The 57,671-nt window shown below is 64.2% G+C and carries 40 protein-coding genes and 1 pseudogene (1 of these 41 running past the window's edge); 5 read left to right on the top strand and 36 right to left on the bottom strand.

Translation table 11 applies throughout. The features are described 5' to 3' along the window. The 3 genes in view from BFAL_RS09820 to BFAL_RS09810 are tightly spaced (each overlapping or abutting the next) and all read right to left on the bottom strand, a layout consistent with a single transcriptional unit that may run on beyond the window. A protein-coding gene (locus BFAL_RS09820) for an ABC transporter permease subunit (RefSeq protein WP_082440521.1) crosses the window boundary here: on the bottom strand, positions 1-632 show its 5' portion. It extends 238 nt beyond the left edge of the window; the window shows 632 of its 870 coding nt (coding positions 1-632); it begins with the start codon at positions 630-632; its stop codon lies off the left edge, out of view. After that, a complete protein-coding gene (locus tag BFAL_RS09815) occupies positions 629-1,456 on the bottom strand; it encodes an ABC transporter permease subunit (protein ID WP_055428192.1) in 828 nt (275 codons plus the stop codon). Before BFAL_RS09815 ends, BFAL_RS09820 begins: the two co-directional genes overlap by 4 nt. Next, a complete protein-coding gene (locus BFAL_RS09810; protein ID WP_201780454.1) occupies positions 1,453-2,631 on the bottom strand; it encodes an ABC transporter ATP-binding protein in 1,179 nt (392 codons plus the stop codon). The genes BFAL_RS09815 and BFAL_RS09810 overlap by 4 nt, the downstream gene beginning before the upstream one ends. A 1,226-nt stretch (positions 2,632-3,857) precedes the next feature. On the opposite strand from BFAL_RS09810, the gene BFAL_RS11935 reads away from it, so the two are divergent. Then, complete coding sequence (locus BFAL_RS11935) at positions 3,858-4,211, top strand: 6,7-dimethyl-8-ribityllumazine synthase (protein ID WP_082440520.1); 354 nt, start codon at positions 3,858-3,860, stop codon at positions 4,209-4,211. Positions 4,212-4,457: 246 nt separating this feature from the next. Continuing rightward, positions 4,458-6,137 (top strand): energy-dependent translational throttle protein EttA, encoded by a 1,680-nt coding sequence (gene ettA, locus BFAL_RS09795; protein ID WP_055428190.1) that lies wholly within the window; start codon positions 4,458-4,460, stop codon positions 6,135-6,137. Between the two features lie 203 nt (positions 6,138-6,340). Here the strand turns inward: ettA and BFAL_RS09790 are convergent, their stop codons facing one another. Next, positions 6,341-7,015, bottom strand: coding sequence for a hypothetical protein (locus tag BFAL_RS09790; RefSeq protein ID WP_152973637.1), 675 nt, complete (start codon positions 7,013-7,015; stop codon positions 6,341-6,343). Positions 7,016-7,376: 361 nt separating this feature from the next. Between BFAL_RS09790 and BFAL_RS09785 the strand changes: the two genes are divergently transcribed. Next, positions 7,377-8,282 carry an acyl-CoA thioesterase gene (locus tag BFAL_RS09785; RefSeq protein WP_055428188.1) on the top strand — a complete coding sequence of 302 codons (906 nt, stop codon included), beginning with the start codon at positions 7,377-7,379 and terminating at the stop codon, positions 8,280-8,282. 208 nt (positions 8,283-8,490) lie between these two features. Here BFAL_RS09785 and BFAL_RS09780 read toward each other — a convergent pair. From BFAL_RS09780 to BFAL_RS09695, 16 genes and pseudogenes are all read right to left on the bottom strand, one after another. Further along, positions 8,491-8,703: pseudogene (locus BFAL_RS09780) on the bottom strand (galactokinase); the annotation flags it as partial. 171 nt (positions 8,704-8,874) lie between these two features. Further along, the gene (locus BFAL_RS09775) at positions 8,875-10,785 is read right to left on the bottom strand and encodes a glycoside hydrolase family 32 protein (protein WP_055428186.1); all 1,911 of its coding nucleotides are present in this window, start codon (positions 10,783-10,785) and stop codon (positions 8,875-8,877) included. Positions 10,786-10,884: 99 nt separating this feature from the next. Beyond that, positions 10,885-11,976 (bottom strand): LacI family DNA-binding transcriptional regulator, encoded by a 1,092-nt coding sequence (locus tag BFAL_RS09770; protein WP_055428185.1) that lies wholly within the window; start codon positions 11,974-11,976, stop codon positions 10,885-10,887. A gap of 27 nt (positions 11,977-12,003) precedes the next feature. Next, positions 12,004-12,681, bottom strand: a complete 678-nt coding sequence (locus BFAL_RS09765) for a YesL family protein (RefSeq protein ID WP_055428184.1) — start codon at positions 12,679-12,681, stop codon at positions 12,004-12,006. A gap of 61 nt (positions 12,682-12,742) precedes the next feature. Beyond that, on the bottom strand, positions 12,743-13,678 hold the full coding sequence (locus tag BFAL_RS09760) for a carbohydrate ABC transporter permease (protein WP_012578328.1): 936 nt from the start codon (positions 13,676-13,678) through the stop codon (positions 12,743-12,745). A gap of 12 nt (positions 13,679-13,690) precedes the next feature. Beyond that, a complete protein-coding gene (locus tag BFAL_RS09755; protein ID WP_012578329.1) occupies positions 13,691-14,662 on the bottom strand; it encodes an ABC transporter permease in 972 nt (323 codons plus the stop codon). A gap of 106 nt (positions 14,663-14,768) precedes the next feature. Further along, a complete protein-coding gene (locus BFAL_RS09750) occupies positions 14,769-16,376 on the bottom strand; it encodes a type 2 periplasmic-binding domain-containing protein (RefSeq protein ID WP_055428183.1) in 1,608 nt (535 codons plus the stop codon). Positions 16,377-16,995: 619 nt separating this feature from the next. Further along, positions 16,996-18,246 (bottom strand): galactokinase, encoded by a 1,251-nt coding sequence (galK, locus tag BFAL_RS09740; RefSeq protein WP_055428181.1) that lies wholly within the window; start codon positions 18,244-18,246, stop codon positions 16,996-16,998. A 49-nt stretch (positions 18,247-18,295) separates the two neighbouring features. Then, entirely contained in the window at positions 18,296-19,546 is a 1,251-nt protein-coding gene (gene galT, locus BFAL_RS09735; protein WP_055428180.1) for a galactose-1-phosphate uridylyltransferase, read from the bottom strand. A gap of 2 nt (positions 19,547-19,548) precedes the next feature. After that, positions 19,549-20,358 (bottom strand): DeoR/GlpR family DNA-binding transcription regulator, encoded by an 810-nt coding sequence (locus tag BFAL_RS09730; protein WP_055428179.1) that lies wholly within the window; start codon positions 20,356-20,358, stop codon positions 19,549-19,551. Positions 20,359-20,625: 267 nt separating this feature from the next. Then, positions 20,626-21,777: a quinone-dependent dihydroorotate dehydrogenase gene (locus BFAL_RS09725; protein ID WP_055428178.1), complete on the bottom strand. Its 1,152-nt coding sequence runs from the start codon at positions 21,775-21,777 to the stop codon at positions 20,626-20,628. A 99-nt stretch (positions 21,778-21,876) separates the two neighbouring features. Continuing rightward, entirely contained in the window at positions 21,877-22,959 is a 1,083-nt protein-coding gene (locus tag BFAL_RS09720) for an NADH:flavin oxidoreductase/NADH oxidase (RefSeq protein WP_055428201.1), read from the bottom strand. 510 nt (positions 22,960-23,469) lie between these two features. After that, positions 23,470-25,719 carry a transglycosylase domain-containing protein gene (locus BFAL_RS09715; RefSeq protein WP_174514775.1) on the bottom strand — a complete coding sequence of 750 codons (2,250 nt, stop codon included), beginning with the start codon at positions 25,717-25,719 and terminating at the stop codon, positions 23,470-23,472. A 121-nt stretch (positions 25,720-25,840) separates the two neighbouring features. Continuing rightward, positions 25,841-26,536: a Crp/Fnr family transcriptional regulator gene (locus tag BFAL_RS09710; protein ID WP_055428200.1), complete on the bottom strand. Its 696-nt coding sequence runs from the start codon at positions 26,534-26,536 to the stop codon at positions 25,841-25,843. Between the two features lie 233 nt (positions 26,537-26,769). Continuing rightward, positions 26,770-28,224 carry a lipoate--protein ligase family protein gene (locus BFAL_RS09705; protein ID WP_169787201.1) on the bottom strand — a complete coding sequence of 485 codons (1,455 nt, stop codon included), beginning with the start codon at positions 28,222-28,224 and terminating at the stop codon, positions 26,770-26,772. Positions 28,225-29,163: 939 nt separating this feature from the next. Beyond that, positions 29,164-30,210, bottom strand: coding sequence for a 3-isopropylmalate dehydrogenase (locus BFAL_RS09695; protein ID WP_055428175.1), 1,047 nt, complete (start codon positions 30,208-30,210; stop codon positions 29,164-29,166). A gap of 241 nt (positions 30,211-30,451) precedes the next feature. Here BFAL_RS09695 and BFAL_RS11280 point away from each other — a divergent pair, with 241 nt between their 5' ends. After that, positions 30,452-31,777: a hypothetical protein gene (locus tag BFAL_RS11280; protein WP_160319058.1), complete on the top strand. Its 1,326-nt coding sequence runs from the start codon at positions 30,452-30,454 to the stop codon at positions 31,775-31,777. Between the two features lie 771 nt (positions 31,778-32,548). Here the strand turns inward: BFAL_RS11280 and BFAL_RS09680 are convergent. The 16 genes from BFAL_RS09680 to BFAL_RS09605 form a co-directional block, all read right to left on the bottom strand. Further along, the gene (locus BFAL_RS09680; RefSeq protein WP_152973636.1) at positions 32,549-33,205 is read right to left on the bottom strand and encodes a hypothetical protein; all 657 of its coding nucleotides are present in this window, start codon (positions 33,203-33,205) and stop codon (positions 32,549-32,551) included. 16 nt (positions 33,206-33,221) lie between these two features. Beyond that, a complete protein-coding gene (locus tag BFAL_RS09675; protein ID WP_055428171.1) occupies positions 33,222-37,367 on the bottom strand; it encodes a DNA-directed RNA polymerase subunit beta' in 4,146 nt (1,381 codons plus the stop codon). A 45-nt stretch (positions 37,368-37,412) separates the two neighbouring features. Further along, the gene (rpoB, locus tag BFAL_RS09670; RefSeq protein WP_055428170.1) at positions 37,413-40,976 is read right to left on the bottom strand and encodes a DNA-directed RNA polymerase subunit beta; all 3,564 of its coding nucleotides are present in this window, start codon (positions 40,974-40,976) and stop codon (positions 37,413-37,415) included. A 230-nt stretch (positions 40,977-41,206) separates the two neighbouring features. Next, the gene (locus tag BFAL_RS09665) at positions 41,207-41,869 is read right to left on the bottom strand and encodes a hypothetical protein (protein WP_082440516.1); all 663 of its coding nucleotides are present in this window, start codon (positions 41,867-41,869) and stop codon (positions 41,207-41,209) included. Between the two features lie 122 nt (positions 41,870-41,991). Further along, positions 41,992-42,915, bottom strand: a complete 924-nt coding sequence (locus tag BFAL_RS09660) for an iron-sulfur binding domain-containing protein (RefSeq protein ID WP_055428197.1) — start codon at positions 42,913-42,915, stop codon at positions 41,992-41,994. A gap of 14 nt (positions 42,916-42,929) precedes the next feature. After that, positions 42,930-43,529 (bottom strand): tRNA (cytidine(34)-2'-O)-methyltransferase, encoded by a 600-nt coding sequence (locus tag BFAL_RS09655; protein ID WP_152973638.1) that lies wholly within the window; start codon positions 43,527-43,529, stop codon positions 42,930-42,932. Positions 43,530-43,879: 350 nt separating this feature from the next. Then, a complete protein-coding gene (locus BFAL_RS09650) occupies positions 43,880-45,244 on the bottom strand; it encodes a PFL family protein (RefSeq protein ID WP_055428169.1) in 1,365 nt (454 codons plus the stop codon). A gap of 40 nt (positions 45,245-45,284) precedes the next feature. After that, positions 45,285-45,557: an ACT domain-containing protein gene (locus BFAL_RS09645; RefSeq protein ID WP_055428168.1), complete on the bottom strand. Its 273-nt coding sequence runs from the start codon at positions 45,555-45,557 to the stop codon at positions 45,285-45,287. A 171-nt stretch (positions 45,558-45,728) separates the two neighbouring features. Beyond that, positions 45,729-47,219 carry an MFS transporter gene (locus BFAL_RS09640; RefSeq protein ID WP_306345432.1) on the bottom strand — a complete coding sequence of 497 codons (1,491 nt, stop codon included), beginning with the start codon at positions 47,217-47,219 and terminating at the stop codon, positions 45,729-45,731. 398 nt (positions 47,220-47,617) lie between these two features. Beyond that, positions 47,618-48,187, bottom strand: coding sequence for a DUF3180 domain-containing protein (locus BFAL_RS09635; RefSeq protein ID WP_055428167.1), 570 nt, complete (start codon positions 48,185-48,187; stop codon positions 47,618-47,620). A 49-nt stretch (positions 48,188-48,236) separates the two neighbouring features. Next, positions 48,237-49,757 carry a 2-amino-4-hydroxy-6-hydroxymethyldihydropteridine diphosphokinase gene (gene folK, locus BFAL_RS09630; RefSeq protein ID WP_055428166.1) on the bottom strand — a complete coding sequence of 507 codons (1,521 nt, stop codon included), beginning with the start codon at positions 49,755-49,757 and terminating at the stop codon, positions 48,237-48,239. 40 nt (positions 49,758-49,797) lie between these two features. Continuing rightward, positions 49,798-50,724, bottom strand: a complete 927-nt coding sequence (gene folP / locus BFAL_RS09625) for a dihydropteroate synthase (protein ID WP_055428165.1) — start codon at positions 50,722-50,724, stop codon at positions 49,798-49,800. Positions 50,725-50,822: 98 nt separating this feature from the next. Next, positions 50,823-51,548, bottom strand: a complete 726-nt coding sequence (gene folE / locus BFAL_RS09620) for a GTP cyclohydrolase I FolE (RefSeq protein WP_269082773.1) — start codon at positions 51,546-51,548, stop codon at positions 50,823-50,825. Between the two features lie 3 nt (positions 51,549-51,551). Continuing rightward, positions 51,552-53,648, bottom strand: coding sequence for an ATP-dependent zinc metalloprotease FtsH (ftsH, locus tag BFAL_RS09615; protein ID WP_055428164.1), 2,097 nt, complete (start codon positions 53,646-53,648; stop codon positions 51,552-51,554). Then, the gene (gene hpt / locus BFAL_RS09610; RefSeq protein WP_152973635.1) at positions 53,645-54,208 is read right to left on the bottom strand and encodes a hypoxanthine phosphoribosyltransferase; all 564 of its coding nucleotides are present in this window, start codon (positions 54,206-54,208) and stop codon (positions 53,645-53,647) included. The genes ftsH and hpt overlap by 4 nt, the downstream gene beginning before the upstream one ends. Before the next feature lie 55 nt (positions 54,209-54,263). Next, entirely contained in the window at positions 54,264-55,706 is a 1,443-nt protein-coding gene (locus BFAL_RS09605; RefSeq protein ID WP_055428162.1) for a D-alanyl-D-alanine carboxypeptidase/D-alanyl-D-alanine-endopeptidase, read from the bottom strand. Between the two features lie 1,253 nt (positions 55,707-56,959). Between BFAL_RS09605 and BFAL_RS11135 the strand changes: the two genes are divergently transcribed. Then, positions 56,960-57,427 (top strand): hypothetical protein, encoded by a 468-nt coding sequence (locus BFAL_RS11135; protein ID WP_160319057.1) that lies wholly within the window; start codon positions 56,960-56,962, stop codon positions 57,425-57,427. Positions 57,428-57,671: the final 244 nt, after the last annotated feature.

Genomic DNA, 57,671 nt, shown 5'->3' with positions numbered 1-57,671 from the left:
GCGGCGCCGCGCTCAGCCAGCCGGCACACCGCGGACGCGCACGCGCCAACGGCCCCGAACACCAGCATCATGGCGAACAGCCAGACGGAGAACCGCCAGATCACCGTCGCTGCTGCCGTTCGATTGAGCCCACGCACATCACCCAGCAGACGCAGGCACAGCAGCGACGAGACGAGATTGACCGCGACGAACGCGACAGCGTCGACCAACGCGGCGGCGAGTTTCGCATCCAGGATCGTCATGCGGGAAACGGGACGCACGAACAGGAATTCATAGGTGCCGTCCGTCATCTCTCGCGACACCGCGTTGCGGGCGAGCGCGACCGCATAGACGGCCGCCATGATGCCCACGTAGAACTCAAGCACCGCGTAGTATCCGGCGAACGTGGACATGTCGAGGTCGGCTATGCCCATGACGGCGAGCGCGACCTTCGGAAACGCGTCGGTGAGCTTGCGCACGGCGTCGGCGTCGCCGCCGGCGATGCCCTCGAACTTCATCACGCCGGCGATGTTGAACAGGACGATCACGACGCTCCAGATCAGCCAGGCCTTCGCGTCGGCATGCAGTTCGCGCGCGATCATGGCGAGCACGGCCTTCATCGCGATTCCATGATCTTTTCGTTCCACCATCATTCGGCCCTCACCTCGCCGCGCACATACACGGCCGCCCCTGCCGCCAAACAGACCAAGGCCACCGCAGCGGCCAGCATCAGATAGCCCGCTTCGTAGCGGCCATAATCCAGCGCCTCGGAGACGTTGAACCAGGTGAACGGCGAGACGATGCGGTATTTGCTCTCGCCGGTCATCTCGGGCAGGGAGACGAGCATGAAGCCGAAGATGCCGAACGTGGTCGCGATGCCGGACACGCTGCGGATGCGCCGCAACAGTACGGCGGCGAGCGCGCCGAAGGCGAGGAACAGCACACCAACGCCGAACAGCGATGATGCAGCGAGGAGCAACCGGGGCAGGGCGATCGCGGTGGCGGTGGGATCGTCACGGAACCGGGTGTAGACCGCCGCCGCCGTGGCGAGGAACGCCAATCCGGCCACGGCAACCATCGTGAGTCCCGCCGCGAGTTTTGCCGCATAGACCGCGCCGCGCGGCATCGGCATGACGAACAGGAAGTCGGTGGCCTTCGCGCGCTTCTCGCGGCCGAGCACCGCGAGACCCCACGCGCAGGCCATGATCGCCATGGTCAGCATGAGGTACAGCGAGCTGAACCGGTAGAACCCGCCGAAGGAGAACACGTCGTCGTTGACGCCGAACAGCGCGGCGAACTGCGGCGGGAAGCCGTCGATCACCTGCTCGACACTCGACTTGGAGTCCCGGTAGATCGGGTATGCGCCGGCCAGCAGCAGGATGGCCACGGCGAGGAGCGTGGCCGTGCCGATGAGGAACGAGCGCAACTGGGCCTTCAGTTCGAAGGCGTAGACGTGCAGGATAGCGTGCGCGTTCATCGGGTCGGCTCCGGTTGACTCAATTCGCCCGGTTCGCCCGCCACCGCGCCCACGGCTCCCGCTCCGGCACCGTCGTCCTTGTCGCCGGACCGGTAGTAGTGCATGAACACTTCCTCCAGCGTCGGTTCCGCGATCTCCACGTCCGCGAGCGTCATGCCGGCGAGCGCCGCGATGAGCTCGTTGCAGTCACCCTCGTAGAGGAAGGATGCCACGGCGGAGGCGGCATCCGTTCCGGCACCGGCCCCAGCCTCCGCATCCAGCGTCAACGACCGAATGCCGGGCACGGACGCGAGCGCGCGTTTCGCTTCCGCGACCGCATCATGGGCATCATCGCGTGCGTGCTCGCGATACCCGGTGCCAACAGTCCTGGATCCCGATGCGGTCACCCCGTTGCCTGTCACGCCGCCGATACCAAGCGTCACGCGCTTGACCGCGGACCGTCGCATTTCCGCCACGCTGCGCACCGCGACGATCCGCCCTTCGCGGATGATCGCGACGCGGTCGCAGATGCGCTGCACTTCGGAGAGGATGTGCGAGGAGAACAGCACCGTGGCGCCGCGCGCGTGCTCCTCTCGGATCAGGTCGAAGAACACGCGCTGCACGAGCGGGTCGAGTCCGCTGGTCGGTTCGTCGAGGATGATGAGGCGGGGCCGGTGCATGAGTCCCTGCACGATGCCGACCTTCTTGCGGTTGCCGAGCGACATGTCCTCGACCTTCTGGTCGAGGTTCAGGTCGAGCCGCTCGGACAGCTCACGGATGCGCACCGAGCAGTCCACGTGGTAGAAGCCCGCCGCGTATTGCAACAGGTCACGTGCGCGCATGCCGTCGTAGTAGAACACTTCGCTGGGCAGGTAGCCCACTTGTTCGAGGATGCGTGTGCGGTCCTTCTCGCAGTCGAGGCCGAGTATGGACGCCTCTCCACCTGTCTTGCGGATCAATCCCAGGAGTGTCCTGATCGTGGTCGATTTGCCGGCACCGTTCGGTCCGATGAAACCGAAGATCTCGCCCTGCCGCACGGTGAGGTTCACATCCTCGATGCCCCGCGCCTTGCCGTATCGTTTGGTCAGATGGCGCGTGAGAATCGCGGGGACGCCATCGACCTCCACACCCTTGCCACCCTTGCCATCTTTGTCGATGCCGCCGGAACCCCCATCGTGATTGCGTACACCAGCCACTTCGTCTCTCCATTCCCCCATCCGACACAGGACGGATGCGTCGTGTCGCATGCCGTCATGCTCACCCATACCTCACCGCATGCCGATGGTCTGTGCAGCTGCCATTCATGATAGGTTCGCACCCTTCCGCCTGTCATATTGTTCTAACGGAATCCATACGTATCTGCAGGCTTCCACATCATGCACGCGATGCCGCGGGTCACCGCCGCGCTGCTGTACCAAGGACCATGGGGAGTGGGATCTCGGCAAACACAATCGTCTGCACGCCTTGGGATATGTGGGATATGAGTCGTTCGTGGTTACGCGGAAGATCCCGGCCGTGAAGGCACGCCTTCAGGAGCTCCTCTCCATGGTGCCGAAGGCACTCATGAAGCGTCGAATGGGGGGCTTCGCGAATGATTTGCGGCGCGTTCGGGTTCTTAGCCACGGGTTCCACGGGTTCCTAGCCCACGGGCTCCTAACCCCAGTCACCTAGACACAGTCACTTCCCACAGTCCCCACAGTCAACTAACCCACCTCGTGGTACAACTCGAAGCGCCTGCATGCCTCACTGGGATACAGGACACCACAGGGACGTGGAGAGCGAGCATTATCGACAGCAGACGGCACAAGCCGTCTCACAGTAAAGACGGAACAACAATCAGGGCACTTCATAGCCCACCCAAAGCCGCCCAAAAAGCCTTCCGTAGGGTGTTTTGAGCTTCCGTTGGAAACTTGTAGCCGTTCCAGAGTCGCCGGCGCATCGAGAATCCGCACCATTCCGCCTTTCTTCCATCGGCCATATGCGGACTTCGCCGATCAGGTTTCCAACGGAAGTCAAAAACACCCAACTGAAGCCGGATATTCCACTATTCGCGAGGCTCGTGTTCCGGGTACGTGATTCAGCAGCGATTCAGCAGACACTGATTCAGCAGCACCCTGTTCGCAAGCACCCCGTTCACCCTGTTCACCGCCCAATACTCCCCAAAAGGACTGGTATCAACGACTGGCACCAACAGACTGGCACACAGACTGGTACCGACAGACCGGCACCAACAGACCGGCACAACGACTCGGCGGCGGCACCCACGCCGACGCCATTATGGACAGGATCGTGCACAACGCCACTTGGATAGAAACCGGCGAATGGAACATGCGCGAACACGCCGCCCGGCAAGCAACCCCACCCATCACCACGACCGGACGGCGCCGCCTGCACCGCCGGCACCCAACCACCACACACAGCGGTGCCATCCCGCAATAACTCCCGCAATAACCGGTGCTCAAACCTCCAAATAATCAAGCGGCCGCATGTCGCGGATGATGGCGGCCCGGCCGAGAGCGCCCGGCATCCACATCGGACTCTCCGGCAGTTCGCAGGAGAGTTCCCCACATCTGCAGACGTTGTCCAGCTAATCACGGCGATCGCGCAGGTGTCGCTGAACTCCGACGTGCCGGTGCTTTTCGGCGTGATCACCACCGAGAACATCGAACAGGCCATCGAACGCGCCGGCACCAAGGCCTGCAACAAGGGCTTCGACTGCGCGCTCGGCGCCATCGAGATGGTCAACGTGCTGCGCGCCATCAGCGTCGGGGAGTGACCGGTCGCATAACCGGTTCGGCTGGCAGCATGCATCCGCATCCAACCCGCTGCCAGCCGCAACATTCCAGCCCTTCCGTTACCATGGTGGGCGGTGGTTTGGCATGAAATCGGCCGCTATGCGGACACATCGCCGCGTCGGCCGGCCGGCGGCACGGCGGCAACATGACCGGCGGGGCGCGGCGGCGACCATGCACGAACCTACGGAACGGCGGAAATCCCAACCTTTGGTAAGGAGACACTGCAAGTGGCAGAATTCGTATTCCAGATGATCAAGGCGCGCAAGGCGTTCGGCGACCGCGTGATCCTCGACGACGTGACGCTGAGCTTCCTGCCCGGCGCGAAGATCGGCGTGGTGGGCCCGAACGGCATGGGCAAGTCCACGCTGCTCAAGATCATGGCCAGCCTCGAGACCGTCTCCAACGGCGAGGCCACCCTCACCCCGGGCTTCACGGTCGGCATCCTGCAGCAGGAGCCGCCGCTGGACGACACCAAGACCGTGGGCGAGAACATCAAGATGGCGTTCGGACCGATCGCTGAGAAGGTCGCCCGTTTCAACCAGATCGGCGAGGAGATGGCCAACCCGGACGCCGACTTCGACGCGCTGATGGAGGAGATGGGCAAGCTCCAGACCGAGATCGACGCCGCCAACGGCTGGGATCTCGACTCGCAGCTCGAGCAGGCCATGGACGCCCTGCAATGCCCGGACCCGGACACCCCGGTCAACGTGTGCTCCGGTGGCGAGCGCCGCCGCGTGGCCCTGTGCAAGCTGCTGCTCGAAGCCCCGGACCTGCTGCTGCTCGACGAGCCCACGAACCACCTCGACGCCGAGTCGATCCTGTGGCTGGAGCAGTTCCTGCACCAGTACAAGGGCGCCGTCATCGCCGTCACCCACGACCGCTACTTCATGGACAACGTGGCCGAGTGGATCTGCGAGGTCGACCGCGGCCACCTGTACCCGTACAAGGGCAACTACACGACGTACCTGGAGACCAAGGCGAAGCGTATGGAGATCCAGGGCGCGAAGGACGCGAAGCTCGCCAAGCGCCTCAAGGACGAGCTGGAGTGGGTGCGCTCCTCGCCGAAGGCCCGTCAGGCCAAGAACAAGGCCCGTCTGGAGCGCTACGACCAGATGGAGAACGAGGCGCGCAACAACAAGAAGCTCGACTTCTCCGAGATCCAGATTCCGGCCGGCCCGCGTCTGGGTTCTATGGTGCTCGAGGCGAACCATCTGCACAAGGCGTTCGGCGACCGCGTGCTCATCGACGACCTGTCCTTCACGCTGCCGCGCAACGGCATCGTCGGCGTGATCGGCCCGAACGGCGTCGGCAAGTCCACGCTGTTCAAGACGATCGTGGGCCTGGAGCCGCTGACCAGCGGCGAGCTGAAGATCGGCGACACCGTCAAGATCAGCTACGTCGACCAGAACCGTGAGGGCCTCGACCCGAACAAGAACCTGTGGGAGGCGGTCTCCGGCGGCCTCGACTTCATCGACGTCGCGGGCACCGAGGTGCCGACGCGCGCCTACGTGGCGAGCTTCGGCTTCAAGGGTTCCGACCAGCAGAAGCTCACCGGCGTGCTCTCCGGCGGCGAGCGCAACCGTCTGAACCTCGCGCTGACGCTCAAGCAGGGCGGCAACCTGCTGCTGCTCGACGAGCCCACGAACGATCTGGACGTCGAGACGCTCGAATCGCTTGAAAACGCGCTGCTCGGCTTCCCGGGCTGCGCCGTTGTTATCTCCCACGACCGCTGGTTCCTCGACCGCGTCGCCACGCACATCCTCTCGTGGGAGGGTGACGACGAGAACCCGGCGAAGTGGTACTGGTTCGAGGGCAACTTCCAAGCGTATCAGGAGAACCGCGTCGCCCGTCTCGGCGAGGACGCGGCCCGCCCGCACCGTCTGCACCGCAAGCTGACCCGCGCCTGACGCGCCCCTCCTCTCCCCATGGCGCGCCCCTGACGCGCCCCTCCCCCATGGTGCGGTAACACAATTCCTCCATAACCCCGGAATTCCGCGGTTATCGGCCACCGCACCATGGGGGATTTACCGCACCATGGGAAACGATGCGGCTCACGTGTTCGTTTCGGTATGAACAACCATGGGTCGTCCATACCGAAACGTCGGACACGCTAGAACGGGTTCGACAGACACGCTTCCAATGCTGCGGCCTTGTCCGCGTCGTAGTCCGGCGAAGATTCGTTGGAGATACCGTCCATCCATTTGGCGTACTGTGCGCTGTCGGACACCATCGTCTTGTAGTCTGCGACGCTGAAGTCGTCGGGGACGACGTTCCTGTGTCGCAGGCATGTGGCCACCGCCTCGTCGCGGTTCTTGTTCTCCGGATTGTCGCGCGTGGCGACATAGAGATTGACGATGTTCCACGGACTGTTCCACGAGCCGTCGCAGGATGACGTGATTTCACGTTCTCCGTCATCGCCTATCGAAGGCGGTGCGGTCCATGACGCGCTGCCGTCCACGTTGATGGTGACGTCCATCAATCCTTTCTCGACATAGCATTGACGCCTGCGGTCCGCGTACTCCAACGCCTCGCTTTCGGTGATGCGCCCATCCTCGAGCACTCCTTTGGTGAAATCGTCGGGCGCGCCTTCGTAGGCTTGTCGGAATTCCTTCGCATACGGATTGTCGTCGGAAATCGCCTCCGTGCCGCCGCCGCGCCCCTCGCCGACCGTGCATCCACCCAATGCGACCACGCACGTGATGACGACGGCCAGTACCCTCGATCTTCGGGAACCCGCACGGGCGATGCCAACTCCTTCATCTCCTCTGGAAAATCGGCCAATCATAATGAACCACGCTGTCCTTTCATATCGCGACGACCACATCGTCGCCTCCTCATCACGATACCCCCCCTCACGGCAAATCCGCCCCCGCCGGGCGCGCCCCTCCCCCATGGTGCGGTAACACAATTCCTCCATAACCCCGGAATTCCGCGGTTATCGGCCACCGCACCATGGGGGATTTACCGCACCATGGGAAACGATGCGGCTCACGTGTTCGTTACAATCGCTTTGGACTGTGGTAACGGTCGTTCGTTAGAGTCAGGAGCATCGCGTCGCGATTGCCGTTCGCGCCACCGCTGCAAGGTGGCGCGAACGGGCGATTGCGACGATAACCGAGATAAGCGAGATAACCGGGGGGAACACCATGACCGACGTCGACGATACGGCACCATTGCAGCATCTGGTGAAGGTGCTGAAGCTGGGAAGGCCCTCCGATTACCGCAACCACACGTACGTGAACGGCGAGAGCCTCTACTTCCCCACCGGCCGCGTGTACGGCGGGCAGGTCATCGCCCAGTCGCTGATGGCCGCGGCGAAGACCGTCGCGGCGAACCGTCTGCCCCATTCGATCCACGGCTATTTCATCGCTCCTGGCGACATCCGCCAGGATCTGCTGTTCGACGTGGAGAAGCTGCGTGACGGGCGTTCGTTCTCGTCCCGGCGCGTCAACGTGACGCAGGCCGAAGGCCCGATCCTCACCGCGATCGCCTCGTTCCAAGTGGAAGGGCAGGAAGGCGTCGATTTCTCCGATCCGATGCCGGGCGACCTGCCGGCGCCGGAAACGTTGAAGAGCGCGAAGGAGCTCATGGCGCCGTTCGCGGACAAGTCCCCGTTCGCGAACTACTACGCGGAGCAGTCGCCGTTCGACATCCGCCACATCACGCCGACGATCATGCTCGGCCCGGACAAGGAGTCCGCGGCGCACGACAGCGGCAAGCAGATGGTGTGGATGCGCGCCGACGGCGACATCGACGCGCCGCAGCTCATGCACCGTGCGATGCTCGCGCTCGGCTGCGATCAGGTGATGATGGAACCGGTGCTACGCCGCGCGGGACTGTCGATCTCCACGCCCGGCATCTCGTACGCGTCCATCGACCATTCGATGTGGTGGTACCGTGACGTGGACGTGTGCCAATGGCACTTGTACGTGCAGGACACGCCCACCGCGGGGCATGGCCGCGGGCTGGGCGTCGCGAAGGTGTATTCGCAGAGCGGAGAGCTGGTCGCCGCGATCGCGCAGGAGGCCATGATCCGCGTACCCAAGGACTGAATCGAAAGACTGAAACGCAAGCGGGCAGGCAGCAACGGTTGAGGGGGTGGTCGCCCGGATAGAAATATCCGGGCGACCACCCCCTCAACCGTGAAAGCGGAATCGTCCTACGGCCGATATGGCACCGTAGTCAGCCTCGCGGCTGTGTCTCTCACTCAGCCGGCTCCGCCGACAGCTCCCTCATCAGAGGGAGCCGGGGAAGGACGTCTCACGCCTCGCGGGACGCCGACGCTGCGGCGTACGCGGCGAGCGCGCGCGGTGCATGGAAGCCGCGGGTCTCGAACTCGTCGGCGATCTTCTGGGCGACTTCCTCGGAGCGACCCTTGTCGACGAGCGCGATGATGGAGCCGCCGAAGCCGCCGCCGGTCATGCGGGCACCGTAGGCGCCGTTGTGGCGGGCCACGTCCACGGCCACGTCGAGCTATGGAACTCCCTAAACGTGAGGTGCGAATATCCAGTTACCGTCTCGGCAAAATGCCGGACGTGTGCTCAAGTATAGGAAAGGCACGTGCCAAAACACGTGCCTTTCGTCTATTTGCCTTACATACTGAGATGACTGTCGGACATCACCTGCCTCTGCAGCAGCTGTATGTCACCGCCAGATGCCGTCAAGCACACGCACATCCACGCAATCGACCTTGCCGTCAGCAACAAAACGGAACTCGCCATCGCCGTCCGCACCTTGGAACAGCATGCTGCCGGCCGCTTCGCCGTTGTTAAGGAAGACTTCCACCACATTACGGTCGAAGAAGATTTCGACGCGACGCACATCGGCGATGCCGCTATCGAAATCGATGTCGTCCACGATTGTTCCCTTCGTAACCAGTCGGGTCACGCCGTCGCGACGCTGCAGCTGCAATTCAGTCGAATCACCATTGGCGGGATTGGTACCGGTCGCGATGAGCATTGTGAAATCGTCATCGTCAGCCAGATGCATGTCCATGTAATACGCGTTGTTCGGCACAATAAAGAAGGTCCCGTTTTCGTCTGCACGCGCTTCCAAACGATCGCCTAGCAGCTGCTCGTACGCTTCTTTGACAGGACGGCTGGTCAAGCGGCCGTCACGCACGTGCAGTTCACGTGGCAGCGACATCATGCCGTTGGCAATGCACGGCTTTTCCACACGCATCGCGGGAAAGTCGGTATACCAGCCGAATACGATACGGCGGCCGTCGTCGGCAGCAAAGCTTTGTGTCGCGTAGTAGCCGGTACCGAAATCGCACCAATCGCTGTTCCCTACCTGCAAACGTGGACCTTCGGCGGTGTCCTTGAGATCACCAACATACCAACGCACCTGCTGGAAACGACCTTGCTTGTCACGGTAGTGCATCAACGCGCCGATGGCGACCGTCTTGCCGTCGAGCTGGAACAGGTCAGGACATTCGTAGGTACGCGATAGCTGGTGGCCGAAATCGGCGAGCACCGGTCCTTCATACTGCCACGTCACGTTGCGCTTGAGCGGTTTCTTCGCGGAGAAGAGCGCCATGGCAGGCACCGTATCCATATTGGGCTTGTCGGCGCCGGGCCTGCCTTGCGGACCGAACGTAAACCAGCCGTCTGTACCCTGTACGCTGATGCCAGGCGCCGCGGAGGACACAGCATCAGTATCGAATTCGGAGACCGGCAGATTCGTGGCGGTCACCATGTAAGCGCGTTCCGGATTGATCGCCTCGCCGGACATGCCGGTTTCCACCTTCGGATCACGGAAATCGAAGCCAAAACCATCGTTAACGCGCAACGCGACCGGAGATTCGACACTCACATGCACGCCATCCTCACACAAGCAGGTGGTCTGGTATTCAGTAACAGACGATTCGTCTCCGCGAGTCTCCAGGTGCCGGGTCAGGTACAGGCGAATAGCGGCCGCATCATCACCCTTGCAAGGATTGTCACACGCATCCACCGTCACCGCGGATCCGGAGAACGCGCCACCAACGATGCGTTCGTCGATATGCAGCTCCGGCTGCGGTTCGAGGAAGATTGGCAGATGCGTCCAATGCACCAGATCGCGGCTCACCGCATGGCCCCAGTGCATATTGTCCCAGCCAAAACCATACGGATTGAATTGGTAGAACAGATGGTAGCGTCCTTGGAAACGACACAGGCCGTTAGGATCATTCATCCAGCGAGCGAATGGCTCGAAATGCGCCGCAGGACGAGCGAAACGATCATAGATCTGCTCCAGCGTCGGCTGCGTATCCCATTCATTGTCGTACGGATTCATGCTGATGAAACGCACGCCTTCATCAAGGAGATTCTCACACTCGGACAAGTAGGCGAACCGTACGGTCAGTCGGAGCGCACTCACCGTAATACGCACGTTCGTCGGCACCGGAATCAAGAAATGGTGGCGACGCTCGGCCACCGGCATGGCATGGCTGGCGATTTGATGGCCGTCCCCGTATGTAATGGTGACGGCGGCGTCATCGCCGCATCTTTCGGCGAACAATTCCAGCAAACGGTAGCCGCCGGTTTCGATGGCAACGGAATAGTTGTCAGGCATAATAATCTCCTCCACAACGCCACATGATCGGATATCACGTGGCTACGCATTGAAAAACAGATAATCGGAAAACTAAATATGAAAAAAAGGGAACGTCCGTCACGACACGATGGAATCGCGTTCGATGATGCGGCAGCGCAATGCTGTTTTGCTGCCATCACGTTGCCTCTGCACCGCCATGCCACGATCGGACTCAAGATCAGCTACGGCCTTGTCGCCGTCAAGTATGGCGACAAGTTGCCGAACCGCTTCAAAACCCATCTCATAATGGGGCAGTTCCAGCGTAGTCAGTGATGGTTTAATCACATTAGTGATGAACGGCTGGTTATCGATGCTAATCACCGACACGTCAGCGCCGATGCGCACTCCGCGTTCGCGTGCGGCTTCGTAGATGAAAGTGGCGCGCACATCGTTGAAACAAAAGATGCCGTCCGGCTTGATTTCGTCGAACACCCGCGCCGCCTCAGCAGCAGCGTTGGTCGTCTCCAATACATTGACGACCAAAGCGTCATCGAATGGAATGCCCGCTTCCGCAAGCGCACGTCGGTAACCAGTCAGACGTTGACCTTGCGCGACGATGGGGGTTGCGGAACCGTAGTAGACAATGCGTCTGCATCCAGCTTTGATCAGACGGTCGGTGGCATCATACCCCGCCAGTTCATCATCGGGGTAGACCGAGGGAACTCGCCCCGCTGCATCCTCACTGTCCACCACCACGGTCGGGCTGCCTTCCAAGACTTCGGGAATGTCCACTTTGCGGTGGAACATCATGGCGCATAGGAAGCCATCCACGTTGTATCGGAGCAGGGCGGATATTTCTTGGTTCTCGAGTTCAGCGTCATTATTGGTGTTCGTGGTAAGCAGTATGTATCCGAGCTTGCTCGCAGCATCCTGCGCACCTTCGAGTACCTTGCTCGCGTACGGGGTCGTGGCGATCTCATCGGTCACAAATCCCAAGGCGTTGGATTTGTTGGTACGTAGGGTACGCGCCACGGAATTGGGATTGTACCCCATGTTCTCGGCAGTCGCACGGATTTTCTGCGCAACCGCCTTGCTGACGCGATCGTGATCCTTGTTGTTCATAACCAAAGACACAGTGCATACGGAAACACCCGCTTCCTTAGCTATGTCTTTGATGGATACCAATCGTTTGGACCTGTTCACTCGTTGCCTTACTGACGACTGCATCATTTTATCACCCCCTTTTTTGCGAACATGTCACGATGTCTGGTTTCGGGCGTGGCCCGCGCTCTGTTCCATGCGGTCATGAATGTCCATTCCAGGCAGACGGCCGAATGAATAAATAATCCAGGCTGTGCAGAACATCGGCAGCGACAAGCCGAACACCATGAGAATTCCAGGCCATTGCACCCATACAAGCACGGTAAGAATCAGCAGTCCAACCTGCAGAAGGCTGCACAACGGGCGTGCCACAATCATCGCCAGTGTTGTACGAACAATCCAGACGGAATTCTCTTCATAGTTCGCGCGCACCACCCAAACCAAGGACGAGAACACTGCCAAAACTACGATGATGAGCAGCAGCACGCCGGAAACCATGATGTCGAAATCGCCGCGAGCATGCCAGTTCATTACGCAGTAGTCGACGATGACCACGGCCCAGAGAATAATCAAAGGCCAACCGAAAAGATTCGCGCGCTTGACTTCGCTTTTCCAGAAGCCGTGAAACGTCTTCCAAACTTCCTTGGCCCGCATTGAACGGTCCTCAGAAAGCACCCACGCACGGAACGTAGCCTGCGCAGCCGCGAACGAGGGGAGAAATCCCAGCACGACGGCTCCCATCAGAGTGTGCGCGAGTATGGCCACGTTGACCACGAAAATCGCGACTAGCAGACGGCAGAACCGCTCGTAGGCCACAGAGAAGCGGGCAAGCATAGCGAATCCTTTCTATCGGCTGGCTTTTAGATTGGTTGTCTCTTGTCGGATTGCGTTTGACTCAACCCTTGACCGCGCCGAGCATCACACCCTTGTTGAAGTACTTCTGCAAGAACGGATAGAGCACAAGCAGAGGCAGAGTAGAGACGATGATGATGCCGAACTTGATCTGATCGGCGGCCTGCTGCTGCGCAGCCGCGTTGACATTGGTTCCAGTACCCTGCGCCACCAGTAGCAACTGCTGCAACACCACCTGCAATGGCTGCTTCTTGTCGTCGGTGATGTAGATAAGGCCCGTCATGAAGTCGTTCCAGTGGCCGACAAAGTAGTACAGACCAATTACAGCCAGAATCGCGGAGCTTAACGGCAGCACAATCTTGAAGAAGTAGCCAAAGTAGCTCAGCCCGTCGATCTGGGCCGCGTCGAAGAGCTCTTCGGGGATAGAGGTTTCGAAGAAGGAGCGGGCCACGATCACGTTGTACACGGAAACCGCGCCAGGCAGGATGAACACCCACATGCTGTTGTTGATGCCGAGGCTCTTGTACAGCAGGTAGTTCGGAATCAGGCCGCCGGCGATGAACATGGTCACGGTGAACAGGAACATGATCACGCGTCGCGGCTTGAACTCGCGACGAGATAGCGCGAAGGCGCAGGGAATGGTCACTGCCATGTTGACCGCGGTGCCGACCACCGAATAGATGATGGTGTTGAGATAGCCCTGCCAGATGCGCTGGTTGGCGAACACCTTAGCATAGCCAACGAAGGTCACACCCTTGGGTAGCAGCAGCACTTCACCGCCGGCCACGGCGTTCGGATTTGAAAATGATGCGATGACCACGAACCACAGCGGGTAGAGCACCGCCACAATGGTCAGGAGCAGCAGCACATTGATGATGCCCGACACCGCCAGGTCACCCGGCTTCTGCTTCTGGCGCACGTGCTTGTTCCAGGGAATGTCGTTCTTGTTCTGGGTAACAGCCTCAATTGTTGCAGACATGATAAAACCCTTCTAGAAAATGCTCGTATCGGAAACGCGCTTGGCGATTGCATTCGCGGTGATCAGGAAGATGAAGTTGACCAAGGTGTTGAACAGGCCGATTGCCGTCGAATACGAGTATTGGCCATTGATAATACCGATTTTGTAGGTGTATGTGGCGATGACTTCGGTGGCCGGCATGTTCAGCGAGTTCTGCATCAGATAGATCTTGTCGAAGCCCACGTTGAGCACGGAGCCCATGTTCATGATGAGCAGGATCGCACATGTCGGCATGATCGCAGGAATATCGACGTAGCGAATCAACTGCAGACGGCCTGCACCGTCGATCTTCGCCGCCTCGTACAGCGATGTGTTCACACCGGCGAGCGCAGCCAGGTAGATGATGGAGTTCCAACCAACATGCTGCCAGACTTCGGAGATCCAATAGACCGCGGTGATGGCGCTGGTGGAGCCCATCAGTGATTCATCACCGAAGAAGCGACCGAGAATGCCGGTACCAGGAGTCAGGAAGATGTTGAGCATGGAGACGATGACCACCACGGAGATGAAGTGGGGCATGTAGGTGATCGTTTGTACGAAACCCTTGATTTTCTTAGAACCGATCTGATTGATCAGCAGGGCCAGAATAATCGGAAAGATGAAGCCCATGACCAGTGTCCAAAGGGAAATGCGGATGGTGTTGGTCATGATCTCGCCAAACAGCGGGTTGTGGAAGAATTCCAGGAAGTATTTGAAACCGACGAATTTGCCGCCGGTCAGGCCTTTGGTCGGATCGAACTCGCGGAAGGCGAGCTGGATGCCCCACATCGGCACGTAGGAGAACAGTCCCACGAAGAACAATGCCGGAGCGGAAAGAATCCACAACTGCCAGTAGCGACGTAAATGGTCGGCGATGCGATCGAGCAGACCTGGTTTCTTGCGGTCGGGAGCCGCTTCCATCGCCACGGTCCGTGCAGCAACGCCTTGCGATGTTTGTGCACTCATGTTGGTCTCCAATTTAGGATGATTGCTAGGGAACAAAAATGCGGGGTCCGGCGGCAGTCACGGGAGAGAAACGAACCCGTGCGATGGACCCCGCGGTATTACTTGGCTACTTGGTGTACTTGTCGTACCACTTCTGCCAAATCTTGATGTTGGCGTCGAGGCCGAGGGTCGGTTCGGACACCTTTTTCACGTAGGCATCCCATTCCTTGTCGATGCCGCCCTTCTGGACCCACTTCGCGATCTGGTTGTTCGCGTAGTTGGAGATGGCGGTGTTGTTGTTTTGCAGGGTGTTGGAGTCCTCGGTATCCGGGCGCACGTAAATCGGTACGACATCCTTGACGCCGTCGACGCGGTTGCGCGCCTCACGAATGGCCAAATCGGACGCAGTGACCTGGTCGGCGTTGGTGTCGTTGACCATCTTCACGTCGTCGCGAATCCAGCCACCGAAGCGGTCCTGCAGGGCGACGGCGCGGGTATCAGGATATTCGGCGTAGGCTTTAGCCTTGTCGATGGTGTACTGGTGGTCGCCGTCATCGGAGACGATATCCGGAATAGAGCCGAAGAATCCAGCCACGGAAAGCTTCTCGCCATACATGGCGTCGATCACCTTGTAGATGGCGTCCTGGTTGGCTGCGTTCGGGTTGACGGTCAGGCCGGAACCGGAGTAGGCCCAGCGGCAGGCGTCCTGGGAATAATCCCACTTGACCTGGAAGTCGGGCGTGGAGGCGTCCTTCTTCAGCGGCGGCAGGGTGACGTACTGGTCGCCAAGCGCGTTGCCGTATTCGGCGTAGTTGGACCAACCGAAGGAGACGCCGGTCAGCGCGGTCTTGCCGTCACTGACGGTCTGCGAAGTGTATTGCGAGGCGTCGCGGGTGAGCACATCCTTCGGGATAAGGCCCTTGGCCATGAGTCCGTGCAGGTAGGAGACGACGTCCTTGAGCGCGTCGGAGGTGTAATAGCTCTTAACCTTGCCGTTGTCCACATAATAGCCCTGTTCGGAAGCGCCGCCGCCCATGAAGGAGGTGACCACGCCTTCGGAGTTCATCAGCGCCAGAGGGCTCCACAGGCCGAAGCCGAGGCTGCGGATATTCATCGGCACCTCATCAGCCTTGCCGTTGCCGTTCGGATCCTGGGTCTTGAATGCATCGAGCACGTTCTCGAGCTCGTCCCAAGTGGTCGGCATCTGGAGTCCCAGCTTGTCCAGCCAGGTCTTGTTGATGAACATGTGAGTGCCGGAAACCTCGTAACCCTTGCCGCGGTCGGAGGGCAGCATGGCGATCTTGGTGCCATCGGTAACGTACTTCGCGGCGCCCGGCTGGGCCTTGAGGAACTTCTTGACGTTCGGCATCTTGTCCAGATGCGGCTTGAGATCCTCGAAATAGGTGCTGTACTTGGCCGCATCCACCATGCTGAACAAGCTCAAGCCAATGTCCGGGAATTCACCGGCGGCCATCTTGGCGCTCTTCTGCTGGCCCCAAGCGTTGTCGGAGACTTCCTGCCACTTGATGGTGCAATCGCAGGCGGCTTCCAGATCCTTGGTGTACTGGGTGTCCTGCATCGGATGGTCGGTCACGTTGCGACGAACCAGAATGTTGACGATTGGCTTGCCGTTCTCGTCTGTGGTGGCCTGCTTGTTGCCGCAGGCGGCAAACGTCGTGACCATAGTCGCGACTGCAGCTATTGATGCCAACAGGCGAACACTTCTTCGTGCCATGATTAGGCTCCTTCTTCCTTGATGTTTCCTCCCCGTACCGATGTAAGACGCACCGGTACGACCCCGCCAGCCACTTGCTTTGTGGTTGTTTCTTTGCGGTGGTTAACACTATAAACCGTTAATCGTTTAATGTCAAACGTTAATCGTTTATCTCAATAGTTAACACTCTCATCGACCAGCCCCCCCCCAGCGTCGCAAACGTAAACTTCGGCTCTATACTGCCGTTCTTGCAGAACACCGGAATCACCCACATCGCGACACGCCGTTAATCGTATAACGTATCGTTTTTCATCAAATACACGTACCGCCCATCCACTGCACGCACAAAACGTAGCCGAACAGGACGGCCACCAAGTCGACACGTCGCTACTTACGAAAGATGCTCCCCTCCTTCAGGAAGAAGGAGGGGAGCACGAATACGATCACAGACAGCACCAGGCCAAACACGTAGCCGCACCGGGAGCCGGGATGAAGCATTCGGCATCGTACCTGCTGGTCATCGCCGTGGGATACGCTGTGCACCATCTGGTCCACAAGTAGATCGTGCAAAAACGCGCGTTGGCGCACGTCCTTTTTCATGGGCGTGCGCCAACGCGCGTTTTTGCATCGGCTTCTGCGATCAGGCCTCGCGGCTCGCGGAAGCCGCAGCGAACGCCGGCAAGGCTCGAGGTGCGTTGAAACCTTCCTTTTCGAAGCGGTCAGCAATCTTCTGTGCGATCTCGTGCCCCTGGCCCTTATCCACCAGCGCGATGATGGAGCCGCCGAAGCCGCCGCCGGTCATGCGGGCACCGTAGGCGCCGTTGTGGCGGGCCACGTCCACGGCCACGTCGAGCTCCGGCACGGTGACCTCATAATCCGCGGCAAGCGAATCATGGGAGGCGTTGAACAGGCGGCCGGCGGACTCGATGTCGCCCTTGGCGAAGGCGCGCACGAAGGAGCGCACGCGTTCGATTTCGGTGACGACGTGGCGCACGCGCTTCTTCATCGTCTCGTCGGGCAGCGCGTCGAGCGTCTCCTTGAGGGCCTGGAACTGGTCGTCGGCCTTGGCGATGCCGTCCGCGGCGACACGCAGGTTGGCGACGCCGAGGATCTTCGCGGCCTCCTCGCAAGTGGCGCGGCGCTGGGCGTACTGGCCGTCGTTAAGCTGGTGCGGCGCCTGGGTGTCGACGACGAGCAGTTCGAGACCGTACTTGTCGAGGTCGAACTCCTGCTGGGAGACGTTCTCGAGCGGGGTGAGCTCGGGGCGGCAGTCAAGCAGGAGCGCGTGGCCGGGCGTGCAGCGCATCGAGGCGTTCTGGTCGAGGCCGCCGGTGGAGGCGCCGGCCATCTCGTTCTCGGACTTGATGGCGGCGTTGATGAGGGTCACGCGGCCGGCGTCGGAGTCGCCGTAGCCGAGACCGTACACGTCGTCCAGCGCGAGCGCGGTGGAGCAGGTCATGGCGGCGGAGGAGCTCAGGCCGGAGCCCAGCGGCACACAGGAGACGAACGCGGCGTCGAAGCCCTTGACCTTGGAGAATCCGGCCTCGCGCAGCGCCCACGCCACGCCCACCGGGTAGGCGGCCCAACCGTCCACGCCGCGGGCCTTGAGCCCGTCGAGATCCGCTTCGGCTACCTTGTCCGGCGAGATGGAGGAGACGACGCGCACCTTGGTGTCGTCGCGCGGCGAAAGCGCGATGAACGTGCGCTGCGGCAGCGCGATCGGCAGGCACAGGCCGGCGTTGTAGTCGGTGTGCTCGCCGATGAGGTTGACGCGGCCCGGCGCGGCCCACACGCCTTCCGGAGCGGCGCCGTAGGTGTCGACGAACAGCTTCGTCGCCTCGGAGACGCCCTCCTCGTGGGAGATCGGCGCGATGAATTCAACAGCAGCCATTGATGTTGTCCTTCTTTCTTGGGTGATGTTGGGTTTTACGTAAATGCGGTCAGTCGGCGATGTCGACGTCGCCGAGCTCGTGGAAGCGCTTGGCGATGATCTCCGGCGTGGTGTCGGAGATCCATGCGGCCATGCCGGATTCGGAGCCGGCGAGGTACTTGATCTTGTTCGCGGCGCGGCGGAACGAGAAGAACTGCAGGTTGAGGCGGTAGTTCTCGCGGCGCGGGTCGTGGATCGGGGCCTGATGCCAGGCGGCGATGTACGGCAGGTCCATGCCCTTGCCGTCGCCCTTGTCGAAGAACGCGTTGCCGCGCTTCAACAGGTGCGAGTACATGGAGGCGAGGTCCCAGCGCTCCTGGTCGTCGAGCTCGTCGAGGGTGAGCACGTCGCGCACCGGCGCCACATGCACCTCGAGGGGCCAGCGGGCGGCGGCGGGCACGTAGGCGACCCAGCTGTGGTTGCGCATGATGACGCGTTCCTTGGCCTCGAGCTCGGCGTTCATCAGATCCTTGAGCAGGTTGCCGCCGGTCTTCTCGTGGTAGGCCTCGGTGTGCTGGAGCTCCTTCTCCATCTTCGGGGCGATGAACGGGTAGCAGTAGACCTGGCCGTGCGGGTGGGCGAGGGAGACGCCGATCTCCTGGCCGTGGTTCTCGAACGGGAAGATCTGCTCGATGCCGTCCATCTTGGAGATTTCGGCGGTGCGGAACGCCCACGCCTCGACAACGGTGCGCAGACGGCTCACCGGCAGGTCGGCGGGCAGGCCATGCTCGTTCGGGTCGAAGCAGATGACCTCGCAGCGGCCGGCGGCCATCTTCTTCTCCCACAGCGGGTTGCCGTCGACGAAGGTGACGTCCTCGCTGCGGCCGGGCACGCGCACCATCGACGGGAAGCGGTTCTCGAACACGACGACGTTGTAGTCGGTGTCCGGCACCTCGCCGTCCTGGTACGGGTCGCCGGGCTTGCGGGCGGCCAGCGGGTTGCCCTTGGCGGTGGCGCCGGGGCCGGCGGTGATTGGGCGGTTCATGCGCGCGGTCGCCATCGGGATCCAGTCGCCGGTCAGCGGGTCGCGGCGCATTTCAGGGGCGGCGTACGGCACTTCCTCGCCGGCGGCGTTCAGCTGGTTGCTGAAGCGGTACGGCAGGTCGCGCGGATCCTTGAGCTCGCGCGTCTTGGCGCCGGAGACGTACTCCGGATCGTCGTCGAGGTAGAAGAAGTCACGTCCGTCGGCGAGCGTCGTCGGTGTGATGCGGATGTGCTCCTTGGCGTACGCGCCCGGTTCGTAGGCTGCGAATTCGGTCATGGTTATTCCTGCTCACTTTCCTGTGTGGGCTCGGTCTGTTCGGCCAGCACGAGCTCTTTGACCAGTTCCTTCGTCTTGGCGGCGGTATCGGGGTCGAGACCGTCGTCGGTGATGACCGTGTCCACCTGGTCGAACCGCGCGAACAGCGACAGCGATGTGCAGCTCCACTTGGTGTGGTCGGTCAAGATGATGGTGCGGTCGGCGATGTCCATCATCGCCATATCGGTGGCGGCCTCCAGCGAGTTGGGCATGAGGAAGCCGCGGGGAATCGACACGGAGTGCGTGCCGAGGAAGACGGTATTGACGCGCAGCGAGGCGACGACCTTGTCCGCGATCGGGCCGACGAGCGAGTTCGATCGGGTGATCACGCCTCCGGTGACGATTACCTCCACGTCCTTCGATTCGAGCGCCTGCACGAGTTCGGCGACGGGAATCGAGTTGGTGAGGATGGTGATGCCGGCGGCCTGCTGGGTTTCCAGCAGATGCTGGGCGAACACGTAGGCGGTGGTGCCGCCGCCGATGGCAATGACGTCGCCGGGGGCCACGTATTTGACGGCCTCCTGCGCGATGGCGTCCTTGAGGCCGATGTCCATCTGCGACTTTACGGAGAACAGCGGTTCACTCAGGAGCGTGGACGTGGTGACGGCACCGCCATGGACCCGCTTGAGGAGCCCTTTGTCGGCGAGTTCGGCGATATCGCGGCGGATGGTCATCGCGGAAACGCCGAGCTCTTTACTGAGGGCCGTGATTCGCACGGCACCTCTGGTGCGAAGCCTGCTCAGTATCAGGTGTTGACGTTGTGACGATATCATGTGAACATTATCGCACACAATCACCCACACTTCAAACCGAGTTGTGCGTTTCGCGTCATATTTTTGTAGTTTTGCAAACGTTAGCGCACAAAAAACAACATAGGCCGGTCACGCAGATACGTGACCGGCCTATCAGCGTCATCGCGTCGCACGCACGTCGCGCGCACGACACCGCACATACGTCGCGCACGCCACGCGCGCAATCGCGCATGCCGCACACGCGACGCACGACACGCGACGCATGCACGACACGCGCCGACACGCGCGTCAGTCGGCGTCCACGCCGACCGCGTCGCGCACGGACGCGAAACCGTCGCGGCGCAGCAGTTCCGCCAGACCGCGCTTGAGCACGGTGATCTGCTGCGGGCCGCGGTACATCAGCGACGAGATGAACATGACCAGATCGGCGCCGGCGCGGATCTTCGCATACGCCTGCTCGGGCGTGAACACGCCGCCGATGCCGGCGATCGCGAACCGGTCGCCGTACTCGCGGCGCACATGCGCGACCAGCTCCTCGCTGGCGCGCGTGCACGGCCCGCCGGACAGTCCGCCCTCCCACTCGTGCGGGATGGCGAGACCGGTGCGGTCCTTGTTGAGATTCGCGAGCGACACGCCCTGCACGTTGTGCGCGGCGAGCACGTCGAGCAGGTCGCGCAGCTCCTCCCACGGCTTGTTGAGCGGCATCTTGACGAGCGTGGGCTGCGGGCGGTCGATCTTGTCGAGCGCGGCGAACAGCTTGTCGAGCGCCTCGGGCGAGGCGGTGAACGGCTCGCCGACGTGCGTGTTCGGGCAGGAGACGTTCACCTCCACCATCGCGGTGCGGCCGGCGGCGCGGCGCATGGAGATGCAGTAGTCCTCGATGCCCTCGTCGAGGTCGCCGCACTTGTCGTCGTTCGTGCGGGCGATGGACACGGAGATCTGCATGTCGTGCGCGTGCGTCCACGCCCGCTCCGCACGGTCGATGACCTTGTCCGAGCCGATGTTCGCGAGACCCACGTGCACCATCATCGAATCGTATTCGGGCAGACGGTGGAACCACGGCTTCGGATTGCCCGCGCACGGGCGCGACGTGGTGGAGCCGACCGTCTCGAAGCCGAATCCGGCGTTGTCGAGCAGCACGGGCATGTCGCAGTTCTTGTCGAGTCCGGCGGACAGACCGAACGGGTTCGCGAAGTCGACGCCCATCACGGTCGTCTCGAGGATCGGGTCGGTGTAGTCGAGCATCGTGCGTTCCGCCCACAGGAGCGGAGGGATGTGCTTGGTCACGCGGCAGAACGCGATCATGCGGTCATGCGCCTCGTCCGGCGGCACGTTGAAGACGAAATGCGGCTTGATGACGTGCTTGTAGCCGAACGTGAACAGGTCGCAGGTCGCCTTGTTGACCGCGTCGCGCCACGCGTTTTCGGAAACGTAACTCATGGCTCCCATTCTGTCACCGCCCAGTGCCATACCGTGTCGGACGCGCGTTCGACGCGCCTGTCCGACACGAATCCTTCATCCCGCGCGTATCCCGCGTGTTCAGTACGCGCCGCGCACGTACTGCTGCGGGTACGGCGCCTTCTCCGCGGGCACGCCGAGCTTGTCGGCGGCGCGCAGCGGCCAGTACGGGTCGCGCAGGGCCGCGCGGCCAATCTCCACCGCGTCCGCACGCCCCTTGGCGAGCACCTTCTCCGCCTGCTTCGGCTTGGTGATGAGACCGACGGCCGTGACCGGCACGTCGGCGCGCTTGCGCACCTGCGCGGAGAACGGCACCTGATAGTCGGCCTTGACCGGCACGGTGACGCCGGCGACGATGCCTCCCGTGGAGACGTCCACCAGATCGACGCCATGCAGCTTGAGGATCTGCGCGAGGGCGACGGTCTGGTCGAGATCCCAGCCGCCGGCGGCCCAGTCCGTGGCGGAGACGCGCACCAGCAGCGGCATGTCGTCCGGAATCGCTCCGCGGATCGCGTCGGCCACCTCGAGCAGGAAGCGGATGCGGCCTTCGAAGCCGCCGCCGTACTCGTCCTCGCGCGTGTTGACCAGCGGGTCGAGGAACTGCGAGATGAGGTACCCGTGCGCGGCGTGGATCTCGATGGCCTGGAATCCGGCCGCCACCGCACGGCCCGCGGCAGCCGCGAACGCGCCTACCAGACCGTGGATCTCGTCGACGGACAGCGCACGCGGCGCGGCGTAGCCACCGAACGGCGCGGTGGTCGGCGCCACCGTCTGCCAGCCACCGGCCTCCTCGGGCACGGTCTGATGCTCGTAGCCGAGGCCGAAGCAGCCGGTCGACCCCTTGCGTCCGGCATGGTTGAGCTGGATGGCGGCGGCCGCGCCGGTCTCCTTGATGGCGTCGACGATCCAGCGCCACGAGTCGATCTGCCAGTCCGCCCACAGGCCGACGTCGTGCGGCGAGATGCGGCCTTCCGGTGCGACGGCGGTCGCCTCGGCGATGACGAGGCCGAAGCCGCCCATCGCGCGCGACACGTAATGCTGATAGTGGAACGGCGTGGGACGGCCGTCCTGCGCGAACGCCGAGTAGGTGTCCATCGGCGGCAGCCAGATGCGGTTGCGCACGGTCAGGCCGCGCAATGTAATCGGATGGAACAGCAGCGGCAGCGAGGCGAGGTCGTCGCCGTTCGAGGCCGCGTCGGCGCCGGCCGTGCCCGAAGACGCCTTGGCCGCCACCTTGGTCGCGGTCTTGGACTTGGTGGATTTCGCGTCCTTGCCCTTGTCGGCCTTGGTCTTGGCGCCCTTCGCGTCCTTGTCCGCCTTGCCCTTCGCGTCCTTGGTATCCTTCGCGTCCTTGCCGGACGTCTTGGTCTTCCCCGGCTTGCCGGAATCCGGCGCCGCCGTGGTGTTCGACACGTCGAGCCCGCGGAAGTCGAAGCCGCTGGGTCCTTCGACGCTCGCCGGCGCCTCGTCGGCCGCGCTTCCGTATGCCGTGGTGTTGTCGTCCGCCATTGTCTCCCCTTCGACGATGTTCATATACCCTCGCCCATTGTAACGGCCCGGGCGCAGGAACGCGGGACGCCCGCGCGCATATGGAATCCATGCGCGCGGGCGTCCCGCTGTTGCATATGGGGTGGCCCGGGGCGGCGTTCGCGACCGCGCCCCGCTGCCTTACGGCTACTGGCCCTGCTGTTCGGTGGTGGTTCCCTGCTGCTGGGTCGTCGCACCCTGCTGCTGCGTGGTCGTGCCCTGCTGCTGGGTGGTAGTGCCGCCCGTGGTACTGCGCTGGGTTGTGGTGCTTCCGGCCGTGTACTTCGAGCTGGGGTTGCCGTAGCTGTTGTCGATCGGGATGCCCGCCGTGTCCACGTACTGCTGCATGAACTGCTTCCATGCCGGTTCGGCGACGTACATGCCGTACCAGGTGGGGCGGTACACGCCGTTGATGGTCTTGTAGTTGAACGACTGCGGCGACTCCGCATTGCCGACGGCCACGTAGGCGGCCACCTGCGGGATGAAACCGCCGGTGAGCATGTACGTGTCCTCGTTGGTACCGGTCTTCGCGAAGGTCTTGCGTCCGCCGCTCAGCTGCGCGTCCACGGCGTTGCCGCCGGAACGCACGACGCCCTGGTTGATGGCATAGGCGGTGGTCTCCGCGATCTCCGGGTCGATGGCCTGATGGCAGTTGGCGGACGGCACCTTGTAGTTCTTGCCGGAGCTGTCCGTCATCTTGGTGATGGCGATCGGGGTGCATTCCACACCCTTGGCGGCGATGGTCGCGTACACGTTCGCCATGGTCAGCGGCGAGGCCTGCACGGTGCCGATCACCATCGGCGGCTGGAAGGAGTTGGAATCGTAGACGTCCTCATGGCCCTGAATCGAATTGTGGTAGCCGAGTTGCTTGGCCGCGTCGGCGATCGAGCACAGGCCGATCTGCTGCGTCATCGAGGCCTGCGTGGTGTTGTGCGAGAGTACCAGACCCTGCAGCGGGCTCTCGTTCGAGGTGCCGCCGCCGGAGTTCTGCACGTTCCATATGCCGGCGAAGCCGTAGCCGTTGCAGCTGAAGCTGGCCGTGTTGTACGAGGTGGACGTGCGCAGGTACTGGTTGATGGACTTGCCCTTCTGCATCCACGCCACGAGGTTGATGGGTTTCCACGTGGAACCGACCTGGAAGCCCCAGCCGCCGCCGTCCTTCTCGTCGACGGCGTAGTTCACGGCCGTGCGGGTGGAGTCGGTCTTCGCCAGATCGGTGGCGTCATACGTGCGGTTGATGCCGAAGCCGAGCACCTCGCCGGTTCCGGGGCGGATGGCCGCGATGGCGATTTCGAAGCCGGTCGGATCGTTCGGCGGGACGGTGTCGCGTGCGGCCTGCATCGCGCTGTTGTTGGCGTTGACGTCCATCGTGGTGACGATGGTCAGGCCACCCTCCTTGAGCAGCTTGTTGCGCTCCTCCTCGGTGGCGCCGAACTCCTTGTTGTTGAGGATCTGACGGGTCACGTAGTCGCAGAAGAACGCGGCGTCACCGGCCACCTGGCATCCGGAGTCGATGGACTGCACGTTGAGCGTGTCCTTGAGCGGGGTCTTGGAGGCCTCATCATGCTGCTTCTGGGTGATGTAGCCCTCCTGCAGCATCAGGTCGAGCACGATGTTGCGCTGCTTCTCGGATTCCTTGAGGTTCTCCTCGCTGGTGGGATCGTACTTCGCGGGATTCTTGGTGATGGCGGCGATCGTGGCCGCCTGCACGACGTTCAGATCCTTCGCGGAGACGTTGAAGTAGCGCTTCGCGGCGCTTTCCACGCCATAGAGGTTGTGGTTGCCGAACTGGGCGATGTTGAGGTAGCCCTGCAGGATCTCCAGCTTCGAGTACTGCTTCTCCATCTGCACGGCGATGAGCATCTCGCGCACCTTGCGCGCCACGGTCTGCTCGGAGGCGTGGTATTCGGCGATCGGGTCGTCGTCCTCACGGGCCTGCATGGCGAGCACGTTCTTGACGTACTGCTGCGTGAGGGTCGAACCGCCCTGGGTGTCGCCGCCCTTGATGAACGTCTGGAAGAACGCGCGCATGACGCCCTGCACGTCGACGCCATGATGCTTGAAGAAGCGGCGGTCCTCACGCGCGACGACCGCCTGCTGCATGACCTTGGAGATGTTCTTCAGCGGCACGACGGTACGGTTGTCGGCGTAGAACTCCGCCATCTTCGTGGTGCCGTCGGAAGCGTACATCACGGATTTCTGCGGCAGGGAGGTCACGTCGAAATCGACGCCCTCGACCTTGAGCGTCGGCACCACGGCCTTGGCCACCGAGTTCATGCCGAACACGGCGGGGGAAACCAGCGCGGCGACGACCGCGCCTCCGCCGACGCACAGCATGAGATAGGCCAATAGGAGGGTAAGCACGCGTCGAACGGTAAGGGACTTCTTTTTCGGCATGCGCCCCATTCTAAGTGGGCGGGTATACCGCGAGCGGTTTCCGTTCGGCCCGAAGGGAATCGTTCACAAGAACCGCACTCCCTGAACATCGCCCGAATACCGACTCAACGGCGGGAGCGGCTCAACGGCGGGAGCGGCGGATCAGCATGCCCGGCTGGTAGATGATGATGGAGCGGCCCTCACGCGCGATCCACCCGCGGTTCGCGAAATCCATCAGCGCCTTGTTCACCGTCTCGCGGCTGGAGCCGACGAGCTGCGCCATCTCCTCCTGCGTGAGGTCGTGCGGCACCTTGAGCCCCTCCTCCACCGGCTCGCCGAACCGCGAGGCGAGATTGATCAGCGTCTTGGCGAGACGCGCCGGCACGTCCATGAACACGAGATCGGAGATGTGCTCGTTGTTGGAGCGCATGCGCCCGGCCATCACCTGCAGCATGTCGATGGCGACGCGCGGATGCTGGTCGAGCCAGTGGAACAGCGCGTCATGCTCGAGCCACACCACGCGGGTGCCGCGGGTCATCGCCAAAGCGGACGCGGTGCGCGGGCCGCCCGTCGGGTCGAACACGGGAATCTCGCCGAGCACTTCGCCCGGCGCATGGATGGACAGCAGCTGGATGCGGTGGTCGTTCGACTCGCGCACGAGTTTGACGCGTCCGTGCTCCAGCAGGTACATGCGGTGATCGGTGCCGCCCTGTTCGAAGATCGCCTCACCCTTGTCGTACACGGCCTGATTGAGGTGCGGGATGAGCTCCTCCGCCTGTTGCGGCGACACCTGCTTGAACAGCGCGGTGTGCAGGAGCACGTTCTCCTCCTCGGGCATCGCGTTCGGCTTTTCCGCCAACTCACATCACCGTTCCTATCATCACATCGCTGTATTCGCCGTCGGTCCGCAGCCTGACCCGACCATCGTCCGCATTATTGTACCGCACCGGCGCATGGCCCGGTGGGAAGGTTCTGTGAGCGGTAACGTCACGTGTCGTGACGTTACGGCGTCACACCAGTATCGTCACGCCGTCATCCGTCACACCATCAAGCCATCGCATCCTCACACCATCAAGCCGTCGCATCCCCATCCGTCACGAACCGCGCGCCGCGCGACACACAATGGTCGAGCAGATGCGCGACCAGCATGTCGCGCGTCATGCCGGTCTGCGTCTTCAGCGGATCGACGCGCTTCACCGCGGACCTGACGGCCTTGTCGCGCATCTTCTCGCGGCTCACGTTGAGCACGCGACCCATCTTCGCCGCGTCGATGTCGTACGCCATCGTCACGTGGTGCAATACCGCGCCCGGCGACGGCGTGCGTTCCGCAGGAACCACGCGCACGCCGTCCGCCGTCGGCGTCGAGGCGCGCCCCGCCGGAAACCGCCGTTGCGCCGCGCCGCCGATCTTGCCGTGCTGCGAGGCGATGTCGTTGAGCCCTGCGAACCGCACGTCGAGCCCCAGCCCGCGCAGCGCCTCGACGAGCCACCGGTCGCACAGACGGTACGACGCCTCAACCGACAGCCCCGCGACGAACTCCAGCGGCGTATATAAGGAGTAGGTGATCGTATTGCCGGGTTCGATGAACATCGCGCCGCCGCCCGTGCACCGGCGCACCACCGTGATGCCTTCCGCGCGCGCCACGTCCTCATGCACCTCGTCGCGGATGGACTGGAACCTGCCGACGACCACGCACGGCGCGTTCCACTCCCAGATGCGCAACGTGGGGCGTCGACGGCCGGATGCGACCTCGCGCGCCCAACGCTCGTCGGTCGCCATCTGCTCGGCCGGCGAGCGCGGCACGTCGTGGACGACCGCGAGCTGCGGCCACAGCCGTGCCCAGCGTTCGTCGAAGTCGTCCGATTCGGCGGGGGTGAGGAGTGGGGTCGCGGGGGCGGAGGTCGCGGGAGTTACGGGGGTGGAGATTGAGGATGCTGGGGTTGCCGGGTCGGAGGTCGAGGAGGCTGCGGAGGCGGAAGAAGTCGAGGCCGATTCAGGCGTGGCGGCAGGAACTGGCAACGAGGCGGATGCACCCTGCTTGGATGGGAATGTGGCGGCATCCGCTCCGGTCTCAGGCGGGATGCCGACCGCGCGCGCGTATGCCATGGCAATGGCGGCGGCATCGGTGCCGACGAGACGCACATCCGGATGCCGGGCGATCGCCTCCGCGACCGCACCGGCGACGTCACGCACAACACTCGTGCCCTCCACCGCGGCCGTGGAGCCGGCGAGCGCATTCGCCGGGGCCGACCCGATGCCGGACAGCGTCTGTTCGATGTCATGCAGCAGCGCGTCGGATCGGTCATCCGACTCGGATTCGACGAAGAAATCGCCGTCGATGCGCACATGCCGCCGCCACGTGGCCCCGTCAGCCCCGTCGTCGATCCCGTCGGTCCCGTTAACCTTGTTAACCCTGTTGTTGCTCCCGACTGCTCCATTGTCGGCCTCGTTACCTCCGACTGTCCCATTGTCAGCCCTGTTGGCCCCGTTGACCACGACGGTCCCGTTGCCGATTCCGTTGACCATGTCGCCCCCGACGGTCCCGCTGTCGGTCCCGTTGGCCTCCTCGCCCCCGTTGTTGACCCCAACGGGACCAACGGGACCGACGGTCACCGCCACCAGCTTGCCGCCCGGCACCTTGTATTCCCCGCGATATCCCTTGGGACATTCCCCATGGCATTCGCCAGGACATTCCTCGCGGCATTCCCCGCAGCATTCGCCACGGCATCCCTCGCGGCATTCCTTGGAACATTCCTTAGGGCATTCCCCATGGCATTCCCCAAGGCGTCCCTCGCGGCATTCCCCGCAGCATTCACCATGGCATCCCTCATGGCATTCCTTGGGGTATTCCCCACGCATCACGTTTATTTCCATGCCACCACCATAACAATCGGCAGGCCGCCCGTTCGCGAACGGTAACCGCCATATGCGCGCAGGTTGTTTGCAGATGGCTCGGCGTGGTTTGTAAATGGTCCGGGAGTGGTTTGCAGATGGCTCGGGATTGCTGCGTCTCGCGAGGTCAAGCCCCATCATTGCCGTCACTTCCATGCCAAAAGCGTCTGCATTGTTCCAAGCTTGGGACGAAAACGACGCTGAGAAGCCCGCCAGCGTCACTATTGTCCCAAACCCAGAACGGAAACGACGGTGTTGGGACAAAAACAACACTGGAGAGTTCACCAGCGTACCTATTATCCCAAGCCTGGAACCGAAACAACGACGTTGGGATGGAAACAACGGAGCTGGAACAGAACCGACGCTACGAAGCCCATCAGCGTCACTTCCGCCCCAAACCTGGCACGGAAACGACACTGAGATACCCGCCAGCGTAGCTATTATCCCAAGCCTGGAACCGAAACAACAGCGTTGGAGCGGAAACAACGCAGAAGAGAGGCGAACGCCCCGCCTTCATATGGAAGGAGGCGGGGCGTCGGGCGATTGCGGCGCCGGATGCGCGTGAGGATGGCGTCAGATACGCGCGAGGATGTCCTGACCGACCTGATCGGTGCCGCGCGTGGTGGAGCCGAGCTCGGCGATGTCCGCTTCGACGGCCTTGTGGATGCGCTGCGCGGCCTCGTCGAAGCCGAGATGCTCGAGCAGCATCGCGGCGGAGAGGATCGCGGCGGTCGGGTTCGCCTTGTTCTGACCGGCGATGTCCGGGGCGGAGCCGTGAATCGGCTCGAACATGGACGGGTATTCGTCGGAGGCGTTGATGCAGCCGGACGCGGAGTAGCCCACGCCGCCCAACACGGCGCCGGCTTCGTCGGTGAGGATGTCGCCGAAGAGGTTGTCGGTGAGGATCACGTCGAACTTCGACGGGTTCGACACGAGGAAGATGGTGGCAGCGTCGATGTGCGAATAATCGTGCGTGACCTCCGGGTACTCCTCGCCGACCTTGTCGACGATGCGCTGCCACATGTCGCCCGCGTTGACGAGCACGTTCTTCTTGTGCACGAGCGTGACGTGCTTGCGGCGCTTCATGGCAAGCTTGAACGCGTAGCGCACCACGCGCTCCACGCCGTACGCGGTGTTGATGGACACCTCCGTGGCGACCTCGTTCGGGGTGTTGCGGCGGACCGCGCCGCCGGCACCGCAGTAGAGACCTTCGGTGCCTTCACGCACGACGACGAAGTCGATGTCGCCGGGGTTGGCGAGCGGCGAGGTGACGCCCTTGTACAGCTTGGACGGGCGCAGGTTCACGTACTGGTCGAGGTCGAAACGCAGCTTGAGGAGCAGGCCGCGTTCGAGGATGCCGGCCTTGATGCGCGGGTCGCCGACCGCGCCCAGCAGGATTGCGTCGGTCTTCTTGATGCGCTCCTCCTCGTCCTCGGGCAGGATCGCGCCGTCCCTGAGGTAGCGTTCCGCGCCCAGGTCGAACGGCTCGTACTCGAATTCGGCGACGCCTTCCGCCGCCTTCTCGAGGGCCTTCTGCGCCCACGGCGTCACTTCCTTGCCGATGCCGTCGCCGGGGATGACGGCGATCGTGTACTTCTTCGTGTCAGTGTTTTCGCTCATGGCTCGAGACGTTACTCGCGGGCGACGGCCGTCCACCGGCGACGCTCAGCACGTGGACACGGGCACGGACACTGGTCACTCGTCGCCCCGGTGCTCGCCCTCCGTGACGCCGTCGGATTCCTGCCCGGGGCGATTGGCTTGAACCATTCGGAGTGATAGGCTGAAGACAACCTCCGGGGAAGTGATGTGTCATCAATGGCGGTGATGCGAAAGGGGGGGAACAATGAAAGGAATGTCAGTCATGAGCGACGCACATGCCAATGACGGTAGTATCAAGCCCGCCGACAACGGGCAGGTTCCCTACGATCAGGCTCCCACGACACCGGCGTACGGGCAGGTTCCCGGCCAGCCGGGCGCGCAGCCGACGTACGGACAGCAACCCCACGGGCAGCCACAACCACAACAATCATTCGAACAGCCGGCGTACGGACAACCGCAGGCGCAATCATTCGAACAACAGCCGCGCACATCCTACGACCAGCAGCTTCCCCCCACTCAGGCGATGCCGGCTCCGTGGCAGGTGCAGCCGCCGGTGCAGCAGTCAGCGCCACAACCGGACGTACCGGGAGCAGCGCCCGCAGCCGGCGGCTATCCCCCTGTGCCGGGAGAGCCAGCCCCCGGTACGCCTGGCGCTCCGGTTCCCGGCGTCCCGGTTCCCGGCGTCCCGATTCCCGGGCAACCTGTCCCGGGCGCACCCGGCGCCGGATTCCCCGGCTCCCCTGCGCCGAAGAAGAAGGGACTGTCGAAGGGCGCGCTGATCGGCATCATCGTCGGCGGCATCGCGGCGTTCGTGTCGATCGTGCTCATCCTGGTGTTCGTGGTCGTCAAGCCCGGCTCCCTCACCTCGGACGATTATCTGGACGGCCAGCGGCAGACGACCGTGATGTACACGAAGTACACCAACGTCAATACGAAACTGTCGAAAGCCATATCCACCTCCTACGATGGCACCACCACGTTCGACAAGGCGGACGCGCAGAAGATCAAGGACTACGTGAAGGAGTACGAGCAGGCCAACACCGCGTTCACCGATCTCAAGGTGTACAAGCACGATGACGAGGTGAAGCAAGCGTACGACAAGTACGAGGCGAAGGCCAAGAAGTTCGAGCAGCTGTCCAACAATATGGCAGACACCGCCGTCGCGATGAACGCCGTCACCAAGGCGTGCGACTCCACGCCGACCGCTTCCACGGTGGATGACGACTACTACAACGAGTACACCGAGTACATCGACGGGTGCACCTCGGCCCTCGGCCAGCTGGGCGATTCGAAGATCAAGCCTATCTCCCAGTATGCGACCTCGATGAAGGACTACATGACCAAGCTGGGCGACATCATCAAGAAGATGCAGGCGCTTGGCAGCATCGACGACATCGTCAGCGACAACGGCAAGTACAGCCAGTACTCCGACCTGATGGACGAGATGTACGATCTGGACAGTCCGTATGACGCGTCCTCAGACCTCAACGAGGATCTGCGCGATCTTGAGAACGAGGCGAACCCGTCCGACGAACTCAACGATCTGACCGACCTCATGCAGGACGGCTTCAACGAAAAAATGAAGTGACTGGCGCCGAGCCAGACCGCTGCAGCGCCGAAGACCCCGCAACCCCACGTTTGCCCGGCTGAGTATCCTCATGTTTGCTCAGCCGGGCAATTCTATGCTTGTACGACCGAGTACCCTCACGTTTGCCCAGACAATCCACTCCTATGTTTATCCGGCCAAATAGCCTCGTGTTGCTTGGTCGGGCAAGCTCATGCCTATCCGTCCGAGCATCCTCCAGCATTTGTTCGGCCGCATAACCCTATGATTGTCCGGCCGTACAACCCCTTATCACCCTTTGTCGTGAACCTGCGCGGTTCAGGGTATAACTTGCGTAGTCAGACGGCCAACCTGCGCAGTCCAAGCCCCAACCTGCGCACAGGGGTGCTGAAAGAAGCCCTCCACAAGGTTCTGGAACGCATACACCACATCACGAAAAGCCCGGAATACCAAGGAAAATCACCAACACCTCCCCGCCCAACCCAAGCAAGCCTTCACGACCCCTATGAGCAGGTTCGCCATCAGACTGCGCAGGTTCAAGCCACAATCGTACAAGTTCGTCATTAGACCGTACAGGTTCGGAATCAAACCGCGCAGGTTCATCCCTCGACTGTACAAGTTCGAGACCAAACTGCACAGGCTCATGCACAGACTCATACCCCGACCACGAGCCCCAGCCGCGCAATCCCGATGTCAAACCGCAGTGCCAGATAAAGAAGCAAGACCTTCTTAATTGGAATCGGGTATCACTCATCATTCGAGCTGTAATTCGATGCGGCCGCTCTCGAAGTCTGATTACGCGTCACCGTAAAGAGATCGCCGGCATCGGTATCCTGCACGTACAGTATCCACGACATGTGCATAGTTGATGGTCACCGCAATCTTGTTGTCGTTGACCACGTCGGCGACGATGACGTTGTAGTTGATCTTGTCCTTCACCTTCGTAGCGAGGATGCCGTTGTCCTTGCGCGCATCGGCGGCGCGATCGGTGATGGTCGCACTGAACTTGTCGAAGTCGTAGAAACCTTCCTGATCGAGCGTGATCGTGAAGACGCCCTTGGCGGCATCGTATTCGGTGGCCGGCTTGCCGTTGACGAACGTTTCGGCGGCACCGGTTTCAAAAAACTGTTCCGGGGCGCCGAAGCCCGGCGTGCCGAGCTGGCGGTTGTCGCCGATGAGCTGGTGCTCGCCCTTGCCGATCTCCAGCGCGATGCCGAAGTCGACGGGCTTGGCGGCGCCGCCGTCCGCTGGGGACGTTGGATAGGCGAATACGAAACAGCCGAGCCGATCCGGTGGAAAGGACCATGCCGCGCATAGGCGCCTGGCATGGGCACCGGATCGGCTCGGCCGAAAAGGGGCGCCCCAATGGGCGGAAATACCATCGTGCATCATCCGTGCAAGCCATGGACGTTTCAGAACATGGCCTGCACGGATGATGCGGAGGGGCCGCATGAGCGGCCACGTGCGATCAGACGATGGCGGTCGGATCGTCGCCGGCGGAAGCGTCGTCACCGGTGGAGGCGGAGCCGCCGTCGGTGGAATCGTCGCCGGGCAGGTTCAGACCGGAGTCGTCATCGGAACCGAAATCGGCGGTGCCGCCCTGGTCGTCGAGAAAGTCGTCCGGGTTGAAGTCCTCGCCGAGCTTCAGGTCGCCGAAGTCGATGTTGGAGAAGTCCACATCGCTCATGTCGCCGTCGGTGAAGTCGAGGCCCTCGCCGTCCGCTTCGCCACCCAGACCGAAGTTCGGGTAGATGGTGTCGCGGATCGCCTTGTCCGGCTCGACCACCGCGTTGCGGTAGCGGGCCAGGCCGGTGCCGGCCGGGATGAGCTTACCGATGATGACGTTCTCCTTGAGACCCTTGAGGTCGTCGACCTTCTGGTTCAGGGCGGCGTCGGTGAGCACACGCGTCGTCTCCTGGAAGGAGGCGGCGGACAGCCACGAGTCGGTGGCCAGCGAGGCCTTGGTGATGCCCATGAGCTCCGGGCGGCCGGAAGCCGGCTTCTTGCCGGCCTGCACGGCGGCCTTGTTGACCTCGCGGAAGCGCTGCTGGTCGACCAGCTCGCCGGGCAGCAGATCGGTCTCGCCGGAGTCGATCACGGTGACGCGACGGCTCATCTGGTGCACGATGACCTCGATGTGCTTGTCGTGGATGTCCACGCCCTGGGAGCGGTACACGTTGTGCACCTCCTCGACGATGTTCATCTGCGCGGCGCGCTTGTTGAGGATGCGCAGAATCTTCTTCGGGTCGACGGAGCCCTCGATGATCTGGGTGCCGGTGGCGACGTGCTCGCCGTCTTTCACCAGCAGCGGCACGCGGCGGGAGACGTTGTACGTGATCGGCTTGATCTCGCCGTCCTCGACCGGGGCGCCGGAGTCGGAGTCCGGGGTGAGGATGACCTGGCGGCCGCGGTCGCCGTCCACCACCTTGATGGTGCCGGCGAACTCGGTGATCGGGGACTCGCCCTTCGGCGTGCGGGCTTCGAAAAGCTCGGTGACACGCGGAAGACCCTGCGTGATGTCGGACGCCGAGGCGACGCCGCCGGAGTGGAAGGAACGCAGCGTCAGCTGGGTGCCGGGCTCGCCGATGGACTGGGCCGCGACGATGCCGACGGTCTCGCCGACGTCGACCAGCTTGTTGGTGGCCATCGACCAGCCGTAGCACTTCGCGCACACGCCGCGCTTGGAGGCGCAGGACAGCACGGAACGGCACTTGACGAATTCGACGCCGTGGGCGACGAGGTCGTTGAGCACGTCCATGGACAGGGCGTCGTCACGCTTGTACAGCACGGTGGTGCCGTCGGCCGGGTCGACGACGTCGGCCGCGAGCAGACGGGAGTACGGGCCGCCGTCCGCGTTCTTGACGAGCACGAGGTTGCCGTCGGCGTCGCGGTCGGCCACGCGGATGTCAATGCCCTGCTTGGTGCCGCAGTCCTCCTCGCGCACGATGACGTCCTGCGAGACGTCCACGAGACGACGGGTCAGGTAGCCCGACTCGGCGGTACGCAGTGCGGTATCGGCCAGACCCTTGCGCGCGCCGTGCTGGGAGATGAAGTACTCCAGCACGGACAGACCGTCACGGTAGTTGGACTTCACCGGACGGGGGATGATCTCGCCCTTCGGGTTGGCCACGAGGCCACGCATGCCGGCGATCTGGTTGATCTGCATCATGTTGCCTCGCGCGCCCGACTGGACGATGATGGCGAGGTTGTTGAGCGGATCGAAGTCGTGCTCGACGGCCTTGGAGACCTCGGCGGTGCACTTGGTCCACAGGTCGATGAGCTCCTGGCGGCGCTCCTCCTCGGTCAGAAGACCCATCTCGAAGTTGTCGTTGACCTGGGCGGCCTCGTCCTCGTACTTGGCGACCAGCGCGTTGCGCTCGCCCGGCTCGATGACGTCGGAGAACGCGAAGGACACGCCGGACCACGGGGCGCGGGTGAAGCCGAGATCCTTCAGCGCGTCGAGGGAGGCGGCCACCTGGGCGGTGGAGTAGCGGGTCGCGATGTCGTCGACGATCTTGGCGAGGCGCTTCTTGCCGACCTGCTCGTTGACGAACGGGTAGTCGACCGGCAGGGTCTCGTTGAACAGCACGCGGCCGTAGGAGGTGGCGAACAGCGTGGTGCCGTCCTGGAAGCGTTCCTCCTTGACGACGGTCTCGCCGTTCTGGGCGTCCGGATCGGCGACCTTAACCTCGCCCGGCTCCCAGCCGACCGGCAGGTTGAAGTTCTTCGGCACGCGAATGAGCACCTTGGCCTGCATGTCGATCTCGTGCAGGTCGAGCGCCATCTCGGCCTCGGCCAGCGAGGAGAACACGCGGCCCTGGCCCTTGACGCCGTCCACCACGGTGGACAGGTAGTACAGGCCGAGGATCATGTCCTGGGACGGCATGGTCACGGTGTGGCCGTCGGCCGGCTTGAGGATGTTGTCGGACGCCATCATCAGCGAGCGGGCCTCGGCCTGCGCCTCCGCGGACAGCGGCAGGTGCACGGCCATCTGGTCGCCGTCGAAGTCGGCGTTGAACGCGGCGCAGGCGAGCGGCGGCAGGTGGATGGCCTTGCCTTCGACCAGGATCGGTTCGAAGGCCTGGATGCCCAGACGGTGCAGCGTAGGCGCGCGGTTGAGGAGCACCGGGTGCTCGGAGATGACCTCCTCGAGCACGCCGTACACCTCGGTGTCGCCGCGGTCGACCATGCGCTTGGCACTCTTCATGTTCTGCGCGTAGTTCATGTCGACGAGACGCTTGATGACGAACGGCTTGAACAGCTCGAGCGCCATCGGCTTCGGCAGACCGCACTGGTGCATGCGCAGCGACGGGCCGACGACGATCACGGAACGGCCGGAGTAGTCGACGCGCTTGCCGAGCAGGTTCTGGCGGAAGCGGCCCTGCTTGCCCTTGAGCATGTCGGACAGGGACTTCAGCGGGCGGTTCGAGGCACCGGTGACCGGGCGGCCGCGGCGGCCGTTGTCGAACAGGGAGTCGACGGCCTCCTGGAGCATGCGCTTCTCGTTGTTGAGCATGATCTCCGGGGCGCCGAGCTCGATGAGGCGCTTGAGTCGGTTGTTGCGGTTGATGACGCGACGGTACAGGTCGTTGAGGTCGGAGGTCGCGAAGCGTCCGCCATCCAGCTGGACCATCGGGCGCAGATCCGGCGGGATGACCGGGATCACGTCGAGCACCATGGCCTCCGGCTTGTTGCCGGTGGACAGGAACGCGTTGACGACCTTGAGGCGCTTAAGCGCCTTGGTCTTGCGCTGCTCGGACGCGTCCTTGATCTCCTCGCGCAGCTCGGCGGCGATGGCCTCGAGGTCGAGCGACTGCAGGCGCTTCTTGACCGCCTCGGCGCCCATGGAGCCCTCGAAGTAGTCCTCGTAGCGGTCCTGCATCTCACGCCACAGGTCCACGTCGTCGATGATGTCGCCGGCCTTGAGCTTCTTGAACTTGTCGAACACGGCGTTCAGGCGCGCGATCTGGTCGTCGTAGCGCTGGCGGATGGCCGCCATGTCGCGCTCGGCGCCGTTGCGCAGCTTGGCCTTCGCGGAGCCCTTGGCCTCGCCGGCCTCCTCGAGCTCGTGCAGATCGGCCTCGACCTTCTTGGCGCGTTCCTCGATCTCGACGTCGCGACGCTTCTCGAAGTTGGCGATCTCGTGGTCGAACTCGTCCTGCAGGTCGGGCAGGTCCTGGTGGCGCTGCTCCTCGTTCACGGCGGTGACCATGTAGGAGGCGAAGTAGATGACCTTCTCCAGGTCCTTCGGGGTGACGTTGAGCATGTAGCCCAGACGGGACGGCACACCCTTGAAGAACCAGATGTGGGTCACGGGCGCGGCCAGCTCGATGTGGCCCATGCGCTCGCGGCGCACGCGGGAACGGGTGACCTCGACGCCGCATCGCTCGCAGACGATTCCCTTGAAGCGCACGCGCTTGTACTTGCCGCAGGCGCACTCCCAGTCGCGGGTCGGTCCGAAGATCTGCTCGCCGAACAGGCCGTCCTTCTCCGGCTTGAGGGTGCGGTAGTTGATGGTCTCAGGCTTCTTGACCTCGCCCTTGCTCCAGCCGTGGATATCGTCCGCGGTGGCCAGGCCGATGCGAAGCTTGTCAAATGCGTTAACGTCCAGCACTGTGTTTGTGTCCTTACTTACGCTTGCTTACGTTCTCGATTGGTCTCACTGGTATTCGGGCTGAGGGGCGGCCTGGTCCTCCTTGGCGGCCGCGTCGGGGCGGGCGCCGATGTTGAACCCGAGGTCGTCGGAGGAGCTGGACGGGTCGTCGTCCTCGTCCTTCATGTCGATGGCCTGGCCTTCGGCGTTCAGCACCTCGACGTTCAGGGACAGGGACTGCATCTCCTTGAGGAGCACCTTGAAGGACTCCGGGATGCCCGCCGGCGGCAGGTTCTCGCCCTTGACGATCGCGCCGTAGACGCGCACGCGGCCGTCCACGTCGTCGGACTTGGTGGTCATCATCTCGTGCAGCGTGTACGCGGCGCCGTAGGCCTCGAGGGCCCACACCTCCATTTCGCCGAAGCGCTGGCCGCCGAACTGCGCCTTGCCGCCCAGCGGCTGCTGGGTGATCATCGAGTACGGGCCGGTGGAGCGGGCGTGGATCTTGTCGTCGACCAGGTGGTGCAGCTTGAGCATGTACATGTAGCCCACGGAGATCGGACGCGCGAACGGCTCGCCAGTGCGGCCGTCGAACAGCGTGGCCTTGCCGTCCGGGCCGACCAGACGGTCGCCGTCGCGGTTCGGCAGCGTGGTGGACAGCAGGCCCTTGAGGACGTCCGGCTTGACGCCGTCGAACACCGGGGTGGCGACCGGCGTGTTCGGCTCGGCCTTCTCGGCGCCGTTCGGCACGTACTTCTTCCACTCGGCCTCGAGGTCCGGGTCGAGGGAGATGTCCCAGCCGGAGTGCGCGATCCAGCCGAGGTGCAGTTCGAGCACCTGGCCGAGGTTCATTCGCGACGGCACGCCGAGCGGGTTGAGCATGATGTCGACCGGGGTGCCGTCCGCGAGGAACGGCATGTCCTCCTCGGGCAGGATGCGCGAGATGCAGCCCTTGTTGCCGTGGCGGCCGGAGAGCTTGTCGCCCACCGTGATCTTGCGGTGCTGGGCGATGTACACGCGGATCATCTGGTTGACGCCGTTGGGCAGCTCGTCGCCGTCCTCCTCGGCGTCCTCGCGGGTGATCTCCTTGACGCCGATGACGGTGCCGGTCTCGCCGTGGGGCACGCGCAGCGAGGTGTCGCGCACCTCGCGGGACTTCTCGCCGAAGATGGCGCGCAGCAGGCGCTCCTCCGGGGTCAGCTCGGTCTCGCCCTTCGGGGTGACCTTGCCGACGAGGATGTCGCCGGCCTCGACCTCTGCGCCGATGCGGATGATGCCGCGCTCGTCGAGGTTCGCGACCGCGTCCTCGCCGACGTTCGGCAGGTCGCGGGTGATCTCCTCGGCGCCCAGCTTGGTCTCGCGGGCGTCGATCTCGTACTCCTCGATGTGGATGGAGGAGAGGGTGTCGTCCTGCACGAGACGCTGCGAGATGATGACGGCGTCCTCGTAGTTGTAGCCGTTCCACGGCATGAACGCGATGAGCAGGTTCTTGCCGAGCGCGAGCTCGCCCTTCTCGATCGCCGGGCCGTCGGCCATCACGCTGCCGGCCTCCACACGCTCGCCGTCGTGGACGATCGGTCGCTGGTTGTAGCAGGTGGTCTGGTTGGAACGCTGGAACTTGGCCAGCTTGTAGGAGCTGGTGGTGCCGTCGTCGTTCATCACACGGATCATGTCGGCGGAGACGTAGGTGACCACGCCGTCCTTCTCCGACTTGATGACGTCGCCGGAATCGTTGGCGGTGCGCCATTCGGAGCCGGTGCCCACGAGCGGGCGCTCGGATTCGATCAGCGGCACGGCCTGGCGCTGCATGTTGGTGCCCATCAGCGCTCGGTGGCCCTCGTCGTGCTCGAGGAACGGGATCAGCGAGGCGCCGAGGGAGACCATCTGGCGCGGGGAGACGTCCATGTAGTCGACCTGGCTGACCGGCACATCGACGGCCTCCTCCTCGCCGACTCGGGCGAGGGCCTCGTCCTGGACGAAGTTGCCGTTCTCGTCGAGCTCCTGGTTGGCCTGAGCGATCACGTGGTCGAGATCGCGGTCGGCGGTCATGTACTCGACCTCGTCGGTCACGTGGCCGTCGACGACCTTGCGGTACGGGGTCTCGATGAAGCCGAACGGGTTGACGCGGCCGAAGGTCGCCAGCGAGCCGATCAGACCGATGTTCGGGCCTTCAGGGGACTCGATCGGGCACATGCGGCCGAAGTGGGACGGGTGCACGTCGCGCACCTCCATGGAGGCGCGGTCGCGCGACAGGCCGCCGGGGCCCAGCGCGGAGAGACGGCGCTTGTTCGTCACACCGGACAGCGGGTTGTTCTGGTCCATGAACTGCGACAGCTGCGAGGTGCCGAAGAACTCCTTGATGGTGGCGTTCACCGGGCGGATGTTGATGAGGGACTGCGGCGTGATCGCCTCGGCGTCCTGCGTGGTCATGCGCTCGCGCACGACGCGCTCCATGCGGCTCAGGCCGGTGCGCAGCTGGTTCTGGATCAGCTCGCCGACCTGGCGGATGCGGCGGTTGCCGAAGTGGTCGATGTCGTCGACGTCGACGCGCAGGTCGACGTCCTGGCCGTCGCGCTTGCCCGGGAAGGTGGACTTGCCGTCGTGCAGCGTGCACAGGTACTTGATGGTGGCGATGATGTCGTCACGGTGCAGGGAGCGGTCGTTGACCTCGTTCTCCAGACCGAGCTTGCGGTCGATCTTGTAGCGGCCGACGCGCGCCAGATCGTAGCGCTTCGTGTTGAAGTAGAAGGAGTCGAGCAGGTTCTTGCCCGCCTCCGGGGTCGGGGTGTCCGCCGGGCGGATCTTGCGGTACAGGTCGACGAGGGCCTCGTCCTGGGTCTGCAGGGTCTCCTTCTCCAGCGCGTCGAGCACCAGCGGGTAATCCGCGAACGCCTCGCGGATTTCCGGCTTGGTCATGCCGATGGCCATGAGGAAGACGATCGCGGACTGCTTGCGCTTGCGGTCCACGCGCACCTGCGGCTGGTCCTTCTTGTCGATCTCGAACTCGAGCCACGCGCCGCGACTCGGGATGATCTTCGCGCCGAAGACCTCCTTGTCGGAGGTGCGGTCCTGCTGGCGGTCGAAGTAGACGCCCGGGGAGCGCACGAGCTGGGAGACGATGACGCGCTCGGTGCCGCCGATGATGAACGTGCCGTGCGCGGTCTGCAGCGGGAAGTCGCCCATGAACACGGTCTGGGACTTGATCTCGCCGGTCTCGCCGTTCTCGAACTCGGCGTTCACGTACAGCGGGGCGGAGTAGGTGTAGTCCTTCTCCTTGCACTCCTGGACCGTGTGGCGCGGCTCCTCGAAGTACGGGTCGGAGAAGGTCAGGGACATGGTCTGCGCGAAGTTCTCAATCGGGGAGATCTCGTTGAAGACCTCGTCAAGGCCCGAGGTGTGCGGCGTGGTGATGGTGCCGTTCTCCTCGTCCTTCGCGACGCGCGCCTTCCAGCGCTCGTTGCCGATCAGCCAGTCGAAGCTGTCGGTCTGGACGCCCAGCAGGTAGGGCACATCGATGGGTTCCTTGATGGAACCGAAGTTCACGCGGTCCGACGCCTTGTGCAGGTCGATGTCGTGCTGGTCGGCGCGCGCGGAGATGGTGGTGGTGTTCGTCGTAGCTTCAGTAGCCAATGGACGTTCCTTATCGCTCGCTATGTGTTCGTTTTCCCCGTCGAAGCGCGCATGGCCACCATATGCCTATGCGAGCTTCGGTGAATGGAGGCATGCCCGCAATATGACACACCGTATGCAAACAATGAACTATAGCTGTACAGGAGGACAATACACGCGGGGATGCGGCGCGATCGTCGATGGAGGCGTATAATGCGCCCCCATCGCGCCGCCGCCCGCTCCCTGCCGGGCTACTGGACCTCGACGACGACCTTCTCGCTCACCGTCTTCGGATCGCCTTTCAGACTCAGCTGCGCGGTGTAGGAGCCACGGTCCACCTTCGGCAGGTCATCCTGGTTCTCCACGCATTCGGCACCCGTCCGGTTCGCGCCCCAGGAGATCGACTTGACGTCCTTGTCGCCCTTCGCCATGAGCAGCATCCGCGCGTCCGTCGGGCAGGAGTCGGACCTCCACACCACGTCCGAGCCGGAGGAGACCGTCAGCACGCGCCCCGAATCCGAAGCGTCGATCAGGCAGGAATCCGAACCCACATGCTCGATCGTCGCGGTGAATTCGAGCGAACCGCCCACCGGCACCGTCGCGGCCTTCGCGGTGAGCGTCAGACGCGTGTCCTTCGCGGCGCAGTCCTTCACGCCGGAACTGTGATGCGGCGTGGGCGACGTGCCGCGCTCCAGCGGCACGCGGCTCACGCTGCCGTACGTCGCGCCCCACACGGCGCCGGCGCCGCGCGCGAGACTGTACGCGCAGAACACGGCGAGCGCGAGCAGCAGCACGAGCGCCGCGCCGACGACGATGCGACGGCGACGGTAGATCGCCCGCTGCCGTTTGCTCAGCTTGCGCTTGCGCGGCTTGCGACCGACCGGCCCGCGCTTGTTCGTGCCCTTCGTACCCATACCATTCCTTCACGCCGCACTGACGGCTCCCAGTGTACGGCCCCGGAACCGGCCGCACACGACTGTCCGCGTATCTTCACATGATGCCTGTGAGGTTCGACGCGAGACGCGCACAGGGCCCATCACTGCGGCAGACGCAGACTCCCGTCGGGCGCGATCTCGATGAGCCCGTCCTCGTCGAGGCTCGCCACGCACCGGTCGAGCTGGTCGCGGTCCTTCCACAACGATTCCACCGTCGCACGCTCCAGCACGGACGCGCCCTCCCCGGACACGCCGGGCGCCTTCCTCAACGCGTCGAGGACGATGCCGCGCACCTGGCGGTCCGTACCCTGGAAGCGCTGGCGCGGCCGCGTGCGACGCTCCCCCAGCCCCGGACGCCCGGCGGCGAGGAACATGCAGTCGCCGGCCACCGGGCAGTGAGCGCACAGCGGGTTCTTCGCCGTGCACACCAGCGCGCCCAGCTCCATCACCGACTGATTCCACACGACCGAACGCGAGGCATCGGCCGGCAGCACCTCATCCGCGAGCGCGCGTTCCGCCGCATTCGCCGCCCCACCGCGCGACTCCTCGCCGAGGAAGACGCGGCTGAGCACGCGGCGGATGTTCGTGTCGACGACGGCGATCCGCTCGCCGTACGCGAAGCTCATCACCGCGCTGGCCGTGTAGTCGCCCACGCCGGGCAGCGCGATCAGTGCGTCATACGTGCGCGGCAGCTCGTCGCCGCACTCCGTGGCGACGACGCGCGCGCACTCCTGCAGGCGCAACGCGCGGCGCGGGTAGCCGAGACGGCCCCACATGGTGATCACGTCGGATTTCGGCGCGGCGGCGAGCGCGGCGGCGTCGGGCCAACGGTCCATCCATGCGGTCCAGTACGGTACGACGCGGCTCATCTGCGTCTGCTGGCTCATCACCTCGGAGACCAGCACGCCCCACGGGGTCGCGCGGCCGAAGCGCCACGGCAGGTCGCGCGCGTTCGCCTCCCACCACGCGGCGAGGCGGAGCCGGGCATGTGCGGCGCGGGAAACGGTGTTGCCGGAGGCGGGCACGTGGGCGGTGCCGGTCACCGGCCGCCCGCGAAGTTGAGCTGACGCCACGCCTCGTAGATGGCGATCGACGCGCAGTTGGTGAGGTTGAGGCTGCGCAGGCTCGGGCGCATCGGCAGGCGTACCTGTTCGGCCACGTGCGGGCCTTCCATGATGTCCATCGGGTCGGGGATGTTGCCCGGTTCCGGCCCGAACAGCAGGATGTCGGTCGGTTTGTATTCGATGTCCGTGTACAGCTTCGTGGCGTGCGCGGTGAACGCGATGATGCGCGAGTTCGGCATCGATTCGACGAGGTTCTCGAAGTTCGGGTGCAGTACGACGTGCGCCATGTCGTGGTAGTCGAGGCCGGCGCGGCGCAGCTTCGTGTCGCGCAGGTTGAAGCCGAGCGGTTCGACCAGGTGCAGGATCGTGCCGGTGACCGCGCACAGGCGGATCGCCGAGCCGGTGTTGCCGGGGATGCGCGGGCTGTAGTAGCACAGGTGCGGGGTGACGGTCTCCGTTTCGGCTGCCTTTTCGGCGGAGAGCATCGCGTCGACCACGGAGATCGGGTTGCCGTGCGCGTCGGTCACGAGTTCGTCCGGTCCGTAGTTCGACTTGCGGTAGCCGTATTCGAACATCTTCTCGACTTTGTCCTCCGGGTTGACCTGTTCCGGGTTGACCTGTTCGGAATTGACCTGTTCCGGGTTGACCTCGTTGCCCATAATCGTCCTCATCCTGTGCTCGTAACTGTGCTCGTGCGCGCGGCTCCCTCCATGGCCTGCGGTCGCATGCGCATGGTCGGCCGCACGCTGCCCGACCGCCCCGATCAAGGGGCCGGCTTCCGTGTGCGGCCGTCCGCGAATTCCGCACCGAGCTTAGGCCACCCCCTCCCCCGAGGCGGGTTCCACAGCACGAGACGGGATGCGCAGACAGGCCGCACACGGGAGCCGGCCAATCAGACGCGGCGTATCAGCCCGGCCGAGGCCTCTCAGTTCTTGAAACTGTGGATCGGGGCGGGGATGCGGCCGCCGCGCGTGACGAACGCCTCGCACGAGACCTGGTTCACCGGGATGATCGGCGCGTAGCCCATGAGCCCGCCGAAGTTCGCCATCTCGCCCACGCCCTTGCCCTCGACCGGGATGACGCGCACGGCGGTGGTCTTCTGGTTGACCATGCCGATGGCGGCCTCGTCGGCGATGATGCCGGAGATCGTGGCCGCCGAAGTGTCGCCGGGGATGGCGATCATGTCGAGGCCGACCGAGCACACGCAGGTCATTGCCTCGAGCTTCTCGATGGTCAGGCACCCGCTGCCGGCCGCGTCGATCATGTTCTTGTCTTCGGAAACCGGAATGAACGCGCCGGACAGGCCGCCCACGTAGGACGACGCCATGATGCCGCCCTTCTTCACCTGGTCGTTGAGCATGGCGAGCGCCGCGGTCGTGCCGGGGGCGCCCACCTGCTCGATGCCGATCTTCTCCAGCACCTCGCCGACCGAATCGCCGACGGCCGGGGTGGGCGCGAGCGAAAGGTCGATGATGCCGAACGGCACGCCGAGACGACGGCTCGCCTCCTGAGCGACGAGCTGGCCCACACGCGTGATCTTGAACGCGGTGCGCTTGATCGTCTCGCACAGGAACTCGAAGTCCTTGCCCTTGGCGGCGTCGAGCGCACGCGAGACCACGCCCGGGCCGGAGACACCCACGTTGATGACCGCGTCGCCTTCGGTCACGCCGTGGAAGCCGCCCGCCATGAACGGGTTGTCGTCGGGCACGTTGCAGAACGCGACGAACTTCACGCAGCCGTAGGAGTCGATGTCTGCGGTGGCGTGCGCGATGTCCTTGACGATGTGGCCGAGCAGCTCGACCGCGTTCATGTCGATGCCGGTCTTCGTGGAACCCACGTTCACCGACGAGCAGACCACGTCGGTCTCGGCGAGGGCCTGCGGCAGGGAACGGATGAGCAGCTCCTCGGCCGGGGTCATCGCCTTGGAGACGAGCGCCGAATAACCGCCGATCAGGTTGACGCCGACCTCCTTGGCCGCACGGTCGAGCGCGTGCGCGATCTTGACGAAATCGCCGCTGGTCTTGCAGCAGCTGGCGCCGACCAGCGAGATCGGGGTGACGGTGATGCGCTTGTTGACGATCGGGATGCCGTAGTCGCGTTCGATGTCCTCGCCGGTGGAGACGAGGTCCTTCGCGTACGTGGTGATCTTGCGGTAGATGTTGTCGCACGTCACGTCGACGTCGGCCGCCGCGCAGTCGAGCAGCGAGATGCCCATCGTGATGGTGCGCACGTCGAGCTTCTCCTGCTCGATCATCTGGTTGGTCTCGTGGACCTCCATGATATTCAGCATGGTGTTGCTTCCTTCTGGAACGTTGGCGGGATGGGCTTCGTCAGATTCGGTGCATCTTGGTGAAGATCTCCTCGCGCTGGCAGCGGATGCGCACGCCGATGTCGTCGCCGAGATCCCCCAGGTTGCCGACCATGGCGCTGAATTCCTTGTCGGAGTCCGAGTAGTCGACGATCATCATCATGTTGAAGAAGCCGTCGATGATGGTCTGCGAGATGTCGAGCACGTTGACGTGGTGGTTGGAGAGGTACGTGCACACGCGTGCGATGATGCCGACGGTGTCCTGTCCGACGACGGTGATGATTGCCTTGTTCATGGCGCTCCCTGATTGCTCCCTTGTTGGTTGAGGATTCCCACGGAATACGGAAAAACGGGTGTTCCCAGTATAGGGGAACACCCGTTCACAGGCCGGTGCGCGTCCACGTCACGGCTTGCGCACGTAGGCGCACGTCGGCGCGCATCGCTGCACGCCACGCGTCACATCACGTCACGCCGCGACGACCTTCTCCTCCCGTCCGGCGATCTCGACGTCCACCGTCGTCAGTTCCGGCTCGTGCGTGCGCTCGCGCAGCGCGAACGAGAACGCGAACACGATGGCGATCAGCGCCAGACCGAACAGGTAGCCGTAGCGTGAGCCCGTCACGAATCCCCACTGCGGGTCCGTGCCGCCGCCGGCCAGGTAGCGCGTCTGCCCGAGGCCGAGCAGGCAGGTGGCGACGGCGGTGGAGATCGCGCCGAACACCTGCTGCATCGTGTTGAGGATGGTGCTGCCGTCGGCGGCCATGCGGCCCGGCAGCGCCTTCAATGCGGCGGACTGCGTGGACTGCTGGATGAACGGGATGCCGACCATCACGATGATGTGCGCGGCGAGGAACAGCGCGACGGGCGAACCGACGCCGATCGCGGCGAACAGGGCGCCGCCGACGACCGTCATCGCCGCACCGATCCACACGAGTCGTTTCGCGCCGTGACGGTCGAACAGACGACCGGCCATCAGCGTGCAGACGGCGTTGACGACGCCGCCGGGCAGCATGAGCAGGCCGGCGACGGTGGAGCTCAGGCCGAGGCCGCGCTGCAGCTCCTGCGGCACGAGGTACATGAACGCGAGCGTGCACGCGAACGAGCAGCTCACCATGATCGCGGGCGTGCGGAACGCGGCCACGCCGAGCGCGCGCAGGTCGAGCAGCGGCGCCGCGATGTGCAGCTGGCGGTACGCGTAGAACGCGAGCACGACGACGCCCGCGACGAGCAGCGTGACGACGAGCGGCGAGAAGCCCATGTCGGCGACGAGGCTCACGCCGGCGACGAGACAGCCGAAGCCGAGCGCGGAGGCGATGATGGAGGGCACGTCGACGGCCGGGCGCGTGCGTTCAATCGGCGTGACGAAGAACGCCGCGGTGCAGGCGAGCGCGATGACGGCGATGACGGCGAACAGCGCGAAGATCGCACGCCAGGAGATCGCGCCGATGAGCGCGCCGGCGATGGTCGGGCCGATGACCGGCGCGAACATGATGACGAGGCCGGCGACGCCGTTCGCGGCGCCGATGCGATGCGGCGGGAACACGCGCATGATGGCCGCGTACATGGTGGGCAGCACCACGCCGGTGCTCACGCCCTGCGCGATGCGGCCGGCGAGCAGCACGGGGAACGTGGGGGCGAATGTGCACACGATCGCGCCCGCGAGGAAGCAGACGAGGGAGGCGATGACGAGCGTCTTAGCCTTCACCCATTTGAGCAGGAATCCGACGCACGGCAGCACCACGCCGATGGCGAGCATGTAGCCGACGACCATCCACTGCGCGGTGCCGGAGGAGACGCCGAAGTCATCCATGAGGTCGGGGATGGCGATGTTCATCGACGTTTCGGACAGCATGCCGAGGAACACGGCGAAGTACAGGCCGAGCATCACACGGTGCGGATGCGCGAAGCGCGGCGCGGGTTCGCCGCCGGGCGCGGGCGTCGCGACCTCATAGGCCACTCCGTCCAGATGCGGCTTGGCCTGACGGCTCTCGTCCTGTTGCGTCTTGTGCTGATTGGCTGTCTGTTCGGACAACGGAATACCTCTTCTTCCACTGTTTGCTCGCGCCGTCTCCGAGCGACGTTCCGCATGGCTTCGCGCACCGTGCGTCCCGCGTGTGGAGAACACCGCGGTGGCACGGTCGCGTCATCGGTGAACGTCGAGAACCCCTAACGTCCGGGTCTCGGAGGGCAACGAAAAACCGCATGCCGTCTGGCGTGGAAACGCCAAGCGGCATGCGGTTATCAAATCAGCTACGCAATGTAACACGTTTCGCCGGTGTGCATAAGCGGCCCGCGCGTGTCGCGTCTCGCGCGCCGCGTCGCCTGCGGGCGGGCACCTCGGTTGCGGGCGCGCGCCTACGCGCCGGCGCCGCGCCCTGCGCCGAGACGCTCGGTGGTGGTTCTGGCGGCCGCGGGCGCCACGCCGCGGGCGCGCGTCGCCTCCTTCATCTTCGGGTTCTCCGGCCCCTCGTTCGGCGGCAGTTGGCACAGCCATTCCGACACCAGCCCGACGATCATGTCCAGCAGACATACCACGCCGGTCACGGCGCATTCGATCACGGCCTGCGCGTAGAACTCGGCCTCCATATGCCCGATCGACGGGATGATCTGCCCGAAATACCAGCCGGCGAGCGCCGCTCCTGCGAGGACGAGCGCCTTCGCGAGGACCAGCGTGTTGAACGCGATGGTCGGGTTGATGAAGGTGCGTGGGCGTTTGCGCGGGTCGGTGGTCGCGTATTTGTGCACGTTGATGGCGAGCACGAGCACGAGCACGCCGATGGCGACGAGCACGGCGGCCACGAACCAGGGCGCGCCGATCAGGGTGAGCCCGTAGCGTTCGCCGAGCAGCGCGACGCCCGCGCCGGCCGCGAGCCCGAGCACGATGCCGAGCACGGGCTGCCACCATGGTGTTCTGTGTGCGCTCATGTGCGTGTCCTTTCCGACGCCGGTCGTTCCGCCGTGGCGTCGTATCCCGTCATTTCGCTCCGATGATCCAGCTGTCGGACAGCTGCCCGACTAGTCCCGCGTCCGGGGCCATGGCGAGCAGGAACGAGACCGGGTCGCCGCCGAGCGTGGCGTCCGGGTCCATGTCCATCCATGGGGCGAGCACGGCGGCCCGGGTCTTCGCGGAGGGCCATGGCACGCGGCAGTCGGGGTCGTCGGAGACGACGTCCTGCATGTCGACGAGGTCGAGGTCGAGCGCGCCGCCGTGCGTGCGTTCGATGGTGCCGAGCGCGGCGATGAGGGCGCGTGCGCCGAGTTTCGTCTCGATCTGGATGACGGCGCTCATCGCGTCGGGGCCGTCGAAGCTGCTGACGTGGTAGAGGGGCGAGATGCCGTCGACCTGCGTGCCGGGCAGTCCGTCGATGGCGACGATGGCTTCGCGGAACAGGGTTTCCGCGTCGGTGGACGTGGAGTCCATCGAGATGACGGCGGCGAGAGGGACCGTCTCCCCCACCGTGAGGTCGTACCCGCCGTCTTGCGCGCCCCCGCCGCCGGTGCTCCCGGTGCCGGCGGCGGAACCCGTGCCGGCACTTCCGGCACCCGCAGAACCGGTGCCGGCGGCGCCGGTCGCGCTTTCGCGGGAGTCACGCCCGACGCGCACGCCGCCGCCCAGCCAGTCGCGTTTCGCCAGCGTGACGGGCGGTTCGTCGCCGTCCGCCTCGGCGAGAAGTCCTTCGGCGAGTTCGCGCACCGGGCCGCCGTGCATGCCGGGCAGGTCGGCGTGCGGGTCGAGTGCGGCCCACGGCACGAGCACGAACGCCCGCTGCCATGCGCGCGGATGCGGCAGGGTCAGGTTCGGGTCGTCGGATTCACGCCCGTCGTAGTCGATGATGTCGAGGTCGAGGGTGCGGCTGGACCAGTGGTCCTCGCGCGTGCGCCCGTGATCGGCCTCGATGCGCGCGAGTCCGGCGAGCAGCGCGTGCGCGTCGAGCGTGGTGGTCGCTTCGAGTACCGCGTTGAGGAAGTCGGGCGTGCCGTCCTCCATGCCCCACGCGGCGGTGCGGTAGAGCGGCGAGACGCCGGTGACCTGCGTGCCGTCGAGCCCGTCGATGCGCCGCACGGCGTCGCGCAGCGTCGCCTCCACGTCGCCGAGATTGCCGCCGAGCGCGATGACCGCCCGGTGCGTCGCGCCCGCATCCCGCGAACGCGTGATGCTCACGGCCACGTCGTCGAACGGCACGGTGATCGGCGCGTGCGGCTTGTGCACGGTCACGTCGACCGTGCGGATCGGGTCGATGGCGAGCAGCCGGTCGGCGATGATCTGCGCGAGCCGTTCGATGAGGTCGACGTGCGCGCCTTCGATGACGGCGACGATCTCCTTGGCGGCGCGACCATAGTCGACAGTGTCGCCGAGCGCGTCGGAGCGGCCGGCGGCGGCGAGGTCGAGGTGGAGCGTCGCGTCGACGATGAACGGCTGCGCGCGTTCGTGTTCGAAGTCGAGTACGCCGTGCGTGCCGTTCGCGCGCACGCCGGTCAGTCGTATCGTGTCCATGGTCCTCCCGTCGTTCGTTGCCGTCATGCCGCCGCGGCCGTCACCGCGCGGCGGCGTACGTGCGCCACGTGTTCCCGACGGCGACGGCGGCGCGGGAGCGTGCCACGTCGTGCACGCGCACCGCCCACGCGTCGTGTTCCGCGCACAGCGCGCTGAACGCGGCGGTGGCGTCGTCGCGCGCGTCCATCGTCAGATTCTCGAAGCCCGCTTCGGCGAGGATGGCGCCGATGAAGCGTTTGCGCGACTGCCCGATGAGCACCGGGTATCCGGTCGCGCGGAACGTGTCGAGCCCGGCGAGCAGCGGCAGATTGTGTTCGATGCCGGGCTTGGAGAAGCCCAGACCCGGGTCGATGATCACGCGTTCGGGCGCGACGCCGGCGGCGAGCACGGCATCGACCTGGCGCATGAGCTCGTCGTGCACGTCCTTCAGCACGCCATGCGCGTAGTGCGAGGTGTCGGCGTCGGGTGTGCCGGTCTTGGAGCCGGCGAGCCAGCCGCGCCAATGCTGCACGATGTACAGGCAATCGTGGTCGGCGACGACGTGCGGCAGCTCCGTGTCGAGCGTGCCGCCGGAGACGTCGTTGATGATCTGCGCGCCCGCGTCGAGCGCCGCGGCGGCGACCGAGGCGCGCGTCGTGTCGATGGACAGCACCGCGCCGGCGGGGATGAGCGCGTTCACCGCGCCCGTCACGCGCGCGAGCTCGTCCTCCTCGCTGACGCGCTTGGCGCCGGGGCGCGTCGATTCCGCGCCGATGTCGATGATGTCGGCGCCGGCGTCCATCATCGCGCGGCCGTGGCCGGCGGCGGCCTTTGGGTCGAGCCACAGGCCGCCGTCGGAGAACGAGTCCTCGGTGATGTTGAGCACGCCCATCACGAGCGTGCGCGTGCTGTCGTGCAATGCCTGCATATCGGTCTTGTCGGCCGTATCCGTCTTGTCGGTCTTGTCGGCCTTATCCGTGTCCGTCATGATTCTCCCCTTTCGCGACGTGAGGCCCCCTGCCCGGGAGCCTCACCGCCGAATCCATTGCGCCGCGCATGGGCGCGAACCACGTTCCCCGCGCCCGGCTACCTGCTCATGATGAGGCTCATCGCCTCGGCGCGCGTGGCCGGGTTGCGCAGCAGCCCGCGCACCGCGGAGGTGACCGTGCGCGCCTCCGACTTCTTCACACCGCGCATCGACATGCACAGGTGCTCGCACTCGGTGACGACGATCACGCCGCGCGCGCCCGCGAAATCGACGAGCGCGTCGGCGATCTGCTGGGTGAGACGCTCCTGCACCTGCGGGCGGCGCGCGTACACCTCGACCAGACGGGCCAGCTTGCTCAGCCCCATGACCCCGTCCTTCGCGGGGATGTACCCCACGTGGGCGACGCCGTGGAACGGCAGCAGGTGATGCTCGCACACCGAATACAGTTCGATGTTCTTGACGAGCACGAGCTCGTCGGTGTCCACGTCGAAATGCTTTTCGAGCACATGCTCGGGCGAGGCGCCGAGACCGGCGAACAGCTCGCGGCCGGCGCGCGCGATGCGGTCGGGCGTGTCGACGAGTCCTTCGCGGTCCGGGTCCTCGCCGATCGACGTGAGGAACAGGCGCACGGCCTTGCGCACGCCCTCCTCGTCATAGGCGCGGGGCTCGGTGCCGGGGTTGGCATGCGGTTGCGGTTTGGCGTGCGCTTCGCCGGCGTTGGAGGCGGCGGGCTTCGCCGTGCGCTTCGCGCCGGACTGCCCGCCCTCCTCGCACACCTGGGAGGGTTCGTCCGAAGCGTTCAACGCGTGTGCGTGTCGTGCCATCGGTCACTCCCCCGGCTTCATGCCGACCGAACGCTTGAGCGAGTCGGGAATCTCGACGGGCGGCAGGTCGGAATCCGGGCGCTTCTCGTCGGAAAGCCACACCTGACGCACCGGAGCCTTGCGGATCGGTGCGAAGATCGCCGCGAGCTCCTTCTCGTTCAGCGTCTCCTTGACGAGCAGCTGGCGCACGAGCTCGTCGAGGATGTCACGGTTCTCGTTGATGATGTTCCACGCCTCGGTGTGCGCGGTCTCGACGAGCTTGAGTACTTCGTCGTCGATGACCTCCGCGGTGCGGTTCGAATAGTTGTGCGGGGCCAGACCGCCCAGATCGCCGCTCTGATCCTCGTCGCCCGACCATTTGATCGCGCCGAGCTGCGAGGAGAAACCGTATTCGGTGACCATCGTGCGGGCGATCTTCGTCGCCTTCTCGATGTCGTTGGAGGCGCCGGTGGTCGGATCGTGGAAGACGATCTCCTCCGCGGTGCGGCCGCCCATCGCGTACGCCATCTGGTCGAGCAGCTGGTTGCGCGACTGCGAGTAGCGGTCGGAGGTCGGCATGACGGCCGTGTAGCCGAGCGCGCGGCCACGCGGCAGAATCGTCACCTTGGTGACCGGATCCGTGTTGTGCAGCGCGGCGGCGACGAGCGCGTGACCGCCCTCGTGGTACGCGGTGTTGCGCAGCTCGTCGAGCGCCATGCCCTTCGACTTGCGTTTCGGGCCGGCCTGGACACGGTCGATGGCCTCGTCGATGGCGCGGTTGTCGATGAGCTGGGCGCCGGCGCGGGCGCACAGCAGGGCGGCCTCGTTGAGCACGTTCGCCAGATCGGCGCCGGTGAAGCCCGGCGTGCGCACGGCGACCATGTGCAGGTCGACGTCCGGCACGAACGGCTTGCCCTTCGCATGCACCTTGAGGATCGCCTCGCGGCCCTCGAGATCGGGCGCGGCCACGCCAACCTGACGGTCGAATCGGCCCGGACGCAGCAGGGCCGGGTCGAGCACGTCGGGGCGGTTCGTCGCGGCGATGATGATGAGGTTCGTGTCGTTGTCGAAGCCGTCCATCTCGACGAGCAGCTGGTTGAGCGTCTGCTCACGTTCGTCATGCCCGCCGGACATGCCGGAGCCGCGCTTGCGGCCGACGGCGTCGATCTCGTCGATGAAGATGATCGCGGGGGCGTTCTTCTTGGCCTCCTCGAACAGGTCGCGCACGCGGGAGGCGCCGAGACCGACGAACATCTCGACGAAGTCGGAGCCGGCCATCGCGTAGAACGGCACGCCCGCCTCGCCGGCGATGGCGCGCGCCAGCAGCGTCTTGCCGGTGCCGGGAGGGCCGTACAGCAGCACGCCGCGCGGGATGCGCGCGCCCAGCGCCTTGTACTTGGACGGGTCCTTGAGGAAGTCCTTGATCTCCTCGACCTCGGCGAGCGCCTCGTCCTCGCCGGCCACGTCGGAGAACTTCGTGGTCGGGGTCTGGCCTTCGAGCAGCTTGCCGTTGTTCTTGCGGCCGCCCATGCCGAGCATGCCGCCGGCGCCGCCCATACGGCTCATCAGCCACCAGAACAGGCCGAAGAAGATGATGAACGGCAGGATCGAGGTGATGAGGTAGCTCATCATGCTCGTCTCTTCGATGTCCGCGCTCCACCCCTTCGACGGGTCGGCCTTCTGCACGGCCTTGAGGATATCCTGCCCCTGCGCGAACGTGTAGTAGAACTGGACCTTGTCGCCGTAGTTGTGGTTCTTGCCGGTGTCCGGGTCCTTCTTGCTGTAGTCGCTCTTGAGCTCGAGCGTGACCTTCTGCTTGTTGTCGACGATCTTCGCGTAGTCGACCTGGCCGTTGTTCAGCAGCTGCAGGCCGTCCTTGGTGTCGATGGTCTGCGTGCCGGTGCCGGCGAACATCTGGAACATCATGGCGACGAGCACCACCACCACGGCGCCCCACAGCCACGGCGACTGCCAGAACGGCTTGTCGCCGCCCGGTTTGCCGCCGTTGCGGTTCGGCCCGTTGCCGTTGCCCTTGTTGTCATTGCCGCGGCGGAACGGATTGTTGAACGGGTTGCCGTTGCCGCCGTTGTTCGGCTGCCCGGGCCCCTGGGGGAAACTCATGCCTGTTCTCCTTGATACACTGCCGGCTTGAGCACGGCGATCGAGTCGAGGTTGCGGTACCGCTCGTCATAGTCGAGCCCGAAGCCGACGACGAACTCGTCGGGGATCTCCAGCCCCTTGTACTTCACATCCACATGCACCTCGCGGCGCGCGGGCTTCTCCAGAAGGGCGAAGATCTCGACCGAGGCGGCCCCGCGCCGCTTCAGCTCCCCGACCAGCCAAGCCAGCGTACGGCCTGAGTCAACGATATCCTCCACGATGAGAATGTGCCTACCGCGAACATCGGCCGACAAATCCTGACGGATCGTGACCGTTCCGCTGGAAGTGGTGCCCGAACCGTAGCTCGACAGGCTCATGAAGTCGAGTTGGCAGGGAATGGACAGCGCCTGCGAGAAGGCGGCGATCGTGTTCACCGCCCCCTTGAGCACGGCGATGACCAGCGGGTTCTTCCCACGGTAGTCCTCGCTCGCCAATGCGGCGGCGTGCTCGATGGTGGCCTGGATCGTCTCTTTGCTGACCAGCTCGTGGTCGATGTCATCTTGTACGTCAGCGATTCGCATGCCCACCATATTGGCACACGCGAGTGACGTGTTTCTTGGCGGATGCTGGGAGTATTCAGAGTTTCGTCAGGGAGGCCGCGAACGTGTCGATGGCCTCGTTCGCGGCCGCGCCGTCCTCGGGATCGTTGACGATCACCGCGAACGTGGCCACGCCGCCGTCGACGCGCGAGGCGTTGCCGGCGAACGCGCGCACATCGGACAGGGCGCCCGTCTTCACACGCAGCAGACCCAACGCCGCCTCATCGCCCACGCGCCCTTTCACCGTGCCGGTCAGACCGGGCAGCGCCAGACCCTCCGAAGCGGCCGCCGCGCCGCCGTCCGGCGAGACATAACGCGATTGCACCTGCACGAGCGTCTTCACGGTGAGCGTGGTGCCGGGCGCCAACCCGGAGCAGCTCGTCAGATGCAACCCCTCCGTGGAGATGCCATGCTCGCGCAGCACCTGTTCGACGGCCTTGACATCCCCCTCGACACCGTTGCCGGTGCCGAGCTTCAACGCCGTGAGCCGGCCGAACAGTTCGGCGAGCGTGTTGTCCGAATGGCGCAGCATGAACGCCATGACCTCGTTGAGCGGCGCCGAACGCACGGTGGCCAGCCGTTCGCCCTGCCCGTCCGCACTCGCGTCGGCGGCACCGGCATCATCGCCCACCGTGATGCCCTGCGCCGCAAGCAGCGTCCTGAACGTGGCGGTCACATCATCCGCCGTGGTCTGCGACAGCACCGGATACTGCGTGAACCCGTCCGCATCCTCCGCCGCAAGACCCGTCCAATCACGCCCGCCGTCAATCGCCATCGAGGAAATCGGCGTGTAATAGCGGAACTCGTCATTGTTCTGCTCGATGGACTGCGGTGTGCGGTCGTCGCCGAACAGCGTGTCATCGCCACGGACCGCGACCGACGTGACGCCCTTCTCTTGCAGCGCGGCGGCGGTCTCGCGCGCAAGCGTCGCGAGACCCGCGCGCCCGTTGACGTGCGAGGCGTCGCTCTCCCCCGCACCGAGCAGCATGTCGCCGCCGCCCTTGAGCACGACCGTCGGCGTGCCGCCCACATCGACGAGCGAGGTGACGGTGTCGAGCGTGGAACCCATGTCCAGCGTGGACGCGGCGGCGAACGCGGTGAGCGTCTTCGTCGTCGACGCCGGTTCGCGCGGCGCCGACGCCTCATGCTCGGCGATGATGTTCCCCTGCGCGTCGGCGATCGCGACGGAATAGTCGCCACCCACACCCTGCGCCTCGCCGAACGCCCTGATGAGCTCCTCGGCCTTCGACCGGTCGATCGCCTTGCCGGCATCCGCGTCGCCCGCGACGACGCCGGCCGCGACCGTCGACACCGGATCGGGGTAGGTGCGCGCCGTGACCGGTTCGAGCGTGAGCGGGCCGGGGATTACGTCGAACACGTCGGCTGCCGTATAGCCGATGCCGCCCGCGAGGGTCAGCGCGACGCACGCCACGCATACGGCGACACGATGACGTGCGGGAAACGCACTGGTTTGACTCATACCTCACCTCTATCAGCAATGTCGGACCGGGCGCCCGACCGGCCCCAGCCCCCTCGCTCGGCTACCGCCTCGCTCAGGCCGAGCCTACGGACAGTCCACCGGACTGTCCGCTTAACGGCTCGGCCCAGCAACTACGGACTCGCCTACGGCGAAACCTAGACCTGCCTTCGCTCAGCCGCCGAACTATCCGCTTAGCGTGTCACCTCCGGCCTGAAAATCAGATAAAGCTTATTCTCTGCGGCTTACCCTCGTGTGGAGTTGGCATGTTGGCCGTTAGCGCGAGCGTCCCGCTCAGCCTTCTCCTCTTTCTCTTCCTTCTTTCTTCTTTTCTTTCGCCTTCTTTCTTCTGAACTGTGGGGGGAAACGGTCTCATCGGATTGGGTGCGGTCCCTTCACCTCCTTGACTTACTGTTTCTCTCCGGACATTGGGGGAACGGTTTCAAGCGGCCGGACGCGCGGCTCGCATTCCCCTCCCGCCAATCCCCTCAACTTCAGGAAAGCGGTTTCATTGGATTGGGGTGGCTTCTTTCGTTCTCTTGACCTGTTTCTTTTCCTCCCTGTCATTGGGGAATCGGATTCAACCGGTCAGGTACATGACCCCATCCCCCTCCCGACTTGATCCGCTCCTCCACCGACTCCGGAAAAACGATTTCATCAGGTGGGGTGCGGCACCCCTTCGCTCCCTTTTACTCCCTTAACTGCGAGAAAGCGGTTTCATTGGGTTGGGTGCGAGAAAACGACCTCCCTCAACTCCGCAAGAGACGATTCCTGCGTTGAGGGAGGAACGCACCCCGCACTCAACCCGGGAATCGGCCGAATCCGGGTTGAGTGCGGAATCCCCACCGGACGACGATAACGTGTAATCGTTGGAAAACAGCGGTTTCGCGGATGTCAGGCCGAATGTGCCGCATCGGCCCTGCGAGGCTGGCTCCTCCCTCAACCCGGAAAGTCAGCCCATCGAAGTTGAGGGAGGAGCAATCCGCGTCGATCAGGCCCTGCGGATTCCGCCAAGCCTATCAACCATGCCCCAATACATGCGTCAACTATCCACTGCAGCTAGACACCTCCCATTGCCCTGCGCCGTAAATTCGTTTATCCCATTCTCGGCTCCCCCTATCGGGGGAGCCGGCCCGCGAAGTGGGGTTGAGGGGGAGTCAATTCATCAACGAATGTACGGCACGAGATACTATTTTCGACCGGCATCCCTTGGTTTCGCCCGTTTCCACGTCGCTTCCAACCCAAACGAGGCGGTTTTGTTCCAGGCGCGTTATTTCCGTCCCATCCTTGGGACGATAACGACACTGACGAGCCTCTCAGCATCGCTTCCTTTCCAAGCTTGGAACAGTACAGACAGTGATGGAATGAAAACGACACTGACAGAGGCATCCGATGCGCCTCGATTTCTCCCAGCGTCACTTCCGCCCCAAGCACGTCGCTTCCATCCTCACCTTGGAACGATGACGATACTAGGGAAACCATCAGCCCACACTGAGGAAAACACCGCTCAGCCTGCCGAACAAAGATTGAAGCAATACATCCAGCCGAGCAGTCCCCTTGTCATAAACCTGCGCGGTTCGGGGCATAACCTGCGCGGTTGGACGGGCAACCTGCGCGATCCGGAACCCAACCTGCGCATAGGGGTGCTGAAAGAAGCCGTTCTCAAGGCTCTGGAACACATATGCCACATCCCGAAAAGCCCGGAATGCCAAGGAAACCCCTGAAGCCACCCCGTACAGCGCAGGCGGGTCTTCACGCCCCCTATGTGTAGGTTCACCATCAGACTGCGCAGGTTCAAGGCCCAATCGCGCAGGTTCGTCACCGAACTGCACAGGTTCGAGACCTCAGTGCGCAGGTTCACCATCGGATTGCACAGGTTCACCCCCTCATTCCGTGCGACCTTTCCTCATTCCGCCTGGGTATCTTCTTTATCGCTCCACACAATACGCAACGGGTGGAAGTGGGCTC

It is taken from the genome of Bifidobacterium aesculapii, from assembly GCF_001417815.1.
Lineage (GTDB): Bacteria > Actinomycetota > Actinomycetes > Actinomycetales > Bifidobacteriaceae > Bifidobacterium > Bifidobacterium aesculapii.
This window is presented reverse-complemented; position numbering and strand designations above follow the sequence as displayed.

Excerpts from the sequence above, each read along its gene's own strand:
- BFAL_RS09815 (WP_055428192.1), bottom strand. The coding sequence starts at position 1,456 with ATGAACGCGCACGCTATCCTGCACGTCTACGCCTTCGAACTGAAGGCC.
- BFAL_RS09790 (WP_152973637.1), bottom strand. The coding sequence starts at position 7,015 with ATGATTGGCCGATTTTCCAGAGGAGATGAAGGAGTTGGCATCGCCCGT.
- BFAL_RS09785 (WP_055428188.1), top strand. The coding sequence starts at position 7,377 with ATGACCGACGTCGACGATACGGCACCATTGCAGCATCTGGTGAAGGTG.
- BFAL_RS09775 (WP_055428186.1), bottom strand. The coding sequence starts at position 10,785 with ATGCCTGACAACTATTCCGTTGCCATCGAAACCGGCGGCTACCGTTTG.
- BFAL_RS09770 (WP_055428185.1), bottom strand. The coding sequence starts at position 11,976 with ATGATGCAGTCGTCAGTAAGGCAACGAGTGAACAGGTCCAAACGATTG.
- BFAL_RS09765 (WP_055428184.1), bottom strand. The coding sequence starts at position 12,681 with ATGCTTGCCCGCTTCTCTGTGGCCTACGAGCGGTTCTGCCGTCTGCTA.
- BFAL_RS09760 (WP_012578328.1), bottom strand. The coding sequence starts at position 13,678 with ATGTCTGCAACAATTGAGGCTGTTACCCAGAACAAGAACGACATTCCC.
- BFAL_RS09755 (WP_012578329.1), bottom strand. The coding sequence starts at position 14,662 with ATGAGTGCACAAACATCGCAAGGCGTTGCTGCACGGACCGTGGCGATG.
- BFAL_RS09750 (WP_055428183.1), bottom strand. The coding sequence starts at position 16,376 with ATGGCACGAAGAAGTGTTCGCCTGTTGGCATCAATAGCTGCAGTCGCG.
- galK (WP_055428181.1), bottom strand. The coding sequence starts at position 18,246 with ATGGCTGCTGTTGAATTCATCGCGCCGATCTCCCACGAGGAGGGCGTC.
- galT (WP_055428180.1), bottom strand. The coding sequence starts at position 19,546 with ATGACCGAATTCGCAGCCTACGAACCGGGCGCGTACGCCAAGGAGCAC.
- BFAL_RS09730 (WP_055428179.1), bottom strand. The coding sequence starts at position 20,358 with ATGATATCGTCACAACGTCAACACCTGATACTGAGCAGGCTTCGCACC.
- BFAL_RS09725 (WP_055428178.1), bottom strand. The coding sequence starts at position 21,777 with ATGAGTTACGTTTCCGAAAACGCGTGGCGCGACGCGGTCAACAAGGCG.
- BFAL_RS09715 (WP_174514775.1), bottom strand. The coding sequence starts at position 25,719 with ATGCCGAAAAAGAAGTCCCTTACCGTTCGACGCGTGCTTACCCTCCTA.
- BFAL_RS09710 (WP_055428200.1), bottom strand. The coding sequence starts at position 26,536 with ATGCCCGAGGAGGAGAACGTGCTCCTGCACACCGCGCTGTTCAAGCAG.
- BFAL_RS09705 (WP_169787201.1), bottom strand. The coding sequence starts at position 28,224 with ATGGTCAACGGAATCGGCAACGGGACCGTCGTGGTCAACGGGGCCAAC.
- BFAL_RS09695 (WP_055428175.1), bottom strand. The coding sequence starts at position 30,210 with ATGAGCGAAAACACTGACACGAAGAAGTACACGATCGCCGTCATCCCC.
- BFAL_RS11280 (WP_160319058.1), top strand. The coding sequence starts at position 30,452 with ATGAGCGACGCACATGCCAATGACGGTAGTATCAAGCCCGCCGACAAC.
- BFAL_RS09680 (WP_152973636.1), bottom strand. The coding sequence starts at position 33,205 with ATGCGGCCCCTCCGCATCATCCGTGCAGGCCATGTTCTGAAACGTCCA.
- BFAL_RS09665 (WP_082440516.1), bottom strand. The coding sequence starts at position 41,869 with ATGGGTACGAAGGGCACGAACAAGCGCGGGCCGGTCGGTCGCAAGCCG.
- BFAL_RS09655 (WP_152973638.1), bottom strand. The coding sequence starts at position 43,529 with ATGTTCGAATACGGCTACCGCAAGTCGAACTACGGACCGGACGAACTC.
- BFAL_RS09650 (WP_055428169.1), bottom strand. The coding sequence starts at position 45,244 with ATGCTGAATATCATGGAGGTCCACGAGACCAACCAGATGATCGAGCAG.
- BFAL_RS09645 (WP_055428168.1), bottom strand. The coding sequence starts at position 45,557 with ATGAACAAGGCAATCATCACCGTCGTCGGACAGGACACCGTCGGCATC.
- BFAL_RS09635 (WP_055428167.1), bottom strand. The coding sequence starts at position 48,187 with ATGAGCGCACACAGAACACCATGGTGGCAGCCCGTGCTCGGCATCGTG.
- folK (WP_055428166.1), bottom strand. The coding sequence starts at position 49,757 with ATGGACACGATACGACTGACCGGCGTGCGCGCGAACGGCACGCACGGC.
- folP (WP_055428165.1), bottom strand. The coding sequence starts at position 50,724 with ATGACGGACACGGATAAGGCCGACAAGACCGACAAGACGGATACGGCC.
- folE (WP_269082773.1), bottom strand. The coding sequence starts at position 51,548 with ATGGCACGACACGCACACGCGTTGAACGCTTCGGACGAACCCTCCCAG.
- ftsH (WP_055428164.1), bottom strand. The coding sequence starts at position 53,648 with ATGAGTTTCCCCCAGGGGCCCGGGCAGCCGAACAACGGCGGCAACGGC.
- hpt (WP_152973635.1), bottom strand. The coding sequence starts at position 54,208 with ATGCGAATCGCTGACGTACAAGATGACATCGACCACGAGCTGGTCAGC.
- BFAL_RS09605 (WP_055428162.1), bottom strand. The coding sequence starts at position 55,706 with ATGAGTCAAACCAGTGCGTTTCCCGCACGTCATCGTGTCGCCGTATGC.